The 56,332-nt window shown below is 72.3% G+C and carries 53 protein-coding genes and 1 pseudogene (2 of these 54 running past the window's edge); 31 read left to right on the forward strand and 23 right to left on the reverse strand.

Annotated elements, in window-relative coordinates; all coding sequences use genetic code 11:
* Positions 1 to 245, reverse strand: the 5' portion of a protein-coding gene (locus tag ACIQVL_RS11185) for an ArsR/SmtB family transcription factor (RefSeq protein WP_403430589.1). It extends 118 nt beyond the left edge of the window; the window shows 245 of its 363 coding nt (coding positions 1–245); it begins with the start codon at positions 243 to 245; its stop codon lies off the left edge, out of view.
* 242 nt (positions 246 to 487) lie between these two features.
* Here ACIQVL_RS11185 and ACIQVL_RS11190 point away from each other — a divergent pair, with 242 nt between their 5' ends.
* On the forward strand, positions 488 to 943 hold the full coding sequence (locus ACIQVL_RS11190) for a tellurite resistance TerB family protein (protein ID WP_132890095.1): 456 nt from the start codon (positions 488 to 490) through the stop codon (positions 941 to 943).
* Positions 944 to 986: 43 nt separating this feature from the next.
* On the opposite strand, the gene ACIQVL_RS11195 is transcribed toward ACIQVL_RS11190, so the two are convergent.
* From ACIQVL_RS11195 to ACIQVL_RS11205, 3 genes are all read right to left on the reverse strand, one after another.
* The gene (locus tag ACIQVL_RS11195) at positions 987 to 2,348 is read right to left on the reverse strand and encodes an MFS transporter (RefSeq protein WP_403475131.1); all 1,362 of its coding nucleotides are present in this window, start codon (positions 2,346 to 2,348) and stop codon (positions 987 to 989) included.
* Positions 2,349 to 2,524: 176 nt separating this feature from the next.
* Positions 2,525 to 3,970: an aromatic amino acid lyase gene (locus tag ACIQVL_RS11200; RefSeq protein WP_403475132.1), complete on the reverse strand. Its 1,446-nt coding sequence runs from the start codon at positions 3,968 to 3,970 to the stop codon at positions 2,525 to 2,527.
* A gap of 39 nt (positions 3,971 to 4,009) precedes the next feature.
* Positions 4,010 to 4,975 carry an ABC transporter substrate-binding protein gene (locus ACIQVL_RS11205; RefSeq protein WP_403430328.1) on the reverse strand — a complete coding sequence of 322 codons (966 nt, stop codon included), beginning with the start codon at positions 4,973 to 4,975 and terminating at the stop codon, positions 4,010 to 4,012.
* Positions 4,976 to 5,331: 356 nt separating this feature from the next.
* Between ACIQVL_RS11205 and ACIQVL_RS11210 the strand changes: the two genes are divergently transcribed.
* Genes ACIQVL_RS11210 through ACIQVL_RS11225 form a run of 4 tightly spaced genes read left to right on the forward strand, consistent with a single transcriptional unit; the run spans position 5,332 to position 9,375 of the window.
* Positions 5,332 to 7,857 carry an ATP-binding protein gene (locus tag ACIQVL_RS11210; protein ID WP_403475133.1) on the forward strand — a complete coding sequence of 842 codons (2,526 nt, stop codon included), beginning with the start codon at positions 5,332 to 5,334 and terminating at the stop codon, positions 7,855 to 7,857.
* Positions 7,854 to 8,330 carry a roadblock/LC7 domain-containing protein gene (locus ACIQVL_RS11215; protein WP_403430332.1) on the forward strand — a complete coding sequence of 159 codons (477 nt, stop codon included), beginning with the start codon at positions 7,854 to 7,856 and terminating at the stop codon, positions 8,328 to 8,330. The genes ACIQVL_RS11210 and ACIQVL_RS11215 overlap by 4 nt, the downstream gene beginning before the upstream one ends.
* Before the next feature lie 51 nt (positions 8,331 to 8,381).
* Positions 8,382 to 8,792 carry a DUF742 domain-containing protein gene (locus tag ACIQVL_RS11220; protein WP_403430334.1) on the forward strand — a complete coding sequence of 137 codons (411 nt, stop codon included), beginning with the start codon at positions 8,382 to 8,384 and terminating at the stop codon, positions 8,790 to 8,792.
* A complete protein-coding gene (locus ACIQVL_RS11225) occupies positions 8,779 to 9,375 on the forward strand; it encodes an ATP/GTP-binding protein (protein WP_217547088.1) in 597 nt (198 codons plus the stop codon). Before ACIQVL_RS11220 ends, ACIQVL_RS11225 begins: the two co-directional genes overlap by 14 nt.
* A 62-nt stretch (positions 9,376 to 9,437) precedes the next feature.
* Here the strand turns inward: ACIQVL_RS11225 and ACIQVL_RS11230 are convergent, their stop codons facing one another.
* The 3 genes from ACIQVL_RS11230 to ACIQVL_RS11240 are packed head-to-tail and all read right to left on the reverse strand — an operon-like array spanning position 9,438 to position 11,880.
* Positions 9,438 to 10,106: an ABC transporter permease gene (locus ACIQVL_RS11230; protein WP_403475134.1), complete on the reverse strand. Its 669-nt coding sequence runs from the start codon at positions 10,104 to 10,106 to the stop codon at positions 9,438 to 9,440.
* Positions 10,103 to 10,753, reverse strand: coding sequence for an ABC transporter permease (locus ACIQVL_RS11235; RefSeq protein ID WP_403430338.1), 651 nt, complete (start codon positions 10,751 to 10,753; stop codon positions 10,103 to 10,105). The genes ACIQVL_RS11230 and ACIQVL_RS11235 overlap by 4 nt, the downstream gene beginning before the upstream one ends.
* Positions 10,750 to 11,880, reverse strand: coding sequence for an ABC transporter ATP-binding protein (locus tag ACIQVL_RS11240; protein ID WP_403430340.1), 1,131 nt, complete (start codon positions 11,878 to 11,880; stop codon positions 10,750 to 10,752). The genes ACIQVL_RS11235 and ACIQVL_RS11240 overlap by 4 nt, the downstream gene beginning before the upstream one ends.
* Before the next feature lie 243 nt (positions 11,881 to 12,123).
* Between ACIQVL_RS11240 and ACIQVL_RS11245 the strand changes: the two genes are divergently transcribed.
* Positions 12,124 to 12,969 carry a dolichyl-phosphate beta-glucosyltransferase gene (locus ACIQVL_RS11245; RefSeq protein WP_403430342.1) on the forward strand — a complete coding sequence of 282 codons (846 nt, stop codon included), beginning with the start codon at positions 12,124 to 12,126 and terminating at the stop codon, positions 12,967 to 12,969.
* The gene (locus tag ACIQVL_RS11250) at positions 12,966 to 15,050 is read left to right on the forward strand and encodes an ArnT family glycosyltransferase (protein ID WP_403475135.1); all 2,085 of its coding nucleotides are present in this window, start codon (positions 12,966 to 12,968) and stop codon (positions 15,048 to 15,050) included. The genes ACIQVL_RS11245 and ACIQVL_RS11250 overlap by 4 nt, the downstream gene beginning before the upstream one ends.
* A 140-nt stretch (positions 15,051 to 15,190) precedes the next feature.
* On the opposite strand, the gene ACIQVL_RS11255 is transcribed toward ACIQVL_RS11250, so the two are convergent.
* From ACIQVL_RS11255 to ACIQVL_RS11265, 3 genes are read right to left on the reverse strand one after another with little or no spacing between them, the layout of a single operon-like run.
* Positions 15,191 to 15,931: an FAD:protein FMN transferase gene (locus tag ACIQVL_RS11255; RefSeq protein WP_403475136.1), complete on the reverse strand. Its 741-nt coding sequence runs from the start codon at positions 15,929 to 15,931 to the stop codon at positions 15,191 to 15,193.
* A gap of 4 nt (positions 15,932 to 15,935) precedes the next feature.
* Positions 15,936 to 16,361 carry an FMN-binding protein gene (locus ACIQVL_RS11260; protein WP_403430348.1) on the reverse strand — a complete coding sequence of 142 codons (426 nt, stop codon included), beginning with the start codon at positions 16,359 to 16,361 and terminating at the stop codon, positions 15,936 to 15,938.
* Between the two features lie 10 nt (positions 16,362 to 16,371).
* A complete protein-coding gene (locus ACIQVL_RS11265; RefSeq protein WP_403475137.1) occupies positions 16,372 to 17,709 on the reverse strand; it encodes a ferric reductase-like transmembrane domain-containing protein in 1,338 nt (445 codons plus the stop codon).
* 151 nt (positions 17,710 to 17,860) lie between these two features.
* Here ACIQVL_RS11265 and ACIQVL_RS11270 point away from each other — a divergent pair, with 151 nt between their 5' ends.
* Complete coding sequence (locus tag ACIQVL_RS11270) at positions 17,861 to 18,556, forward strand: response regulator transcription factor (protein ID WP_403430352.1); 696 nt, start codon at positions 17,861 to 17,863, stop codon at positions 18,554 to 18,556.
* Positions 18,553 to 20,016 carry an ATP-binding protein gene (locus ACIQVL_RS11275; RefSeq protein WP_403475138.1) on the forward strand — a complete coding sequence of 488 codons (1,464 nt, stop codon included), beginning with the start codon at positions 18,553 to 18,555 and terminating at the stop codon, positions 20,014 to 20,016. The genes ACIQVL_RS11270 and ACIQVL_RS11275 overlap by 4 nt, the downstream gene beginning before the upstream one ends.
* A 24-nt stretch (positions 20,017 to 20,040) precedes the next feature.
* Here the strand turns inward: ACIQVL_RS11275 and ACIQVL_RS11280 are convergent, their stop codons facing one another.
* The 5 genes from ACIQVL_RS11280 to ACIQVL_RS11300 all read right to left on the reverse strand — a co-directional run bounded on the left by ACIQVL_RS11280 (position 20,041) and on the right by ACIQVL_RS11300 (position 24,924).
* Positions 20,041 to 21,321 (reverse strand): PP2C family protein-serine/threonine phosphatase, encoded by a 1,281-nt coding sequence (locus tag ACIQVL_RS11280; protein ID WP_403430356.1) that lies wholly within the window; start codon positions 21,319 to 21,321, stop codon positions 20,041 to 20,043.
* Between the two features lie 153 nt (positions 21,322 to 21,474).
* Positions 21,475 to 21,882: a peptide-methionine (R)-S-oxide reductase MsrB gene (gene msrB, locus ACIQVL_RS11285; protein WP_089104691.1), complete on the reverse strand. Its 408-nt coding sequence runs from the start codon at positions 21,880 to 21,882 to the stop codon at positions 21,475 to 21,477.
* A gap of 13 nt (positions 21,883 to 21,895) precedes the next feature.
* The gene (gene murC / locus ACIQVL_RS11290; protein ID WP_403430358.1) at positions 21,896 to 23,284 is read right to left on the reverse strand and encodes a UDP-N-acetylmuramate--L-alanine ligase; all 1,389 of its coding nucleotides are present in this window, start codon (positions 23,282 to 23,284) and stop codon (positions 21,896 to 21,898) included.
* A gap of 195 nt (positions 23,285 to 23,479) precedes the next feature.
* Complete coding sequence (locus ACIQVL_RS11295) at positions 23,480 to 23,953, reverse strand: indole-3-glycerol phosphate synthase (RefSeq protein WP_351712262.1); 474 nt, start codon at positions 23,951 to 23,953, stop codon at positions 23,480 to 23,482.
* Between the two features lie 152 nt (positions 23,954 to 24,105).
* Positions 24,106 to 24,924: a pyrimidine reductase family protein gene (locus ACIQVL_RS11300; protein ID WP_403430361.1), complete on the reverse strand. Its 819-nt coding sequence runs from the start codon at positions 24,922 to 24,924 to the stop codon at positions 24,106 to 24,108.
* Between the two features lie 37 nt (positions 24,925 to 24,961).
* Here ACIQVL_RS11300 and zapE point away from each other — a divergent pair, with 37 nt between their 5' ends.
* The 7 genes and pseudogenes from zapE to ACIQVL_RS11335 all read left to right on the forward strand — a co-directional run bounded on the left by zapE (position 24,962) and on the right by ACIQVL_RS11335 (position 30,948).
* A complete protein-coding gene (zapE, locus tag ACIQVL_RS11305; RefSeq protein WP_403475139.1) occupies positions 24,962 to 26,068 on the forward strand; it encodes a cell division protein ZapE in 1,107 nt (368 codons plus the stop codon).
* A 193-nt stretch (positions 26,069 to 26,261) separates the two neighbouring features.
* Entirely contained in the window at positions 26,262 to 26,660 is a 399-nt protein-coding gene (locus tag ACIQVL_RS11310; protein WP_403430365.1) for a hypothetical protein, read from the forward strand.
* Positions 26,661 to 26,762: 102 nt separating this feature from the next.
* Positions 26,763 to 27,341, forward strand: coding sequence for a carbonic anhydrase (locus tag ACIQVL_RS11315; protein ID WP_403475140.1), 579 nt, complete (start codon positions 26,763 to 26,765; stop codon positions 27,339 to 27,341).
* Positions 27,342 to 27,349: 8 nt separating this feature from the next.
* Positions 27,350 to 28,804, forward strand: a complete 1,455-nt coding sequence (locus tag ACIQVL_RS11320; RefSeq protein WP_403430369.1) for a SulP family inorganic anion transporter — start codon at positions 27,350 to 27,352, stop codon at positions 28,802 to 28,804.
* Positions 28,805 to 28,947: 143 nt separating this feature from the next.
* On the forward strand, positions 28,948 to 29,784 hold the full coding sequence (locus ACIQVL_RS11325; RefSeq protein WP_403430591.1) for a slipin family protein: 837 nt from the start codon (positions 28,948 to 28,950) through the stop codon (positions 29,782 to 29,784).
* 64 nt (positions 29,785 to 29,848) lie between these two features.
* Positions 29,849 to 30,703, forward strand: a complete 855-nt coding sequence (locus tag ACIQVL_RS11330; RefSeq protein WP_403430371.1) for a polysaccharide deacetylase family protein — start codon at positions 29,849 to 29,851, stop codon at positions 30,701 to 30,703.
* An 18-nt stretch (positions 30,704 to 30,721) separates the two neighbouring features.
* A pseudogene (locus tag ACIQVL_RS11335) lies at positions 30,722 to 30,948 on the forward strand (hypothetical protein).
* Here ACIQVL_RS11335 and ACIQVL_RS11340 read toward each other — a convergent pair.
* The gene (locus ACIQVL_RS11340; RefSeq protein ID WP_403475141.1) at positions 30,940 to 31,611 is read right to left on the reverse strand and encodes an ABC transporter; all 672 of its coding nucleotides are present in this window, start codon (positions 31,609 to 31,611) and stop codon (positions 30,940 to 30,942) included. The pseudogene ACIQVL_RS11335 and the gene ACIQVL_RS11340 overlap by 9 nt on opposite strands.
* On the reverse strand, positions 31,608 to 32,516 hold the full coding sequence (locus tag ACIQVL_RS11345; protein WP_403475142.1) for an ATP-binding cassette domain-containing protein: 909 nt from the start codon (positions 32,514 to 32,516) through the stop codon (positions 31,608 to 31,610). Before ACIQVL_RS11345 ends, ACIQVL_RS11340 begins: the two co-directional genes overlap by 4 nt.
* A 142-nt stretch (positions 32,517 to 32,658) precedes the next feature.
* Between ACIQVL_RS11345 and ACIQVL_RS11350 the strand changes: the two genes are divergently transcribed.
* From ACIQVL_RS11350 to ACIQVL_RS11375, 6 genes are all read left to right on the forward strand, one after another.
* The gene (locus ACIQVL_RS11350) at positions 32,659 to 33,360 is read left to right on the forward strand and encodes an aminoacyl-tRNA hydrolase (RefSeq protein WP_403475225.1); all 702 of its coding nucleotides are present in this window, start codon (positions 32,659 to 32,661) and stop codon (positions 33,358 to 33,360) included.
* A 130-nt stretch (positions 33,361 to 33,490) separates the two neighbouring features.
* Positions 33,491 to 34,261 carry a DUF4142 domain-containing protein gene (locus ACIQVL_RS11355; protein ID WP_403475143.1) on the forward strand — a complete coding sequence of 257 codons (771 nt, stop codon included), beginning with the start codon at positions 33,491 to 33,493 and terminating at the stop codon, positions 34,259 to 34,261.
* Positions 34,262 to 34,399: 138 nt separating this feature from the next.
* Positions 34,400 to 35,671, forward strand: a complete 1,272-nt coding sequence (locus tag ACIQVL_RS11360; RefSeq protein WP_403475226.1) for a DUF692 domain-containing protein — start codon at positions 34,400 to 34,402, stop codon at positions 35,669 to 35,671.
* A gap of 276 nt (positions 35,672 to 35,947) precedes the next feature.
* Positions 35,948 to 36,739: a DUF4142 domain-containing protein gene (locus ACIQVL_RS11365; protein ID WP_403430381.1), complete on the forward strand. Its 792-nt coding sequence runs from the start codon at positions 35,948 to 35,950 to the stop codon at positions 36,737 to 36,739.
* A 96-nt stretch (positions 36,740 to 36,835) separates the two neighbouring features.
* Entirely contained in the window at positions 36,836 to 37,615 is a 780-nt protein-coding gene (locus ACIQVL_RS11370) for a TIGR04222 domain-containing membrane protein (RefSeq protein ID WP_403430383.1), read from the forward strand.
* A gap of 119 nt (positions 37,616 to 37,734) precedes the next feature.
* On the forward strand, positions 37,735 to 39,381 hold the full coding sequence (locus tag ACIQVL_RS11375; RefSeq protein WP_403475144.1) for an alpha/beta hydrolase: 1,647 nt from the start codon (positions 37,735 to 37,737) through the stop codon (positions 39,379 to 39,381).
* A 6-nt stretch (positions 39,382 to 39,387) separates the two neighbouring features.
* On the opposite strand, the gene hemQ is transcribed toward ACIQVL_RS11375, so the two are convergent.
* Entirely contained in the window at positions 39,388 to 40,119 is a 732-nt protein-coding gene (hemQ, locus tag ACIQVL_RS11380; RefSeq protein ID WP_403430387.1) for a hydrogen peroxide-dependent heme synthase, read from the reverse strand.
* A 5-nt stretch (positions 40,120 to 40,124) separates the two neighbouring features.
* Positions 40,125 to 41,576, reverse strand: a complete 1,452-nt coding sequence (gene hemG, locus ACIQVL_RS11385) for a protoporphyrinogen oxidase (protein ID WP_403475145.1) — start codon at positions 41,574 to 41,576, stop codon at positions 40,125 to 40,127.
* A gap of 155 nt (positions 41,577 to 41,731) precedes the next feature.
* Here hemG and ACIQVL_RS11390 point away from each other — a divergent pair, with 155 nt between their 5' ends.
* Positions 41,732 to 42,637, forward strand: coding sequence for a DUF4349 domain-containing protein (locus tag ACIQVL_RS11390; protein WP_403475146.1), 906 nt, complete (start codon positions 41,732 to 41,734; stop codon positions 42,635 to 42,637).
* Positions 42,638 to 42,674: 37 nt separating this feature from the next.
* Positions 42,675 to 44,060, forward strand: a complete 1,386-nt coding sequence (locus ACIQVL_RS11395) for an FAD-dependent oxidoreductase (protein WP_403475147.1) — start codon at positions 42,675 to 42,677, stop codon at positions 44,058 to 44,060.
* A 78-nt stretch (positions 44,061 to 44,138) separates the two neighbouring features.
* Here the strand turns inward: ACIQVL_RS11395 and ACIQVL_RS11400 are convergent, their stop codons facing one another.
* Positions 44,139 to 44,441, reverse strand: coding sequence for a hypothetical protein (locus tag ACIQVL_RS11400; RefSeq protein WP_393810416.1), 303 nt, complete (start codon positions 44,439 to 44,441; stop codon positions 44,139 to 44,141).
* Positions 44,442 to 44,562: 121 nt separating this feature from the next.
* Between ACIQVL_RS11400 and ACIQVL_RS11405 the strand changes: the two genes are divergently transcribed.
* On the forward strand, positions 44,563 to 45,387 hold the full coding sequence (locus tag ACIQVL_RS11405; RefSeq protein ID WP_403430396.1) for a rhomboid family intramembrane serine protease: 825 nt from the start codon (positions 44,563 to 44,565) through the stop codon (positions 45,385 to 45,387).
* A 9-nt stretch (positions 45,388 to 45,396) separates the two neighbouring features.
* On the opposite strand, the gene hemE is transcribed toward ACIQVL_RS11405, so the two are convergent.
* Positions 45,397 to 46,464: a uroporphyrinogen decarboxylase gene (gene hemE, locus ACIQVL_RS11410; RefSeq protein ID WP_403430398.1), complete on the reverse strand. Its 1,068-nt coding sequence runs from the start codon at positions 46,462 to 46,464 to the stop codon at positions 45,397 to 45,399.
* 108 nt (positions 46,465 to 46,572) lie between these two features.
* On the opposite strand from hemE, the gene ACIQVL_RS11415 reads away from it, so the two are divergent.
* From ACIQVL_RS11415 to ACIQVL_RS11425, 3 genes are all read left to right on the forward strand, one after another.
* Positions 46,573 to 47,259: a DUF3000 domain-containing protein gene (locus tag ACIQVL_RS11415; RefSeq protein ID WP_403430400.1), complete on the forward strand. Its 687-nt coding sequence runs from the start codon at positions 46,573 to 46,575 to the stop codon at positions 47,257 to 47,259.
* Positions 47,260 to 47,582: 323 nt separating this feature from the next.
* Positions 47,583 to 48,242, forward strand: a complete 660-nt coding sequence (locus tag ACIQVL_RS11420; RefSeq protein ID WP_093498522.1) for a response regulator transcription factor — start codon at positions 47,583 to 47,585, stop codon at positions 48,240 to 48,242.
* Positions 48,243 to 48,598: 356 nt separating this feature from the next.
* Complete coding sequence (locus ACIQVL_RS11425) at positions 48,599 to 49,879, forward strand: HRDC domain-containing protein (RefSeq protein ID WP_403430402.1); 1,281 nt, start codon at positions 48,599 to 48,601, stop codon at positions 49,877 to 49,879.
* Between the two features lie 40 nt (positions 49,880 to 49,919).
* Here the strand turns inward: ACIQVL_RS11425 and ACIQVL_RS11430 are convergent, their stop codons facing one another.
* Positions 49,920 to 50,645, reverse strand: a complete 726-nt coding sequence (locus ACIQVL_RS11430) for a TetR family transcriptional regulator (RefSeq protein WP_403475148.1) — start codon at positions 50,643 to 50,645, stop codon at positions 49,920 to 49,922.
* 630 nt (positions 50,646 to 51,275) lie between these two features.
* Here ACIQVL_RS11430 and ACIQVL_RS11435 point away from each other — a divergent pair.
* From ACIQVL_RS11435 to ACIQVL_RS11445, 3 genes are all read left to right on the forward strand, one after another.
* The gene (locus ACIQVL_RS11435; protein ID WP_403475149.1) at positions 51,276 to 52,241 is read left to right on the forward strand and encodes a hypothetical protein; all 966 of its coding nucleotides are present in this window, start codon (positions 51,276 to 51,278) and stop codon (positions 52,239 to 52,241) included.
* 379 nt (positions 52,242 to 52,620) lie between these two features.
* Positions 52,621 to 53,838: a thiolase family protein gene (locus tag ACIQVL_RS11440; protein ID WP_403430406.1), complete on the forward strand. Its 1,218-nt coding sequence runs from the start codon at positions 52,621 to 52,623 to the stop codon at positions 53,836 to 53,838.
* Positions 53,835 to 55,964: a 3-hydroxyacyl-CoA dehydrogenase NAD-binding domain-containing protein gene (locus ACIQVL_RS11445; protein WP_403430408.1), complete on the forward strand. Its 2,130-nt coding sequence runs from the start codon at positions 53,835 to 53,837 to the stop codon at positions 55,962 to 55,964. Before ACIQVL_RS11440 ends, ACIQVL_RS11445 begins: the two co-directional genes overlap by 4 nt.
* 85 nt (positions 55,965 to 56,049) lie before the next feature.
* On the opposite strand, the gene ACIQVL_RS11450 is transcribed toward ACIQVL_RS11445, so the two are convergent.
* On the reverse strand, positions 56,050 to 56,332 hold the 3' portion of the coding sequence (locus ACIQVL_RS11450) for a hypothetical protein (RefSeq protein WP_403430410.1). 107 nt of this gene lie beyond the right edge of the window; only the last 283 of its 390 coding nucleotides appear in the window; its start codon lies off the right edge, out of view — the gene reads right to left on this strand; its stop codon occupies positions 56,050 to 56,052.

Below are 56,332 nucleotides of genomic sequence, written 5' to 3' on the forward strand. Positions count from 1 at the left end.
TGGCGGCGGCCCTCCCGGCGGGAGCGGACGAGGCCGGCGAGCTTCAGTTTGGTGAGGTGCTGGCTGACGGCGGGCAGCGCGCCGCCGACCCGCTCGGCGAGGCCCGTGACATCGCTCTCGCCCTGGGCCAGCGCCCAGACGATGTGCAGCCGGGCGGGCGAGGCGAGCAGCCCGAAGGCCGCGGCCGCCTCCGCGAGCACGTCCGCGGTGGGGTCATCGCGGCCGTTGCCGGGCACCGTCGCCACCGTCGTGGTCCTCCTGTCCACCGCGCTCCGTCCACCGTGCTTCCGTCCACCGTGCCTCGGTGCACCGTGCTTCAGTCCATCGCGCCCTGTCGCACTCCGTCCACGGCGCCGAAGCGGCCCGTCGCGGGCCGGAGGGACAGTTTAGGGCGCGGGAACTTATCGGCCGCCGCGCAGGTTTCTACGGTGTTGTAGAAGTAATTTTTCGGCAAGCAGGACTCTTACCGACCGAGGAGTGAGTGCGCATGGCCCTGTGGGACCGCATCAAGGATTCCGCGACGCAGATGCAGACCCAGCTGGTGGCGAAGAAGAACGACCTGAAGAGCGGGGCGTTCCGGGACGCGAGCATGGCGATGTGCGCGCTCGTGGCCGCCGCCGACGGCACCATCGATCCGGCCGAGCGCCAGCGGGTCGCCCAGCTGATCGCCACCAACGAGGTGCTGCAGAACTTCCCCGCGGACGACCTGCGCCGCCGCTTCGAGGAGAACCTGAACAAGCTGACCACCGACTTCGCCTTCGGCAAGGTGAGTGTGCTCCAGGAGGTCGCCAAGGCGAAGAAGAAGCCGGCCGAGGCGCGTGCCGTCATCCAGATCGGCATCGTGATCGGCGGCGCCGACGGCGACTTCGACAAGACCGAGCAGGCCGTGGTCCGCGAGGCGTGCTACACGCTGGACCTGCCGCCGCACGAGTTCGACCTCTGAGCGGCGCCGAGGTCCGGGCCGGAGCCGGCGGGAGGCAGGCGGCTCACATCCGCCGGCTCGCGGCCCAGCAGAGTGCGGTCAGGGCCACGGCCACGGCGCAGGCCGTCGCCGCCGAGCCGTCCAGGTAGGCACTGCCCAGGACCGCCACGCCCAGTGTCGCCCCCAGCTGCTGCACGGCGTTCAGCGCACCCGCCGCCGAGCCGACCTCCTGGGGGCGCAGGGGCCGCAGGGCCAGCGTGAAGAAGGCGGGAGTGAACAGGCCCGCGCCCAGGCCGACCAGGGCCAGTGCGGGCAGCAGCGGCCAGGGGTAGCGGGGGGCGGCGGTGGTGAGGTAGGCGGCCGCGGCGACCGCCAGGCCCGCGAGCACGAGGGCCAGGCCGTACGGCATCATGCGGCGCCGGGCACCACGGCGGCCCGACAGCCATGACGACACCGCCAGGCCGATCGACCAGGGCGTGAGGCTCAGGCCCGCCGCCAGTACGCCGAGGTCCGCATCCAGTTGGAGCTGGAGGACCACCACGGTCATCAGGCCGTTGGTCACCGCGAAGAACGCCGTGGAGGTGGCGAGGGCGGCCGGAAAGCCGCGGTGGGTGAAGAGGGTCGGTTCCAGCAGGGGCGCGGTCGTGCGGCGCTGCTGCAGCGCGAAGGCGGCCAGGGCCGGCAGACCGAGCGCGAGCAACACCCAGTCGTGCGGCGCGAGTCCGGTGAGGTTCGTGCCGATCAGCGGGTAGACCAGCAGGCCCGTGCCGGTCCCCGCGAGTGCCGTGCCCGGCCAGTCCACGGCGGGGCGGTGCGGGGCGCGGTTCTCCGGGAGTCTCGGGGACAGCGCGAGGACGGCCAGGGCCACCGGGACGTTCACCAGGAAGGCGGCCCGCCAGGAGAGGCCGAACAGGTCGGCGTGCGTGAGGACACCGCCGAGGACCGGACCGCAGACGGCCGCGAGGCCCATCACCGGGCCGATGCTGCCCAGCGCCCGGGACAGCTCGTCGCCCTCGAACATCGCCCTGATCAATCCGATGGTCTGCGGAATGATCAGGGCCGCCGCCGCGCCCTGCACCGCGCGGAAGGCGATGAGCGGGCCCGCCGCCGGGGCGAGTGCGCAGGCGACGGAGGCCGCGGTGAAGAAGGTGACGCCGAGCACGAAGAGCCGGCGGCGGCCCGCGATGTCGCCGAGCCGCCCGCCGGTGACGAGGAGGACCGCGAAGGGCAGGGTGTAGGCCGCGCTGAACCACTGGACGTCGGAGAGGGAGCCGCCGAGGCCGGCGTGCACGGCGGGGGCGGCGACCTGGACGATCGTCGCGTCCAGGAGGTTCATCGCCTCGGCGAGGAGCAGGGCGAGGAGGGCGGGCCACCGCCAGGGGTAGGGGGGCGGGGTGGTGGGGATGTGCGTGGGTGTGGTTGTCATGCGGGCAGCGTGCGGATCGCGACGCGGAGGCCGACGGATCTGGAGTGAAAGTGGAGGTTTTCTTCCATCGGCAGCGGTGTCGATGACGGAATCACACGCGTTGAGCCGTAGCTACGGACTGGTGGGGGCCGGCCGCGCGGTTCCCCGCGCCCCTGGGTGGGACGGCTCCCCTCTTTTCACAAGTCGGCCAGCGTCGGCAACAGCTCCATCGCCGCAGTCACGTCTCCCGTCAGGGCGCGGTCCGTCATGTCCCCCGGCAGAGCTGCCGCAGCCACCCTGAACGCGGGCACCGTCGGTTCCACCGGACCCATCCGCAGCGCCCGTACCGCCGCGACCAGTTCGCAGGCCAGTACCACCGGGAGCGCCTCGGCCGCCCGTGCCGCCTGTCTCGCCGCCTGGTCCGCGAAGCTCGCGGCCTCCTCCAGGCCGTGGGAGAGAACGGCGTGGCCCGCCGATGCCGGGGCCGCGCTGGAACGGAGCTCCGCCAGGGCCGAGTTGGCGGTGTACTCCAGGATCATCGTGCCGGAGCTGCCGACCGGGCCCGCGGCCAGGAAGGCGGGCAGGCCCGTGAGGTCGGCGCGGGTGAGGGCCTGGAGGCGGGCGGCGGAGAGCTGGGCGGTCTGGAGGAGGGCGAGGCCGAGGCCGTCCAGGGCCAGGGCGAGCGGGGCCGCGAAGAAGCCGCCGTGGTGGTAGACGTTGCCATCGGGGGCCAGGACCGGGTTCTCCGTGGGGCAGTTGATCTCCGTCTCGATGACGTGGCGGAGCCGGTCCGCGGCCTCCAGGGCCGCACCGTGGACCGGCGGGAAGGCGCGGAAGCCGTAGGGGTCCTGGATGCGGCGGCCGGTGGTGACCGGGTGGCCGGGGATCGCCAGGAGACGTCGTACCTCCGCCGCCGCCCTGGCCGGGCCGGGGTACGGGCGCAGGGCGTGCACCTCGGGGGCGTACGCCTCCGCGGAGCCGGAGACGGCGGCCAGGGAGAGGGCGGCCACGGCGTGCATGGCCCGGAGCAGCACGTCCAGGTCGTGGCAGGCCAGGGCGGCCCGGCCCAGGGCGAGGGCGTTGCTGCTGAGGAGGGCGAGCGAGTCGCCGGGGTGCAGGGTGAGCGGGGCGGGCAGGTCGGCATCGGGGGACGCCGTGAGCCAGGGGCGTTCGCCGATCAGGGTGAGGCCGGTCTGGGCCAGGGCGGCGAGGTCGCCGGTGCCGACCCCGCCGTACTCGTTGATCGCGGGGTGCACACCGAGGCGCAGCGCCTCGGTCAGCCCGGTGACGAAGGAGGGGTGGATCCCGGAGCCGGCGGCCAGCAACTGGTTGGCCCGGACGGCCAGCAGCGCGCGGGCCTGACGGGCCGGCAGCAGCGGGCCCGCGCCGCCGGCGTGGCTGCGCAGCAGGCGCACGGTGTGGGCGGCCGCGTCGGCCGGGTCGACGGTGACGGAGCGGTGGGCGCCCACGCCGGTGCCGCGCCCGTACCAGCGCCCCCGTGCGGCGAGGCGCCCGGCGCGCTCGTGGGCCCGGCGGACCCGGTCGAGCGCCTCGGACGGTACGACGGGAACGGCAACGGCGTCGGCCAGCCGGACGAGTCCGGTCAGGCCGAGGCCGTTGCCGTCGAGCACGACACGGTCCAAGGAGGGTCCAGGAAGGATCCGGGGCAGGTCGGGCACGCGTCAGCTGCTGAGGCCGACCTTCTTCAGCCAGGCCTGGGCGACGTCCAGCGGGTCCTTGTTGTCCGACTGCACCTGGGTGTCCAGGTCCAGCAGGGCCGCCGTGTCCAGCTTGGCGGAGACGGCGTTGAGCGCGTCGGTGGCCGTCTGGTTCAGGGCGCTCTTGTATACGAGGGGCTGGACGTTCTCGAAGCCGAAGAGGTTCTCCGGGTCCTGGAGGACGACGAACTTCTCCTTGGTGATGGTCGGGTCCGTGCTGAAGATGTCGCCGGCCTGCACCGCGTTCTTCTTCAGGGCGGCCTCGGTGAGCGGGCCGCCGGCGTCGAGCGCCTTGAAGGACTTGAACTCCAGGCCGTAGACGTCCTTCAGGCCGACCAGGCCCTGCTGACGGGTCTGGAACTCCGGCGAGGCGCCGATGACCAGGTCCTTGGCGATGGTCTTGAGGTCGGCGATGGAGGACTTCTCGGTGAGGTTGTACTTGGCGGCGGTGGCCGCGTTGAGCGTCACCGTGTCCTTGTCCTGCGCGTCCGCCGGGTTCAGCAGCGTCAGCTTGGAGTCCAGCTTGGCCTCGATGGCCGACGTGGTGGCCTCGACGGTCTTCGGGGCCGCCTTCGGGTCGAGGTAGGCGAGCAGGGCGCCGTTGTACTCGGGCAGGACCGAGATCGAACCGTTCTTGAGCAGACCGTAGGTCGTCTCACGACTGCCGATGTTCGACTTGTAAGTGACCTTGACGCCCTTGGCCTTGAGTGCTTCGCCGTAGATGTCGGCGATCAGGATGCTCTCGGCGAAGTTGTTGGAGCCGACGACAACAGTGTCCCCGCTCGCCTTGCTGTCCGACAGCGGGTCGGACTTGCTGTCGTCGGAGGAGGAGGAACAGCCCGCCAGCAGGGCCGTCGTCGCGGCGAGCGCGACGGCCGCCACGCCTCGGTATGTCCGAATTGACCTGCTGGGAAGGGTGTTGGAAGTCACGGTTGCCGTTCCGGGAGCTGTGGGAAGGGTGGGGGTGTTGCGAACCACGCGGGAGATGTTGCGCCGCGGGGCTGTTGCGAACCACTCCGGACGATCCAATCCAGCCGGTTCTCGGTGAGTCAAGTGTCTCCGGGTCACCGATTGGCTTCGATCCGTGGCCAGTTGTGGACGGAGAGCGGTCTCTTTGTAACGGATTCTTGATAAAGAGCAAGCGGAATCGAGCTTCAAGAACGCTGTAGTCTCACGGCAGTTGATATCGGTCACAGCGGTGCACGGGGCCCGCTACTCGGTGTCGTTCCGCAACAGCTCGGGGTGAAGACGCCCCCCAGACCAGACACCCTCATGAAGGAGGCCCGGTGTCCACGAACCAGGTGGACGCGCCCGTCCGGCCCGCCCAGGCGCGGGGCGGGATACGGGGTTTCGCCGACCGTTGGCCCTTCCGGCGCAAGCTCAACCTGCTGGTCGGTGTCCCGCTCGCCGTCATCGCCGTACTGCTGGCGTACGTCTTCACCGACCTGGTGCGGCAGTCCACCAGCGCGGCGGACGCCGCTCAGACGGTCCGGGACAGCGCGCAGGTGGCACGCCTCGTGGACAACGTCGAGGCGGAGCACCAGCAGGCGATCCTGCTCTCCGCGCGGTACGAGTCCGGCGACGCCAAGCCCACGGCCGCCGCCTACCGCAAGGCCCAGGGCGCGGTGGACTCCCAGGTCACGAAGGTCCGTGACACCTTCGGCGACCGGCTGCCGGACACCGAGGCCGCCGCCCTGCGGCAGGTCGAGGGCCTGTCCAGCCTGCGGGACTCCGTCGAGCAGTCCTACCTGCCCGCCGACAACATCGACCCGGCCTACAGCAACGCGTCCAACGACCTGATCGACGGTCTCGGTCTGGACCGCGACACCGACCTCGCCGCCACCTTCACCGGCAACCTGCTGGACTCCCTGCTGCGCGCGGACGCCGCCCACGGCGCCTTCGAGACCAACGTGCTCGCGGCGACCACCGGCGACACCAACGCCCTGATCGAGTTCACCAACGCGGTCGGCGCCTACGACCTCTACCAGCACCAGGCCGACCGGTTCAGCCGGTTCGCCACCGAGGGGCAGGCCCGGCAGCTGGCCGACGTCGAGCACACCAAGGCCCAGAGCACCATCGCCGAGTCCTTCGCCGAGCTGCAGATCGACCCGACCAAGCTGGATGCCGGCAGCAAGGACGCGATCCAGCTGGCCGTCAAGGACGCGCTCAGCGACTACCCGGCCTACCACGAACAGGCCGCCGCCCGGCTGACCATCACCACCTCGCTCATCGGCCAGATCGCCGAGCGGGCCGACGCCTCCGCCGGCTCGGCCAAGTGGCGCGCGATCTACCTGCTGAACGCCTCGCTGCTCGGCTTCGTCCTCTGGATCACCCTCGCGGCGCTGGTCCGCCGCTCGGTGATCCGCCCGGTGCAGGCCCTGACCGGGGTCGCGCACGAGGTCGCCGAGGTGGCGGGGCGCGAACTGGCCCGCGTCGCCGACGACGACGCCGAGGACTCCGGCCCGCCCCGGCTGCGGGACATGCCGGTCACCGCCCGCGACGAGATCGGCGACCTGGCCGAGGCGTTCAACCAGGTGCAGACCACGGCCGCGGCGCTGCTCGAACGCCAGGTGCTCAGCCGCCGCAACACCGCCGAGATGTTCGGCAACGTCGGCCGCCGCGTCAGCAACCTGACCACCCGCCAGCTCGCCTTCATCGACGCGGTGGAGCGGGCCGAGACCGACCCGGCCCTCCTCGAACGCCTCTACTCCATCGACCACATCGCCGTCCGCCTGCGCCGCAACGCCGACAGCCTGATGCTGCTGGCCGGCATCCGCGAGACCGTGCTGGCCGGGGGCCCGACCCCGGTGTCCAACGTCGTCCGGGCCGCGCTCGGCCAGATCGAGGGCTACCAGCGGGTACGGCTGTACGCCGGCACGGACGCCATGATCGAGCCGGACATCATCGGCGACCTCACGCTGATGGTGGCCGAACTCCTGGAGAACGCGGTGTCGTTCTCGCCGGCCGGCAGCCCCGTCGAGGTGACCGTCCGCTCCAGCGACGCGGGCGCGCACATCGTTGTCACCGACCACGGGCTCGGCATGAGCGCCGAGCGGCTGGCCGAGGAGAACCAGCGGCTGATCCGCCGTGAGCGCCTCGACCTGGTGCCGACCAAGGTGCTCGGTCTCTTCGTGGTGGGTGCGCTGGCCCGGCGCTGGGAGATCGGCGTCGAGCTGACCCGGACCCCGGGCGGCGGTGTCACCGCCGAAGTGACGCTGCCCGCCCGCCTGTTGCTGACGATGAGCGCGGTGGCGGACACCTCCGGCACCCCGTTCGCCACGAAGCCGGCCGAACCGGCCGAACCGGCCGAATTGACCGCACCCGCGGCGCCGGCGATACCGGCGGCGCCTGCCCCACCGGTCGAACCGACCGAACCGACCGGCCCGACCCCCGCCGTCACGGTGCCCTCCTGGGCCGAGCAGGAGAGCCCGCTCCCCCGCCGGCTGCCGCGCCGTGAGTCCGCCGCCGAGCCCGCGACGCCGCAGCCCCCGCTGATCCCGGCCGCGCGCTCCGGCGAACCCCCGGCCGACGCGGACGCCGCCGACGACTCCGCCGACGAGCCCCGCCCGCTGCGCCGCCGGGTGCGCGGTGCGACTCTGCGCACCACCGTCGGTGCCGCCCAGACCCTCGCCCAGGCGCCGCGCACCCGCGACGCCGAGGCCGAGCGGGACGCGCTGGACGAGTTCGAGGCGGCGGTGGAACGCGCCCGGCGCGAGGGCGACACCGGGAGTCACGAACAGCCCGCACCGCGCACCGCCCCCCCGAACCCCCCGCAGGACCAGAACCACCTTCCGGAAGGAGCCGAGCAGTGAGCACGTCGACAGGTGACACCCCGACGGGCGGCGTCACGCCGACCGACCTGCAGGCGGCCGCAGCCGACTTCACCTGGCTGCTGAACCGCTTCGCCACCGAGACCGCCGGCGTGGTCGACGCGATCGCCGTGTCCTCCGACGGTCTGCTGATCGCGGTCTCGGAGCTGCGTGAGCGCGCCCACTCCGAACGGCTGGCCGCGATCGTCTCCGGCATCACCAGCCTGGCCGCCGGCGCGTCCGGCAACTACGGCCTGGGCGGCCTCAACAAGGTCATCATCGACCTGGAGGGCGGCCATGTCATCGTCTCCGCGATCGGCAGCGGCGCCGTGCTCGGCGTGGTCGCCGACAAGGAGGCCAAGCTCGGCAACATCGCCTACGAGATGACGCTGTTCGCCAACCGCGTGGGTGCGGCACTCAGTCCGCAGCTCGTCCTCGAACTGAAGAACAGCGTCGGCGTCCCACAGACGCGCTGACCGGCACCGCCGGTCGAGCAGCCGAGAAGGCCGAGAGAGGAATACACAGCCATGGCGGACCCGCCTCCGGGCCCGGACCCGGTCGGCCCCGCCCCCGCCGTACGGCCGTTCCTGGTCACCGCCGGCCGGGTCGCGGACAGCGCCTCCGGACCGGCGATGCCCGTCGAGACCCAGGTGGTGGCCACCGCCGCCGGACTCACCGTGCTCGACCGGCTCTCCTTCGAGCAGCACGACATCGTCGCGGCCTGCCGGATTCCGCAGTCGCTCGCGGAACTGGCGGCCCGGCTGCGGCTGCACCTGAACGTGGTCCGGGTGCTGGCCGAGGACCTGCGCGAGGCCGGGCAGCTGACGGTCCACGTGCCCGACTTCGAGGCCACCCACGACTCGTCCGTCCTGCGCAGGGTTATCGATGGCCTGCGGGCCATCCCCGACTCCCGAGGGGTACTCCGTGACACCGACTGACTCGCTGACCCGGGGCACCGGGCGTACGGCCGTACGGCCGCCGCTGCCGGTGAAGATGGTCATCGCGGGCGGTTTCGGCGTGGGCAAGACCACCGCCGTCGGCTCGATCTCGGAGATCGAGCCACTGACCACCGAGGCGTCGATCACCGAGGTCGCGGCGGGTGTGGACGACCTCTCGCTCACCCCGCGCAAGACGACCACGACCGTGGCGATGGACTTCGGCTGCATCACCATCGACCCGACGCTGAAGCTGTACCTTTTCGGCACGCCGGGGCAGGAACGGTTCGGTTTCATGTGGGACGACATCGTGGAAGGCGCGCTCGGCGGGCTCGTCATCGTTGACACGCGTCGCCTCGACGACTGCTATGCGGCGGTCGACTACTTCGAGCACAAGGGGATTCCGTTCGCCGTCGCGATCAACGCGTTCGACGGCCGCGTCGAGCACACGCTGGACGAGGTGCGGTGGGCGCTGGACGTCGCCGAGGGGACGCCGCTGGTCGTCTTCGACGCACGGGAACGCGGTTCGGTGCGGGATGCGCTGCTCGTCGTGCTGGAACTGGCGCTGGCGCGCAGTGGGGGGTAGTGCGGTGGGTGGGGAACTGCGGGCCGGATGTGGCTGGTCGCGCAGTTCCCCGCGCCCCTGAGCTAGCTGCTCCGCCGCACGCCGGGAGAGACCGTCAGTCTCTGTACCGCCCAGAAGATGCCAAGGGTCGCCAGGGCCATCGCCGCCACCAGCGTGGCGCCGCCCACGACCTTCTCGTAGTTCTTCTGGTAGAGGCCGTCGATGATGTAGCGGCCCAGGCCGCCCAGACTGACGTAGGCCGCGATCGTCGCCGTCGAGACGATCTGGATGGCCGCCGAGCGCAGGCCGCTGAGGATCAGCGGGAGGGCGACCGGGAGTTCCACCTGGAAGAGGACGCGTGCCTCCGGCATGCCCATGCCCCGTGCCGCGTCCACCGGGGACGGGTCGACCGAGCGCATCGCCTCGTACGTCGTGACCAGGATCGGCGGCACCGCGAGGATCACCAGCGGGATCATCACCGGCAGCATGCCGAAGCCGAGCCAGATGAACATCAGCACCAGCAGGCCGAAGCTGGGCAGTGCCCGGCCGGCCGTGGCGATCAGGGCGAGGGTGTTGCCGCCGCGCCCGTAGTGGCCGGTGACCAGGCCGATCGGCAGGCCGATGACGGCCGCGTAGGCCAGCGCCTCCAGGGAGTACTGGATGTGTTCCCAGAGGCGGGTGGGGATGCCGTCGTAGCCGTGCCAGTGCGAGCCGTCGCTGAAGAAGGCGTGGACGAAGTTGAGGACGTTCACCGGGTGCTCTCCTTCGGCATCCAGGGCGTCAGCACACGCCGTACGAGGACGAGAAGGGCGTCGGCCAGGATGGCCAGCACGGCGGTGGTCACGACCGAGTTCACCGCCAGTTCGGGGCGGTGGTAGATGTTCGCGTCGTTGAGCAGGTTGCCGAGCGCGCCCTGGTTGCCGATCAGCATGCCGACGCTGACCAGGGAGATGCTGGAGACGGTGGCCACCCTGAGGCCCGCGATGATGGCGGGGACGGCGATCGGCAGCTGCACCTGGAAGTAGCGGCGTACCGGGCCGAGGCCCATCGCGGTCGCGGCGGCGAGGGTCTCGGCCGGGACCGAGCGGACGCCGTCGACGATGGCCGGGACCAGGACCACCAGGCTGTACACGGCGAGCGGGATCATCACCGTCGTCTCGGTCTGGCCCGTGTAGTCGATCAGGACCACGAAGAAGGCCAGCGAGGGGATGGCGTACAGGATCGTGGTCACGCCCAGCACCGGCGGGTACAGCCAGCGGAAGCGCACGCAGAGCTGGGCGACGGGGAGCGAGACCAGGAGGCCGGCGAGGACCGGGATCAGGGCCTCGCGCAGATGCAGGCCGATCAGTCCGAAGTAGGTGTTCTGGAGGTCGCTCGGGATGTCGAAGAAGCCGTTCATCCCCCGGCCTTCGCGTCGTCGCGGCCCTCGGCGTGGGCGGTGCGGATCGCGGCGCCGATGACCTGCTGGGAGACGACGCCGACCGCGCGCCCCTCGCCGTCCACTGCCACGGCCCAGCCGGTCGGCGAGAGGACGGAACCGTCGAGGGCGGCCCGCAGCGAGTCCCGGCCGGGCATGAAGGGGCGCCCGTGCGAGACCAGTTGCTCCGGGCGGATCGAGCCGGCGGTGAGGGTCCGCGGCTCGCCCCAGCCGAGCGGCCTGCCGTCCAGGTCCGTCACGAGGAGATAGGGGGCGTCGGCAGTGGCGCGGGCGCCGAGCCGGGCGGCGTCGGCGTCGATCGCGACGATCGGCGCGGTCAGCAGGTCGAGATCCGCGGACGGGAAGAAGGAGAGCCGCCGGATGCCCCGGTCGGCACCGAGGAAGTCCTCGACGAAGGCGTCCGCGGGGTCGGTGAGCAGTTCGGCGGGCGGGGCGTACTGGGCGAGGTGGCCGCCGGTGCGCATCACGGCGACCATCGTGCCGAGCTTGATCGCCTCGTCGATGTCATGGGTGACGAAGACGATGGTCTTGCCCAACTCGTCCTGGATCCGCAGGAGTTCGTCCTGGAGTCCCTTGCGTACCACGGGGTCGACGGCGGAGAACGGCTCGTCCATCAGGAGCACCGGCGGGTCGGCGGCGAGCGCCCTGGCCACGCCGACGCGCTGCTGCTGGCCGCCGGAGAGCTGGTACGGGTAGCGCTTGGCGAGCGCCGAGTCCAGGCCCACCCGCTCCATCAGCTCGGCCGCGCGGGCCCGCGCCTTCTGCTTGGTCCAGCCGAGCAGCCTGGGCACGGTGGCGATGTTGTCGATGATGGTGCGGTGCTGGAAGAGGCCGGCGTTCTGGATGACGTAACCCATCGACCGGCGCAGGGTGTTGACCGGCTGCGCGTGGATGTCGGCGCCGTCCAGGAGGATGCGGCCCTCGGTGGGCTCCACCATCCGGTTGATCATCCGCAGGGTCGTCGTCTTGCCGCAGCCCGAGGGGCCGACGAAGACGGTGATCGAGCGGTCCGGTATCTCCAGGGAGAGCCGGTCGACGGCGACCGTACCGTCCGGGTACCGCTTGGTGACTGAATCTATCCGTATCAAAACGCCGAATACCCTTCGGGTTTGCCAGAATGTGCCCAGTTATCGACCACGGTCGCCGTGGCGCAGGCAGTTGCGGACCGAGTTTAAACCGGAAGTGTTTCAGCACTTTGGCGACTGACTGATCCTCTTCAGTTTGTGACCTACCGGCCGGACACTGTGCGGCACCTGTGAGTTCCCTGATTCTCATTCCCCGCTCAGTGAAGCCTCAGGACCGCCCCAGACAGCGCCCCGATCGTCATGGTCATGAACGAAACGAACGCGGGAGGCGTCCGCCGCCGGTCGGTCGAGATCGTGGTGCCGGTCTACAACGAGGCGCACGTCCTCGCCGGCAGCATCGGCCGTCTCCACGCATACCTCGAAGACTCCTTCCCGTTCCCGTTCCGCATCACGATCGCGGACAACGCGAGCACGGACGCCACTTGGACGGTGGCGACCGACCTGACCCTGCGCCTGCCGCACGTCCACGCACGGCGGCTGGAGGAGAAGGGCCGGGGCCGCGCCCTGAACCACGTGTGGAGCCGGTCCACGGCCGACGTCGTCGCCTACATGGACGTCGACCTCTCCACCGGACTCGACGGCTTCCTGCCCCTGGTCGCACCCCTTCTCTCCGGCCACAGCGACCTCGCCATCGGCAGCCGGCTGCACCGGCAGTCGGCGGTGGTCCGCGGCCCGAAGCGGGAGTTCGTCTCACGCTCCTACAACCTGCTCCTCAAGGCAGGCCTCGGCGCCCGCTTCTCGGACGCGCAGTGCGGTTTCAAGGCCGTCCGCACCGACGTCTTCCGCGCCCTCGCCCCGCACATCGAGGACACCGCCTGGTTCTTCGACACCGAACTCCTCGTGCTCGCCCAGCGCAACGGGCTGCGTGTGCACGAGGTCCCGGTCGACTGGGTCGACGACCCCGACAGCCGGGTCGACATCGTCCGCACCGCCCTCGACGACCTCAAGGGCATGGCCCGCATGCTCCGGGCCACCGTCACCGGCCGCACCCGCGTCCCCGCCGTACCCCGCCGCACCACCGTCCCCCAGAACGTCACGGCCCTGCCCGCCGGGGCAGCCACCGCCGTCGAGCCCATGGAGTACGCGTCATGACGACCCTCGCCCCGCCTCCCGCCCCGGTCCAGGACGGCCGGCACCGGGCCGCCGCCCCGCCGGTCTCCCGTGCCCGAAGGCTCTTCCTGGGCGCCCCGGAGGACCCGCGCTGGGCCCGCCCGGCCCTGTGGGCGATCCTGCTCCTGGCCACCGCCCTGTACGCCTGGAACCTCTCGTCCATCACCGGCAACACCTTCTACGACGCGGCGGTCTACTCCGGCACCAAGAGCTGGAAGGCGTTCTTCTTCGGCGCCCTGGACTCCGGCAGCTTCATCACCGTCGACAAACCCCCCTTCGCCCTCTGGGTGATGGGCCTGTCCGCCCGCGCCTTCGGGTACGGCACCTGGCAGTTGATGCTGCCGATGGTGGCCGTGGGGGTCGGCTCGGTCGGCCTGCTGTACCGCCTGGTCAAGCGGGACTTCGGCGTCGTGGCCGGCACGATCGCCGCGCTGGTGCTGACGCTCACGCCCACCACCGTCGCCATCAACCGCGACACCAACCCCGACCCGGTCCTGGTCCTCCTGATGCTGCTCGGTGCGGCCGCCCTGCTGAAGGCCGTGCGCACGGGCAGGCTGATGCCGCTGGTCTGGTCCGCCGTCGCCATCGGCTTCGCGTTCAACACCAAGATGATGCAGGCGTACGTCGTGCTGCCCGCGTTCTTCCTGGTCTACCTGTGGGCCGCGAACGCGTCGTTGGGCAGGCGCGTCCGCAACCTCGCCGTCGCCACGGTCGCGTTGGTCGTGAGCAGTGCCTGGTGGATGGTGATCGTCGACCTGATCCCGGCCTCCTCGCGGCCCTACATCGGCGGCTCCACCGACAACACGGTGTGGGACCTGGTCATCGGCTACAACGGCTTCGGCCGGATCTTCGGGGCGAGTTCCTCGGTGGGCTCGCAGGGCAACGGCGCGAGCTTCGGCGGCAGTTCGGGTCTGTACCGGATGTTCAACGACATCATGGGCGGCCAGATCTCCTGGCTGATCCCGTTCGCCGCGATCGCCCTCGTCGGCGGCCTGGTGCTGCGCGGCCGGGCGCCGCGCACCGACGCCAGGCGCGCGGCCCTCATGCTGTGGGGCGGCTGGTTCGTCCTGCACTTCCTGACCTTCTCCCTCGCCGAGGGCACCTTCCACCCGTACTACGTCACCGCCATGGCGCCGGGGATCGCCGCCCTGGCCGGCGCCGGCGGGGTCCTGCTCCACCAGGCCTTCCGGGAAGGCTCGGCCGCGAAGTGGGGCTGGGTGCTCCCGGTGGCCGTCGGCGCCGGCGCGGTCTGGGCGGTCGTCCTGCTCCAGCGGGTCTCCGGGTCCGGCACCGTGTACACGGTCGCCGAGGCGGTGGTCGCGCTGGGCGGCGCGGTCGCGGTGGCCGGGCTGCTGGCCGGGCGGTTCATGAAGCGGCAGCGGCTGCTGGGCCTCGCGACGGTGGCGGCGGTCGTCGCCCTGCTGGCCGGTCCCGCCGCCTACTCCGTCTCCGCGGCCACCAGCGCGAGCACCAACGGCACCAACCCGACGGCCGGGCCCAGCACCGGTGGCGGCATGGGCGGCGGAGGCGGCCAGCGCCCGAGCGGGAGCGCGCCGAGCGGGACCAGGAGCGGCACCGCCCCGAGCGGCACCGCAAGCTCCGGAAGCTCCGGCAGCCAGTCCATGGGGCAGCCGCCGACCGCCACGGGAAGCACCGGCTCCGGCTCCGGCACCGACTCCGCCGGCCAGTCGCAGTCCGGCCGGACCTCCGGAGGCATGGGCGGCGGCAGCCAGGTCAGCTCCGCGATGATCACGTACCTGAAGAAGCACCAGGACGGCGCCACCTGGCTGGTCGCGGTCGCCACCGACCAGACCGCGTCCTCGATCATCCTGGAGTCCGGACAGCCCGTCATCTCGATGGGCGGCTGGTCCGGAAGCGACAACGCGATGACCCTCGCCAAGCTCAAGAGCCTGGTGAAGGCCGGCAAGCTGCACTACGTCGTCGTGAGCAGCGACGGCGGCCAGGGCACCGACTCGCAGATCGCGACCTGGGTGAAGAAGCACGGCACGGCCGTGAGCGCCTACAGCGGCCTGTACCGCCTGGACGCCTCCGACGTGGGCTGACCCCCCGTCCCCCGGTGCGGGTGGGCCGCCGGTGTTCCCCACCGGCGGCCCACCCGCTCGCCGTTCGCATCCAGGTCCTCGGCCCGGTGGTGACCCACGCCCCGGCCCGCACGACCGCCCGGGAGCGGCGCCGGGGCGCGTCAGGCGGCCGTCGGCCGCTGGTCCGCGGCCGGGAAACCCGCCGTCCGCAGCACCTGCCGCCCGGCGTCCACGGCGAACACCTCGCAGCCGGGGCGCGCGGCCGCCCACGCCACGCCCTCGGCGCCCATCGCGAAACCGGCCGTGGCCACGGAGTCCGCCTCGGTCAGCGAGGGGGCGACGACCGTCAGGCTGAGCAGGCCGGTCGCCGGACGCCCGGTACGGCCGTCGACGATGTGGTCGCCGCGCTCGTAGCGGGCGGAGGTGGCGACCGCCCCGTCGGTGAGTTCGAGGACCGTGCACAGCCGGTCGGCGTGCTCGGGGTGCCGTACCCCCACCCGCCAGGGTCCGTCGGCGGCGACCACGTCACCGCCGGCGTTCAGCACGAACCGGCGTGCCCCGGCCGCCGACAGCAGGTCCGCCGCCCGCTGCACCGACCAGCCCTTGACCACGGCGCACGGGTCGAGGCCCCGCCCCGGCAGCCGTACGTCGAACGCGCCCCCGGTCGCCAGCCGGTACTCCTCGCACAGCGCGAGCACCTCGGCGAGGCCGGGACTCACCTCGGCCCCGGCGATCTCGCCCCGGTCGAGGCGGCAGACCTCACTGTCCGGCCGGAACGGGCTGAACCGCTCGTCGACCTCGCGCAGCCAGGCGAACACGGCGTCCGCGGCTTCCTCGTGGTCCCCCTCGTCGTCGATCCGCAGGGACACGGGGAAGCCCATGACGTGTTCGACCCGCCGCATGCGCTCAGCCCTTCGCGTCGATCGCGGCCTGGAGGGACTCCTTGTAGGCGTCGCTGGTGATCGTCGCCCCGGACACGGTGTCCACGTCCGCGCTCTGTGCCTTCAGTGTCTCCGATATCAGTACCGGCACCGCGGCCGCCGTCTGTGGGTGGTTCGGCTGCTGGAGCATCGCGACCGCGGAGATCCTGTCTCCGGAGAAGGTCACCTGGACCTGCACCGGACCCTTGTCCGTGTTCACGGTGGTGCCCTTGACGACCGAACCGGCCGACCCGGCAGCGCCCGAGGCGGTGGTCGAGGTCGCCGACGGGGTGGTGACGGGCTCGGCGGCGGAGGACGCGGAGGACGTCGTACCGCCGATCGACGGCTCGTAGCGCCAGACGGGGACCAGGCCCGCGATGCTCAGGGCGACGACTGGTATGGCTCGCTTCACGGTGTCTCTCTCATCCCGCCAGGCTGAAACGCTCGAAGTGGATCTGCGGCTTGGGCACGCCCAGGTCGCCCAGGCTGCGCAGCACCGCGTTCATCATCGGGGGCGGCCCGCACAGGAAGACGTCCCGGTCGGCGATGTCCGGCACGAGCTGCGCCAGTTCGCGCGCCGCCAGCTTGTCCGGCACCGGCGGCCCGGTGACCAGGTGGAGTTCGGCACCCTTGGCGACGGCGAGATCGCGGAGTTCGTCGTAGAGGACGGCGTCCCGGTCGGCGGAGACGCGGTAGATGACGACCGCGTGGCCTTCGAGGTCCTCCAGGAGCGCGCGGATCGGGGTGACACCGACGCCGCCCGCGATGAGCAGGGACTCGGTCTTCTGCCGGTGCAGGGCGGTGAAGGCGCCGTAGGGGCCCTCGGCGAAGACGCGGGTGCCGACCTTGAGGTGGCGCAGGCCCGCGCTGCCGTCGCCCGCGGCCTTGGCGGTCAGACGCAGGGTGCGCCCGTCGGGGGCGGCGGAGAGGGAGAAGGGGTTCGCCTGCCACCAGCGGTCCTTGGTGAGGAACCGCCACAGGAAGAACTGTCCGGCCTTGGCGCCCAGCCGGTCGAGGTCGCGGCCGGTGACGTGGACCGAGACGACGTTGTCCGACTCGGAGACGACGGCGGAGACCCGGAACTGGTGCCGGTAATTGCGCCACAGAGGAAGGACCAGGCGGCCCAGGGCCACCGCGCCGAGCGCCACGCCCCACACCGCGTACCAGTACGTCTTCGCGACCGGCGACGACGTGAAGGTCGTGCCGACCGCGACCTGGTGGCTGAAGGCGAGCACCACGGCCACGTAGGTGTAGAGGTGGATGAAGTGCCAGGTCTCGTAGGCGAGCCGGCGGCGGGCGTAGCGGGCCGAGACGGCGCCGACCACCAGGATGATGCCCAGCGCGACCACGGCCCGGAGCACGCCCTCCGTGGTCTCCGCGAGGTCGACCAGCTCGCTCACCGGGCCGACGCCCGCGCCGTCGGCGTAGCCGAAGCTGATGAAGACGGCGTGCGCGAGCAGCGTCCACAGCAGGGCGAAGCCGGTCCAGCGGTGCCAGGAGGTCAGCCGGTCCATGCCGATCCGGCGGTCCAGCCAGGGCAGCCGGGCCACCAGCACCAGCTGGAAGGCCATGACGAGGGCGCCGTAGAGGCCGAAGAAGCGGCCGATGACGATCAGGGCGTTGGAGGCGAAGCCCGCCTGGGCGAAGAAGTAGGCGACCACGGCCGCGTTCGCGGCGAGCACGGCGTACAGGCTCGTGCGGGCCACCACCCTGGGGCGTATCGCCGTGGGGGGCGCAGGGGGTGATTGGACGGTCGTCACGGGTGGGCAGCTCCTTGATCGGGTCCTGGGAGTCGAGCTTCACCCGTGACTGCTGTCGTTTTCCTGTCGGACGACTTTCAACTGGTTATCGATGTGTCCTCGGTGTGAGCACGGGTCTGGCGTCCACGGCCGCGTGCCGCAGTATGAGCGGGTGGAAAAAGTACGACTCCTCGTCGTGGACGACGACCCGCCGATCGCCGACCTGGTCGCGACGGTCGCGCGGTACGAGGGCTGGGACGCGGTCACCGCGTATTCCGGTGAGGACGCGCTGGTGCGGGCCGCCGAGTTCCGGCCGGACATCGTCGTGCTCGACCTGATGCTGCCCGACCTCGACGGCTTCGGTGTCCTCGACCGGCTGCGGCACTCCGGGACGATGGTGCCGGTGGTGTTCCTCACGGCCCGCGACGGCGTCGCCGACCGGGTCGCAGGGCTGACCCGGGGCGGGGACGACTACCTGGTCAAGCCGTTCGCGGTGGAGGAGCTGATGGCCCGGCTGCGGACGGTCCTGCGGCGCAGCGCGGGTCCCGGCTTCCAGCGCTCGGTGCTGCGGGTCGCCGACCTGACGATGGACGAGGACACCCGCGAGGTGCGCCGCGGCGACCGGCTGCTCTCCCTGACCCCGACCGAGTTCGAGGTACTGCGCTACCTGATGCGCAAGTCGCCGACCGTGCTCACCAAGGCGCAGATCCTCGACCACGTGTGGGAGTACGGCTTCGGCGGCCGGTCGAACGTGGTGGAGCTGGTGGTGAGCCGGCTGCGCCGCAAGATGGACGAGGACGGCGGGGAGTCGCTGATCCACACGGTGCGCGGCTTCGGGTACGTCATACGGCAGCAGGCGGCGGAGTGATCGCCCGGCTGCGGCGCTCGTACCGGGCGATGCGGCTCGGCACCCGGCTGGCGCTGGGGCTCGGCGCGCTGGCACTGGTGGTGTTCGCGGTCGTCGGCACGTCGCTGACGATGTACATGCGGGACTACCTGTCGGCCCAGCTGGACGACCAGCTGGGGCTGGCCCAGGTCGCCCAGTCCAAGAGCATCGCGCAGAACGGCACGCTCCAGGGCAAGAAGTACTACCACTGGTACTACGCCGTGTACGACGTCTCGGGCGGCGCGCCGGTGCTGCGCAAGCCCGAGGAGAGCAGCGACCTGCCCGCGGACATCGCCCCGCTCACCTCGGTGGCGAAGGCGCAGATCGCCGCGGGCACCGAGGTGCTGCGCACCCGGGACCTGACCGGCGAGGGCGAGTACCGGCTGCGCGGCTGCGAGGTGGAGCCGGGGGTGGTGCTGGTCAGCGGGGCGCCGACGAACAGCATCGACGCCACGGTGAGGCAGCTGGTGACGGTCCAGGTGGTCGCGTTCGGGCTGGCGCTGCTGGCGCTGGTGGTGTTCGGCCGCCGGCTGCTGCGGCACGGTCTCGAACCGCTGAGCGACATGGCGCACACCGCGCACGGCATCGCCTCGCACAACCTGACGGAGTCGGCGGCCCGGCTGCCGCTGCGCGCGGCGAAGCGGGGCGGCGGCCCCGAGGTCGAGGAGCTGCGCACCGCGTTCAACACGATGCTGGAGCACATCGACGACTCGCTGGCCGTGCGCGCCGAGGCCGAGCAGCGACTGCGCCGGTTCGTCGCGGACGCCTCGCACGAGCTGCGTACCCCGCTGATGTCGGTACGCGGGTACGCCGACCTCTTCCAGTACGCCGCCGCCAACGAGCCCGAGGAGCGCGAGCGGCACCTGGCGCGGCTGCGCGCGGAGGCGGCCCGGATGGGCGTGCTCCTCGACGACCTGCTGCTCCTCGCCCGGCTCGACGCGGCCGAGGTGGAGACCCCGCTGCGGCTGGAGCAGGCCGACCTGACGGAACTGGTCCGGGAGGCCGCCGACGCCTTCCGCGCCGCCCACGCCGACCACCCGCTGGCGGTGCGCGCCGGCCCGGACCCGGTGCCGGTCCGCCTCGATCCGGTCCGGATCCGCCAGGTGCTGGACAACCTCCTCACCAACGCGGCCGTCCACACGCCCAGCGGCACCCCGGTCTCCGTCGCGGTCACGGTCACCGCGGAGTCGGCGTCGGTGAGCGTCACCGACCACGGCCCCGGCATCCCGGCCGGCGACCGCGCCCGGGTCTTCGACCGCTTCTACCGCGTCGACAAGGCCCGCAGCCGGGACCGCGGCGGCAGCGGGCTCGGCCTGTCGGTGGCCCGGGCGCTGGTGGAGGCGCACGGCGGGACCATCGGGCTGGGCGACGGATCGGAGGGGACCACGGTGTTCACCCTGACGCTGCCCAGGAAACCGGCGACGCCCGGCACCGGCGGCTGAGCTTCGGCAGCGCCGGCGGGGCGCTCAGTCCCCCGCCTCCTCCACGGAGCTGAACCCGCCCTGCCGGGGATGCGGACGCGCCGCCAGCACCGCGACGTCGTCCTCGGCGTGCCGCGCGTCGAGACGGGTGAGGATGGACTCCAGCAGGCCGTCGACGTCGACGGCGGGGGTGAAGTGCAGTTCGGCGAGGCGGTGCAGGGAGCGGTCGATGTCCTCGCCGCGGTGTTCCACCAGGCCGTCCGTGAAGAGCACCAGCGCCTCGTCGGGTTCGATCCGGTGGGTGGCCGACTCGTAGCCGCCGAAGCCGGTGCCCAGCGGCGGGCCGACGGGGACCTGCAGGAGCGCGGTACTGCCGCGCGCGGTGATCAGCGCGGGCGGCAGGTGGCCGGCGCTGGCCAGGGTGACCTGCCCGCGGCCGGGGTCGACGCGCACCAGCAGGCAGGTGGCCGGTCTGCGGTCCGCCTCGTTGGCGGCGATGTCGTCCAGTTGGCGCAGCACCCGGTGCGGCGGCAGCTCGGAGGAGGCGATGTACCGCAGTGAGGAGCGGTACGCGTTCATGTCGACGGCGGCCTCAAGCCCGTGGCCCATCACGTCGCCGACGACGAGCAGCGTGCGCCCGAAGTGCAGCCGTACGGTCTCGCACCAGTCGCCGCCGACCAGTACCCGCCCGCCGGCCGGGAGGTAGCGGATCGACACGTCCAGGTTCGGGTGCGGCCGGCCCGGCTCGGAGAGCAGGGCGCGTTGCAGGTCGGCGGCGGTGCGGTTGACCAGGTCGTACTCGCGGGCGTGCCGGATGTGGGAGGCGGCGCGTTCGGCGAGGAGCGCGAGCAGTTCGGCCTCCGCGCGGGCGAACGCCGCCCCCTCGCGGGCGCAGACCAGGACGCCGTACTGGTCGGAGCCGCTGGTCAGGGGGACGCACAGGGCCGGGCGGAGGTGGCTGCCGAGCGGGCGGGCCAGCCACGGGTCCGTCCAGTTGTCGGCCGCCGGGGTGCCCGCGTCCCGGGCGACCGCGGTGGCCCAGCGGGCGTCGGGCAGCAGATCGGCGTCGCCGGCGATCGACTCGTAGCCGGAGACGGTGTCGCCGACCCGCCGCATCACGGCCGCGCAGCCGCCGGCCAGCCGTACCGCCGCCCGGGTCAGTTCCGTACAGGTGGTGGACTCGTCCAGGCTGGTGCCGATGCCGGCCGCGGCCGCGCGCAGCGCCCTGAACGGCGCGGCGGGGTCGGCGTCCGCGGCGAGCCCGTCCGGGCCGTCGGCGGACGCGGGTCCCCTACGGCCCTGGAACCATCGCGCGACACCCGACACCCTCACAGAGTCTCAAACTGCGCCGGTCCGGGCACCAGCCGCCTGCGAACACACGGTGCCGGACCCCGTCCGGCGTCCGTCGCGGGCGGCGTGGTGGCACTCGCCACCCGCCGCCGGGCCCACGGGCCCGTCCGGTGACGGGCCCGGCCCGACTCAGCTCTCGTCGGCGGTCAGCCGCAGCGAGATCGAGTTGATGCAGTACCGCTGGTCGGTCGGGGTGGCATACCCCTCGCCCTCGAACACGTGCCCGAGATGCGAGCCGCAGCGCGCGCAGCGCACCTCGGTGCGCACCATCCCGTGCGTGCGGTCCTCGATCAGCTCGACCGCGTCGGTGTCCTTGGGGTCGTAGAAGCTCGGCCACCCGCAGTGGGACTCGAACTTCGTGCCGGAGGTGAACAGTTCGGCACCACAGGCGCGACAGGAGTACACGCCCTTGGTCTTGGTGTCGGTGTACTCACCCCTGAAGGCCGGCTCGGTCGCCGCCTGACGCAGCACGGCGTACTCGGCCGGCGACAGCTCCGCCCGCCACTGCTCGTCCGGCTTCTCGACGTCGTACGACATGACTCTCAGCCCCTCACTTCGCCAGGCGTTCCAGGATCCTCGGGCCCAGGTCGGTCACATCTCCCGCGCCCATGGTGAGAACCAGATCACCGGGCTTCGTCATTCCCGCGACCACGCCGGGAACCTCGTCCTTGTCGTGCACGGCGGTCACGTCGGCGCCCGCGGCCCGCGCCGCCTCGATGATCAGCTCGCTGGTGACGCCGGGGATCGGGTCCTCACGCGCCGGGTAGATGTCGAGGACGACCGAGGCGTCCGCGAGGGCCAGCGCGTCGCCCATCTCCTTGCCCAGCTCCTGGGTGCGGGAGAACAGGTGCGGCTGGAAGACGACCAGGATCCGGGCGTCGCCGGCGGCGCCGCGCATGGCCTCCAGGTCGGCGGTCATCTCGGTCGGGTGGTGTGCGTAGGAGTCGATCACCTGGACGCCGGCCGCCTCGCCCTTGAGCTGGAGGCGCCGCTTCACCCCGGTGTAGGCGGCCAGGGCGGGGGCGAGTTCGGCGGCCGGGATCCCCAGGGCCACGCCCGCGGCCAGCGCGGCGACCGCGTTGTGCGCGTAGTGCCGGCCGGGGACGGAGACCGTGAAGGTCAGCTCGGTGCCGTCCAGGAGGACGGTGACCTCGCTCTTCAGACCCTGCGGTACGACGGACAGCACCCGGACGTCGGCGTCCGCGGACTCGCCGTACGTCACCGTGTTGACCTTGCAGGCCACCCGCCGGGTCAGCTCGCGCGCCCCCTCGTGGTCGGCGTTGACCACCAGCGTGCCGCCGGGCACGATCCGGCCGGCGAAGGTCTCGAAGGACTCGTAGATCTCGTCCATCGAGGCGTAGTTGGCGTGGTGGTCGAGCTCCACGTTGAGGACGATGGCGACTTCGGGCGCATACTTGTGGAAGCTGCGGTCGGATTCGTCCGCCTCGGCGACGAAGATCTCGCCCTCGCCGTGCAGGGCGTTGGAGCCGGGGGCGTCGAGGTCGCCGCCGATGGCGTACGAGGGCTCGCGGCCCAGCGCGGTCAGGGACACCGCGAGCATCGACGTGGTGGTGGTCTTGCCGTGCGTGCCGGCGACCGCGATCGGACGCAGGCCGTCCATCAGGGCGGCGAGGGCGTCGGAGCGGTGCACCACCGGGACGCCCAGCTCGGCGGCGCGAGCCAGCTCGGGGTTGTCCTTCCGGATCGCCGAGGACACGACGACACAGCTGGCGTCGTCGGCGAGGTGCCCGGCGGCGTGCCCGATGTGCACGGTCACGCCGAGCGCCCGCAGCGCCCCGGCGGTCTCCGACTCCTTCGCGTCGCTGCCGGCCACCGCGGCCCCGCGCTGGGCGAGGATCTTGGCGATCCCCGACATCCCGGCGCCGCCGATCCCGATGAAGTGCGGACGCTCCATGGCGGAAGGAAGCCCGGGTGCCATGTGTTTCTCCCAGAGACGGTGACGTGCGAAAGCAGCCCTAGCCTATGTGCTGCACCACGGGTCACTTCGCAAGGGACGCGAGGCACACCCGCCCAGGGGCGCTGGGGGTACCCCGGCCGAAGCCTGGGGGAGGAACTGCGCGACAAGCCACGACGCACCCGCAGCCGGGAACGCACCGCACCGCCCCCACCGCACCTACGCCTTGCTGTGCGAGAACAGCTTCAGCACCGGCACCCCCACCTTGTGCCGCGCCCGCGACGCCCAGTCCCGGTGGAAGAACTCCTCCACGTAGTGCGGATCGGTCAGCACGATCACCTCGTCCGCGCCCACCTCTTCCACCAGCTTCCGCAGCGCGTCCAGCGGGTGGTCCTCGACCATCCGCCCCTCCGCGGTGCTGCCCGCCGCCCGCAGGGCCGTCAGGGACACGTCCAGCGCCTGCTCCGCAGGGCCCTTCGCCGCGTCCCCCTCCGGCGTCTCCCGCTCGCGCGTGGCCTCGTCGAGTTCGCCGAGTGCGATGTCGTCGATGGCCCGCAGCAGACGGTCCGCCTGGTCGCCGCGCGGCTGGAGCAGTACGTGGAAGGCGACCTGCTCGTCCCCGTGCAAGGTGGTGACGAACTCCACGTCGGCGGACGTCAGGGCCTTCTCGATCATCAGAACGCTTGTGAACACCAGGCGCCTCTTCTCCCTAGAGGGCCGCTCGACCCTCTGTCCTCCGTGGGGCCGGCACCCCTGCGGAAACCATCCTGCCCCGCGATCGCACGGGTACTGCCGGATTCAGTTTGCCCGTCGGAAGCTAAGCGGAACGGAATATTCCGCTGATTTCAGGACCGGCGGTAGCGACCGAACAGGAATCCGGCCTCTTCCAGGAGGGACACTAGTTCGAAGCGCTGGGGTACGGCGACACCGGGCCCCCCGGCGATCCGCTGCGCGTCGCCCGCCGTGAGCATCGGGGAGACGGTCAGGCACAGCTCGTCGAGGACACCGGCGGCGACGAACTGCCCGAGCAGCCGGGGGCCGCCCTCGGTGAGCAGCCGGGTGTGGCCGAGACCGGCCAGGGCACCGACCGCGCGGGCGGGGTCGACGCCGACGCCGTCACCGGCGACCAGCACGCGGGCGCCGGCCTTCTCGGCGGCGGCGACGCGGTCGGGGGCCGCGGCCGCGCCGGTGAGGATCAGCGTGGGCACGAGGGGCGAGGCGAACAGCGGGAGCGAGAAGTCGAGGTCGAGGCTCGCGGTGACGACGGCGACCGCGGCCACCACGCCCTGGCCGGCCGCGGCCCTGGCGCCCGCGAACTCCGCCCGTTCGCGTACCGGCCGGTACCCCTCCTGCCGTACCGTTTCCGCGCCCACGACGACGACGTCCGCGAGCCCGCGCAGGGTTCCGAAGATCCGCATGTCGGCCGCGCCGGAGATGGGCTGCGACCGCCCGTCGTGCTGCCCGGCCCCGTCGAGCGTGGACACCATGTTGGCCCGCAGCCACACCTCCCGCCCGGCGGACTCGGGATAGGCGTAGGCGAGGGCCAGCTCGGCGAGGCTCCACTCCCGGTCGGCGGGACCGGAACCGTCGGCCCGCACCCCCTCGGCCACCCCGCCGGAGGCCTGGGCTGCTGTTCGTTCGGTCACAGGGAACAGGCGTCGCATGTCGTGCAGTGTGGCACGGCAACTAGCATGGGTAACCGTGTCGTCTTCTCCCGCCGCATCCGAGGTCAGCCCCATAGCCGACGCGGCCCCGCTGTCCCTGTGCGCCCGTTCGCCGCACGTCCCCGCGGACCGGCTGGTCGCCGAGATGGTGCCGCCACCCCGCTTCGACTCGGTCCGCTTCGCCACCTACCTCCCGGACCCGAACCAGCCGAGCCAGACCGAGGCCGTAGGGGTCCTGGAGGAGTTCGCCGGCGGTCTCGGCGGGGCGCACGCGGCGGCCGGCGGCCGGCGCGGCCTCTTCGGCTTCGGCAAGGCGAAGGCGCCCAAGGCGCCGGCCGGTCCCCGCGGGGTCTACCTCGACGGCGGGTACGGCGTCGGCAAGACCCACCTGCTCGCCTCCCTCTGGCACGCCACCCCCGCCGAGCCCGCCCTCAAGGCGTTCGGCACCTTCGTGGAGCTGACCAACCTGGTCGGCGCCCTCGGCTTCCAGCAGACCGTGCAGACCCTCTCCGGACACCGCCTGCTGTGCATCGACGAGTTCGAGCTGGACGACCCCGGTGACACGGTCCTGGTGTCGACGCTGCTCGGCCGCCTGGTGGACGCGGGCGTCGCGCTCGCCGCCACCTCCAACACGCTGCCGGGCAAGCTCGGCGAGGGCCGGTTCGCCGCCGCCGACTTCCTGCGCGAGATCCAGGGCCTGTCGGCCCGCTTCCGCACCCTGCGCATCGACGGCGAGGACTACCGCCACCGCGGCTTGCCCGAGGCACCGGCGCCGTACTCCGACGAACAGGTGACGAAGGCGGCGTACGCCACCCCGGGGGCCTCGCTCGACGACTTCCCGCACCTCCTGGACCACCTCGCCAAGGTGCACCCCAGCCGGTACGGCGCGCTCACCGACGGCCTCAGTGCCGTCTGCCTGACGGACGTGCGGCCGGTGCCCGACCAGTCGACCGCGCTGCGGCTGGTGGTCCTGGCGGACCGGCTCTACGACCGCGAGGTCCCGGTCCTGGCCTCCGGACTCCCCTTCGACCAGCTGTTCAGCGAGGAGATGCTGAACGGCGGATACCGGAAGAAGTACTTCCGCGCGATATCCCGGCTCACCGCCCTGGCCAGGGACGCCAAGGGGCTCGTAGCCACCGACTAGGCGTCGATAATCGATCAGGATCTCCGGGTCAAGAGCCCGATCAGGCCACGCCACCGGCACTTTTCACGCTCTCTTCGGCTCGCGACACCCAGTTAACCCTGCAAACAACTTTGCAGGGTTAACGTGTTTCTTGACCAACCATTGACCCGTGCTTGGTGCACACGAGAGGCGTGAACTGCCGCGAGGGAGGCTCATGTTCCGAGGTACGACAGCCCGGACCGTGCTCGCGCTCCTGGCCGCCGCCCTGCTCGCCGTCCAGTTCTTCGCGCCTGCCGCAACCTTCGCAGCCGCGCACACCCTCAGTCATGTCGAGGCCAAAGCCCAGTCCGGGCCGCACTCCTCGGCGAAGGCCGTCCGCGCCGGTTCGCACGTCCTGCGCGACCTCCAGGGCCACTGCGGCGAGCCGTCCGGCCCGCCGCGGAGCGCCGACCGCCATCGCAGCGCCACCGCCGGCTGGGCGGACGACCGTCCGCCCACCGCACGGCCCACCGAGGCCATACGCACCCCGGTGCCTCCCACGGCCAGGCACCACCGCACGCCGAGAGCGTCGAGAGCCCACTCACCGGCCGCGCTCCAGGTCTTCCGCTGCTGACGGGACGGGCTCTGCCCCGGGCTCCGAGCGCCCTTCATCCCCCCACACATGTCGTGCAAGCCCGACGCGCCGCAGTAGCGCGCCAGGAGGAATCCACACACCATGCAGCCCCTCATCGACAACGCCCGTACGTTCGGACAGCGCCCTGAGGAGTTCGCCAGGCTGGCCGAAGGCCAGTCCCCGCAGGTGCTCTTCATCACCTGCTCCGATTCCCGGGTCGTCCCGGCCCTGATCACCGGCGCCCGACCGGGCGAGCTCTTCGAGCTGCGCACCGCGGGCAACATCGTCCCGCCGTACGCCTCGACCACCCCCACCAGCGAGGCGGCCACCATCGAGTACGCCGTGGAGGTGCTCGGCGTCCGCGACATCGTCGTCTGCGGGCACTCGCACTGCGGTGCCGTCGGCGCGCTGGTGCGCGGCGACGACCTGACCGCCGTCCCCGCCGTACGGGACTGGCTGGCCAGCGCCGAGCCGCGCCCGAGCGGTGCGGCTAAGGACCCGGCCGTCGCCGAGGGCGTGCAGAACCACGTGCTCGCCCAGCTGCTGCGGCTGCGCTCGTACCCCTGCATCGACAAGAAGCTGACCACGGGCGAACTGACCCTGCGCGGCTGGTACTACGAGGTCCACACCGGTGCCGTGCGCGAACACCGCGCCGGCACCGACACCTTCGAGGCCCTGTGAGCGCCACGATGACCAAGTTCCCTTACATACGTCAGGACTTCGCCGCCTCTCTCGTCGTCTTCCTGGTCGCGCTCCCGCTCTGCGTGGGCGTGGCCGTCGCCTCCGGTGTCCCGGCCGAACTCGGCCTGGTCACCGGCATCGTGGGCGGTCTCGTCACCGGGCTGCTGCGCGGCAGCAGCCTTCAGGTGTCGGGGCCGGCCGCCGGCCTGACCGTGCTCGTCTTCGAGGCGGTGCGGGAGTTCGGGCTGCCGCTGCTCGGGGTGGTCGTGCTGGTCACCGGTGTCCTCCAGATCGCCATGGGCGTGCTGCGGCTGGGGCGCTGGTTCCGGGCCATCTCGGTCTCGGTCGTCGAGGGCATGCTGGCCGGAATCGGTCTGGTGCTGATCGCCGGTCAGCTGTATCCGGCGCTCGCCGCCAAGGCTCCCGCGTCCGGCCCCGGCAAGATAGCCGGGCTGCCCGGGGCGTTCCTGGACGCCCTCGGGGACGGCGGGGCGCTGGCCTCGCTCGCCCTCGGTGCGGGCACGGTCGCGGTCCTGGTGCTGTGGAAGCACGCCCCGGCGAAGGTGCGGACGGTCCCCGGGCCGCTGGCCGCCGTCGGCCTCGCCACCCTGGCCGCCTTCCTGCTGAGCCTCCCGGTCGCCACCGTCGAGGTGCACGGACTGCTGGACTCGGTCCAGCCGCCCCCGCTGAGCGCGTTCGGCGAGCTGGCGAGCCCCGGGGTGATCGGCACGATCGTCGCGTTCACGCTGATCGCGTCCGCCGAGTCGCTGTTCAGCGCGGCGGCCGTGGACCGGCTGCACAACGGTCCGCGCACCCGCTACAACCAGGAGCTGATCGCCCAGGGCGCGGGCAACGCGCTCTGCGGGGTGCTCGGCGCGCTGCCGATGACCGCGGTGATCGTGCGCAGCGCGGCCAACGTGCAGGCGGGCGCCCGCACCAAGGCGTCCCGGGTGCTGCACGGCGTCTGGCTGCTGCTGTTCGCGGCCCTGCTGCCGGGAGTGCTGGGCTACCTGCCGATCCCGGCGCTGGCCGGGATCCTGGTCTACTCGGGCGCCAAGCTGATCCCGGTGCGCGCGCTGGCCGTGCTGTGGCGCGAGCACCGGGGCGAGGCGGTCGTCCTCGTCGTCACGGCGGTCTCGATCGTCGTGGTGAGCATGTTCGAGGGCGTGCTGATCGGGCTCGCCCTGTCGATCGTCAAGACCGCCTGGGAGGCCTCGCACATCAAACTGGAGGTCGTCGACAAGGGCGCGGGACCGATCGACGCCCACCTGTCGGGCAACGCGACCTTCCTGCGGCTGCCGAAGATCCTCGACAGCCTGGAGGCGCTGCCGCAGGACCGCCCGATCCGGGTGGACCTCTCCGGGCTGCACCACCTCGATCACGCCTGCCGGACCGCGCTGGAGAGCTGGGCCCAGCGGCACAGCGACGCGGACACCGAGCCGGTGAAGGTCACGGCCGCCTGAACCGGCGGCCGCCCCGGGCCGGGGTGCCGACGCCCCTCGGCACCCCGGCCCGGACCAGCTGCCCGGGGCCATGGCCCCGACCGACCTACCGGGCATATCGTTGCAGCAACAGACATATCGGTCCTCTTTACCTGGGGGTCGTGATGGTTCAGGAGCTGCTGGTCGCGGTGGTGGCGGCGCTGTGTGTCGGCGTGCTGTACCTGGCCGCCGGTGCGCGGGTCGTCAAGCAGTACGAGCAGGGTGTGCTGTTCCGGCTCGGCCGCGTCTCCGGTGACGTGCGGACGCCCGGCTTCAATCTGGTGATCCCGTTCGTGGACCGGCTGTACAAGGTCAACCTGCAGATCGTGACGCTGCCGGTCCCGGCCCAGGAGGGCATCACCCGCGACAACGTCACCGTGCGCGTGGACGCGGTCGTCTACTTCCGGGTGGTCGACGCGGTGAGTGCGCTGGTCAAGGTCGAGGACTACAAGTTCGCCGTCTCGCAGATGGCCCAGACCTCGCTGCGGTCCATCATCGGCAAGAGCGACCTGGACGACCTGCTCTCCAACCGCGAGAAGCTCAACCAGGGCCTGGAGCTGATGATCGACAGCCCGGCCGTGGGCTGGGGCGTGCAGGTGGACCGGGTCGAGATCAAGGACGTGTCCCTGCCGGACACGATGAAGCGCTCGATGGCCCGCCAGGCCGAGGCCGACCGGGAGCGCCGGGCCCGGATCATCAACGCCGACGCCGAACTCCAGGCCTCGAAGAAACTGGCCGAGGCGGCCCAGCAGATGGCGGCCACCCCGTCGGCCCTGCAACTGCGGCTGCTGCAGACGATCGTCGCGGTGGCCGCCGAGAAGAACTCCACCCTGGTCCTGCCGTTCCCGGTGGAGCTGCTGCGGTTCCTGGAGCGGGCCGGCGGGCAGCAGCCGGGGCCGAACGGCGACACCCCGGCCGAGATCGGCGAGAACACCGTGCGGACGGGGCCGCCGCCCGGGTGACCCGGCACCGTGCCGCTCGTCGCGCCACACCGGAAAATCGGACATACCGACCTACGTTCGTACGGTGATCCGACTAGCACGCCGTCTTACCGGTACGACCACCGTATGTGTCGCCCTGGGCGCCGCGCTCGCCGCCTGTGGCACCACCGAGGCCCCCCACCCCGGCCCCCCGGCCCCCGCCAGGGCCTCCGCCTCCGCCACCGCGCCGCCCACGCTCGCCCTCGGGCCCGGCGGTACGGCACCCGTCTTCACGAACGGTCCGCGCAACCTGGGCAAGACCGTCGCCCTGACCTTCGACGCCGACATGACCGCCGACCAGGGGCCGCGTGCGGCCAAGGGCGAGCACTTCGACAACCCGGCGCTGATCGCGACCCTGCGCAGGCTGAAGGTGCCGGCCACGGTCTTCATGACCGGGCGCTGGGCCGACGAGTACCCGGCCCAGGCCCGTTCGCTCGGCCACGACCCGCAGTTCGAGGTCGCCAACCACTCCTACAGCCACTACGCCTTCACCGGCGACTGCTACGGCCTGCCGACCGTCGCCGCCGCGAACATGAAGTCGGACGTGGAGCGCGCCTACGCCGCCCTGCTCCGCGCCGGGGTGCCGCACCCGATGCCGTACTTCCGCTTCCCCGGCGGCTGCTACGACCGGCAGGCGCTGCGCGCGGTCGGCCAGCTCGGGGTCACCGCGGTGCAGTGGGACGTGGTGAGCGGGGACGCCTTCGCGACCGACGCCGACGCGGTGACCAAGCAGGTCCTGGACGGCGTGAAGCCCGGTTCCGTGGTCGTCATGCACTGCACCCGCAGCGCCGCCCCGACCACCGAGCAGGTGGTACGGAACGTCGTACCGGAGCTGCGCAGGCGGGGCTTCCGGTTCGTGAAGGTCTCCGAGCTGATCGGGGAGACGCCGGGGCACCGGTGACCGTCCTACGCTGGAGGCATGAGCGACGAGGGGCACGAGGGCTACTGCACGACCGCCGAGGGCGCGAAGCCGCCGAAGGCGGACGGGCCGCCGTATGCCGAGTGCGTGCTGTGCCGGGAGCCGACCGAGTACCCGGAGTCGTACAGGGGCATCACGATGTGCCCGCGCTGCTGGGGGTCCCCCCGCTCGAGCGAAGCCGAGAGTGGGGGAGGCAGGAAGCACAGCGGACCGCCTGTTCAGGATGAGCGGCGGCCGTTGAGGGCGCAGGCCAGGGTGAAGGCCGCGGCGGTGAGCAGGGCCGCCGCGGCCACCGGCAGAGGGGTGACCGGGATCCGGCCGGACTCCGAGCCGGTGACCAGGCCGCTGACGGCCGCGTGCGCCGGAGAGCCCCCGAACACCATCGTGGCCAGGGCGGCCAGCAGCATCGCGGGCACCGCCCGGCCCGGCGAGCGCAGCAGCGGGCGGTTGGTGAGCGACCCGACGGCGGTACCGAGGAGAGCGCAGGCGAGGGTCGCGAGGAGACCGGCCGCACCGGCCCGCACCGGTGATACGGGGAGCCGGTGGTCGTTGGTGGCGTGCTGACTGATCACCGTCACCAACAGCGTGGCGACCGTGCCGAGCAGAGCGGCGGCGAAGAGCGCGGTGAGCAGGGCGGCCAGATGGGCTCTGGCCGGGCCGCGGGCCGCCGTGACACAGGCACGGGCGGCCGGCGGTTCGCCCGTGACGCAGACCCGCACCAGCCAGGCGGCCACCGGCAGCAGCGCGGCGGCCGTGTAGCCGAGCGAGTCCAGCACCGGCTGACCGCTCTGTACGCCCACCCCCAGGAACACCGCGTACAGGATCACCGGGGGCAGCCAGCGCTGGGAGCGCAGCAGGAGAGCGGTCTGGTAGCGCAGGAGTGCGGTCATCTGCGGTCTTTCTCGTCCGGCGGGACGTCCGAGGGGCTGCCGGCGGGACTGTCGGTGGGGCTGACGTCGGGGCTGACGGAGACCACGTGCCAGGGCGGGTGGGCCGTGAGCAGGGCACGCAGGACCACGTCCGAGTGGGACGCGGGAACCGTAAGACGATAGGAGCCGGGGGTCGGTTCCTCCGCCGAGGCCGCCGCGCGGGTGGCGTCCGCGGGCAGCCGGCCGCCGGCCGGGCCCCGCACGGTGACCACGGTGAGCGGGCCGACAGGTGAAGTCTCCTGGGCGGTACGGGGTTTGAGGGTGCCGTCGACGACCTGGTGGATCGCGTCGGGCGCGCCCGCGAGCCGCCGGGGATCGTGGTCGACGAACAGCACGGCACCCCCCGCGGCGGTGCGCTCGGCGACCGCCCGCTCCAGCTCCGCGCGGGCCTCGGCGTCCAGGCCGGTCCAGGCCTCGTCCAGGACGAGGAGTTCGGGGTCGGCGAGCAGTGCCTGGGCGACCGCGACCTTCTGGCTGGTGCCCTTGGAGAGCTGGGCCATGGGCGTGCCCGCGTAGGCCGCGGCGCCGAACCGCTCCAGCCAGTCCGCCGCGCGGGCGGCGGCCGACCCACGGGAGAGGCCGTGGACGGTGCCGAGATGGGTGAGGTAGCCGGAGGGGGTGAAGGGGAGGGCCGAGGGGAAGCGCTCGGGGACGTACGCGGTGCGGGGGCGGCCGGTGACGCGGCCCTCGGTGGGGGTGTCTATGCCGGCAACGATGCGGAGCAGGGTGGACTTGCCGGTGCCGTTGGCTCCTTCCACGCGGGTGAGGGAGCCGGGGGTGAGGGTGAGGTCGACGCCTCTTAACACCCAGGGGCCGCGTATGCCGTAGCGGCGGCCTACGCGGGCCAGTTCAAGATCACGGTGCATGGGGATATTGTCGTGCGGTCCCGCCATGGGGGTGTACACCGTCTCGGACTGCGGGCGCGTTGTGGCTGGTCGCGCCCACGCGGCGGAGCCGCAGATCGACACGGCCCGCGCCCTTTAGGGTGATGGGGTGAGCGTTGATTCCATGTCACCCGGCGACAGCCCGTTCAAGACGGAACCCACTGCACGTGACGAAGCACCCCAGTTCGTGCTGCCTCTTGTCGTGCTGATAGAGAAATCGGCGCCGCCTGCCCGCACCGACGCGCTCGAAACAGCCGCTCGGGCCGTTCTGACCATGCTCAGTGATGAGCGGGCGCTCGGCGACGGTGAGTGGGCGCAGGCCGTTCGGGACTGGGAGGACGCGCGGATCCGGAAGGTCGTGCGGCGGGCCCGGGGGGCCGAGTGGCGGCGGGCCGGGGAGCTGCCCGGGATCACCCTCACGGGGAAGTCGGCCGAGGTACGGGTGTTTCCGCCGGTTCCCCTGGACGGGTGGCCCAGGGAGCTGGCCAAGCTGCAGGTGTCCGGGACCGAGCTGGACGACCCCGAGCCGCCCGCGGGCGCCGACCGGTCCGGGCCCGTGCTGTGGCTGAACCCGGAGCTGGAGATGTCGGCCGGGAAGACGATGGCGCAGGCCGGGCACGGGGCCCAACTGGCCTGGTGGGCGCTGCCGGAGGAGGAGCGGGAGGCGTGGCGCGACGCCGGGTTCCCGCTCGCCGTGCGGACCGCCGACCCGGCCGAGTGGCGTCAACTGACGGAGAGCGGGCTGCCGTTGGTGCGGGACGCCGGGTTCACCGAGATCGCGCCGGGCAGTTGCACGGTGGTCGCGGACCATCCGGCACTTCGCTGACCTGCTGTTTTTTAACTCTCCTGGCAAACTTTGCCGTTTGTTTGAACACCGCTGCCGTCGCACCCGTACGTCCTGGCACTGAACCAGCGACACGGGGAGGCATCCCTTGCGGCGTTTCAACGGTACGGCCATGATCCTGGCGGCCCTCGCCACCACGCTCGGGGCGCTCGCCTACCCCGTGTGGTCGTACGCCGACCGGTCCGGCACCGGGCAGGCGAACCTGGCGGCGGGGACCGTGGCCACCCAGTGGGGCCCGCTGACCGCCTCCGACCGCGATCTCATCGTGCGGGTCCGGCTGGCCGGGCTGTGGGAGCTGCCGGCCGGGCAGCAGGCCATCGAGCGGGCGCCGAGCGCGGAGATCAAGGCGGCCGGCGACCATCTGATCGTCGGCCACACCGACCTGGACCGGCGGGTCCGGATCGTCGCCGGGCAGCTGGGGGTCGAGCTGCCCAACGTGCCGAACGAGCAGCAGCAGGGCTGGCTCCAGGAGATGTCGGCGGCGACCGGCGCCGAGTACGAGTACAAGTTCGTGAACCTGCTGCGGGCCGCGCACGGCAAGATCTTCCCGGCGATCGGGACGGTGCGGAACACCACCCGCAACAGCCTGGTGCGGCAGCTGGCCTCGGACGCCAACCAGACCGTGCTCGACCACATCACGATCCTGGAGAAGACCGGGAAGGTCGACTTCGAGGCGATCGCCAACGAGATCGCCAACGCGAGCACGGCCAGCCCGACCGGTCCTGCGGTGCCGGCGCCGGGTGTGGTGGTGCCCTCCGCGCCGGCCGCGCAGGCCAGCGGGAACGTGCGCACCACCTCCAGCCCCTCCCCCGGCGAACCGGGCACGGTGAACACCGCGCGTCCCGACCCGGAGGACTCGCAGGGCGGCGTCCTCAGCCAGTAGCCCGACAGCTCCCCGGAGCGTGGCCGCGAACCTCAAATGTTGCTCTGAAGCGGCAGACAACACGGTTCGCGGCCGCGCTCCGGGGCCATACCCCCGTCATTCGGAACAGGTCGGAGCAGGAGGGGGACGGCCATGACCCTGGAGCGGCTGGGCACGGGCATCGGCTGGCGGCCGGAGATCGCGGACGCCGTGGAGCGCATGCCGGGCATCGACTGGGTCGAGGTCGTGGCCGAGAACACCTGTCCGGGCCACCTCCCCGACTCGCTGCGGCGGCTGCGCGAGCGTGGGGTGACGGTCGTACCGCACGGCGTCTCGCTGGGCCTCGGCGGCGCGGACCGCCCGGACGGGGACCGGCTCGCCGCGCTCGCCGAGCGGGCGACGGCGCTGGGCTCGCCGCTGGTCACCGAGCACATCGCGTTCGTCCGCGCGGGCGGCCCGCGCACCGCCTCGCCCGCCTTGGAGGCGGGCCACCTGCTCCCCGTCCCCCGCACCCGGGACGCGCTCGACGTGCTCTGCGAGAACGTCCGCATCGCCCAGGCCGCGCTGCCCGTGCCGCTCGCCGTCGAGAACATCGCCGCGCTCGTCTCGTGGCCTGGCGAGGAGATGACCGAGGGGCAGTTCCTGTACGACCTCGTGGACCGCACCGGGGTACGGCTGCTGATCGACGTGGCGAACCTGCACACCAACCACGTCAACCGGGGCGAGGACCCGGCCGAGGCGCTCGCCGGACTTCCCGTCGAGGCGATCGCCTACGTCCATGTCGCGGGCGGCTTCGAGCGGGACGGCGTCTGGCACGACAGCCACGCCCATCCGGTGCCCCCGGCGGTCCTGGACATCCTGACCGGCCTCGCGTCCCGGGTCGCGCCGCCCGGTGTGCTGCTGGAGCGGGACGAGAACTTCCCGGAACCGGCCGAGCTGGAGCGCGAGCTGGCGGCGATCGGGGCGGCCGTGACGGCGGGCGGTGCGGTGGCCGGCGGCCGGTGGGAGCCCTCGCCGGCGGCTCCCGCGCCCGAGGTCCCCGACGCCGTCCGGCAGCGGGTCGGGCTCGCGCAGAACGCGGTGCTGTCGTCGCTGGTCGCGGGGACGCCGGTGCCGGAGGGGTTCGACCGGGTGCGGATGGGGGTGCAGGCGCGGGCGCTGGCGGCGAAGCGGGCGGACGTGGTGGCGAAGGTGGCACCGGAGCTGCCGGAGATTCTGGGGACGGGGTACCGGGCGGCGTTCCTGGCGTACGCGCAGGAGCGGCCGATGACGGGGGGCTACCGGCAGGACGCCCTGGAGTTCGCGGGGCACCTGCTGCGGGCGGGGACCACCGGTCCTTCCCGTCGGCGGCTGGACCAGTGGTGGCAGGAACGGGCGGGGTCGGCCCCGCGGCGGTCGCTGGCGCGCAGGGTGCTGCTGCGGCGGGGCTAGTGGCCGGGGGGGTGGGGACGCTCACCGGCGCTGGCCGGGTGCCTCCCCCAGCCTTCGGCCGGGGGACCCCCAGCGCCCACCCGTGCCGCCCCAGCGGCACGACTGCCCGCAGCGAAGAAGCCCCGTAAGGGGCGCTGGGGGTACCCCCAGCCGAAGGCTGGGGGAGGAACTGCGCGGGCCGCCCCCACCGGCCCGCGGCCGAAGGACCGGCCTCGGCCCCTCGGTAATATGCCAACCCCGCACGGCGAAGCCCCATCGTGCGGTGCAGGAGGCATCATGCGCGCGCGATCCAGACCCCCCGTCCAGGGACGAGGCATATTCAGCGGTACCGGGCTGATCATCGTCTGTCTGGCGGCGACCCTCGCCGCCCTGGTGTTCCCGATCTGGTCGTACGCCGACCGGTCGGACCCCACCGGCTCGGTGAACGTGCTCAGCGCCCAGACCGTGTCGACGGCGTACGGCCCGCTGTCCGCGCAGGACCGGGACTTCGTCGTGAAGGTCCGCCTCGCCGGGCTCTGGGAGCTGCCCGCCGGGGAGATGGCGGAGCAGAAGGGCACCACGGCCGCCGTACGGACGGCCGGGCAGCACCTCGTCGACGGGCACACCTCCCTCGACGCCCACGTCCGCACCGTCGCCACCCAGCTCGGAGTGCCGATCCCGAACAGCCCGAACACCCAGCAGCAGCAGTGGCTCGCCACCCTGAACGCCGCGCAGGGGCAGGACTTCGACCGGGAGTTCGCGAACATCGTGCGGCTGGCGCACGGCCGGGTCTTCTCCGTGGTCGCCCAGGTCCGCGCCGCCACCCAGAACACCCTGGTCCGCGATCTCGCCGACGACGCCAACACCACCGTCCTGGACCACATCAAGGTCCTGGAGGCGACCGGCTACGTCGACTTCGGCACGCTGGCCCAGCAGTTGGCCACCACGCCCTCCCCCGTGGCCTCACCGCCCGTCGTCGCCCCGGCGGACGCGACCCCGATCGCACCCGGGCCGGCCTCGGCGCCGTCCCCGACGTACACGCTGCCGCCCGCCACCGCCAGTCCGGAGCCGGCCGCCCAGAACCCCTGACCTGCACGGGAAACGGAACGTCACATACCTACAACACTCGGTCCGGAATGTGAACAGGCCATGGCGGTGGCCAGGACCCTGGCATAGAAACGTGTCATGTTCTGGGTCCTTCTCCTGCTCCTGGCCTGGGCCGTCGCCGGCACCGCCTGCACCCGGCTGTGCCTGGCCGCCGTACGGACGGCGGCCGTCGACACGGACGCGGGCCACGGACACGATCTGACGCTGTACGAGGCCGCGTTCCTGTCCGGCGGGCCCGCGCGGGTCGCCGACCTGACGCTGGTGTCCATGGCCCGGGAGCAGCGGCTGCTGCTCGCCCACACCGGCTGGGCGACCGTCGTGGACCCGCGGGGGCGGGACGAGATGGAGCGGTCGGTGATAGGGGCCATCGGGCCCGAGGGGCAGTCCCGGATAGCGCCGGTGCGCTCGGCGGCGGCCGACACGGACGCCGTGCGCAGTCTCGGCGAGGGGCTGGTGCGGGCGGGGCTCGCGGTGCCCGACGCGGCGGCGCGGACGACGGTCGCCTCCGGTGTCCGGCAGGTACGGGCCGCCGCGCTGGCCATCCTCGGGCTCGGCGTCGTCGCGCTCACGCTGCCCGCGCCGACCGAGATGCCGCGCGACCTGGTCGCCGTCTGGTTCGCGCTGCCCCTCACCCTGACGCTGAGCTGTCTGGCCATCGCCCGGGTCGAGGTGCACCCGTACGCGCGCTGGGCCTCGCCGGCCGGCCAGCGGCTGCTCGGCACGCTGCACCGGCGGGCCAACCGCACGGCCGGCGACCAGTCGCTGCTGGCCTCCGTCGCCGTCCGGGGCATCCGCGCGATCGGCGAGCCGGAGCTGCGTGCGGCCTTCGCACACCGGGACCAGCTGCCGCGGGAGTGAGCGGGGGCGCATCGGGGGCAATGCGCCGACACCGGCCCGATGGTGCTTGCCTTCACCCTCAACCGGTCGAAATATCCCTTTTATTGCTGCCGTGCAGCCGCTGCTCCGAAGGGATACGCATGAAAGCCCCCGCCCTGTACTCGGCCGCCGGGTCACTGATCCTGACCACCCTGGCCGCCGCCCCGGCCGGGAGCGCCCCGCGCGTCCCGGACACGGCGGCGGCCGAACTGCACGGCACCGCCGTCGCCGCCGCGCGGGCCCGCGCGGCGGGCATCGACTTCGGCAGGTGCGCCGCCGACCTGGAGGCGCCGGACACCGTCCGGTGCGGCACGGTGAGTGTCCCGCTGGACTACGCGCACCCGGACGGCAAGCAGATCAGACTGACCGTCAGCCGGGTGGCGGCCACCCACAAGGACCCGCACAACAGCAAGCGCCGGGTCCCCCGGCAGGGCGTCCTGGTCTACAACCCGGGCGGGCCAGGCGCCTCCGGCATGCTCTTCCCGATGGTCGGCGCGCTGCCCGAGTGGAAGCGCATCGCCGCCGCCTACGACCTGGTCGGGTACGCCCCGCGCGGCGTGGACCACTCCGCCCCGCTGTCCTGCGTCGACCCCAGGCACTTCTACAAGGCGCCGTCGCAGTCGCCGACGCACCCCTCCGAGGAGTACAAGAAGGCCCGGATCAAGGAGGCCAAGGCCTACGCGAACGGCTGCCTGAAGCGCTCAGGGAGCAAGCTGCGTCACTACACCTCGCTCAACAACGCCCGTGACCTGGACGTGCTGCGCGCGGCGCTCGGCGAGAACCGGCTGACCTTCATGGGCGCCTCGTACGGCACCTACTTCGGCGCGCTGTACGCGACCCTCTTCCCCTCGCACGTACGGCGGATGGTGCTGGACTCGGCGGTGGACCCGGACCCGGCGCAGGTCTGGTACCGGAACAACCTGGAGCAGTCGGCCGCGTTCGAGAGCCGCTGGGCGGACTTCCGGGAGTGGATCGCCAGGAACGACGCCGTGTACAGGCTCGGCAACACGGCCGCGAAGGTGCAGGCGAGTTACGACAAGGCCGTCAAGCGGCTGGCGAAGAAGGCGGCCGGCGGGAAGGTCGGGCCGGGGCAGTTGCAGGGCGCGTTCCTGTCGGCCGGGTACTACGACGACTTCTGGCCGAGCCGGGCGGAGGCGCTGTCGAAGTTCCTGAACGGGGACGCCAAGCCCCTGGTCCGGCTGGCGGCACCGGCGGCGGAGACGGCCGCCGAGGCGGAGAACGGCAACGCGGTCTACACGGCCGTCGAGTGCAACGACGCGGCCTGGCCGACGAAGTGGCGGACCTGGAACCGGGACAACACCCGGCTCGCGCGCGTGGCGCCCTTCGAGACCTGGGACAACGCCTTCATGAACCTGCCGTGCGCCTACTGGCCGGTGCCCCGGCAGCAGCCGCTGGACGTGCGCACGGGCCCCGGCGAACTGCCGCCGACGCTCATCCTGCAGGCCGAGCGGGACGCGGCCACGCCGTACGCGGGCGCGCTGGAGATGAACCGGCGGCTGTCCGACTCGGTGTTGGTGACCGAGCGGGACGCGGGCACGCACGGCATCGGCGGCGGCCCCAACAAGTGCGTGAACGGCTACCTGGAGGCCTACCTGCTGGAGGGCCGGCTCCCGCAGCGGCACGCCTCGTGCGCGGGGCACGCGGAGCCGAAGGCGACCACGCCGGCCGACCATGCCCGGCGGAAGAACTCAAGGGACTCCCTGAAGGGCAGGACCGGCCGGCACTGACGGGCGTCAGGCGAGGCCCGCGACCAGATCGGCCACCGACTTGCGGCGCCCGGTGTAGAACGGCACCTCCTCGCGGACGTGCCGGCGGGCCTCGGAACCGCGCAGGTGACGCATGAGGTCGACGATGCGGTACAGCTCGTCGGCCTCGAAGGCCAGCACCCACTCGTAGTCGCCGAGCGAGAACGAGGCGACCGTGTTGGCACGCACGTCCGGGTAGCCGCGGGCCATCTTGCCGTGGTCGGCGAGCATCCGGCGGCGGTCCTCGTCGGGCAGCAGGTACCAGTCGTACGACCGCACGAACGGGTACACGCTGACGTAGTTGCGCGGGGTCTCGTCGGCGAGGAACGCCGGGATGTGCGAGCGGTTGAACTCGGCGGGTCGGTGCAGCGCCATGTTCGACCACACCGGCGTGAGCGCGCGGCCCAGCTTCGTGCGGCGGAAGAGGTTGTACGCCTCCTGGAGCTGGTCGCTGGTCTCCGCGTGCCACCAGATCATCAGGTCGGCGTCGGCACGCAGCCCGGAGACGTCGTAGGTGCCGCGGACGGTCACGTCCTTGGCGGCGAGCTGGTCGAACAGCTCCTGGACCTCGTCGGCGTAGCCCGCGCGGTCCTCGGGCAGCACGTCCTTCAGCTTGAAGACCGACCACAGGGTGTAGCGGATGACCTCGTTGAGGTCCTTGGCCAGCTTGCCCTTGTTCGGGACCCTGCCGGACTCGGTGGTGGGGGCGTCGTCACTCATGGTCCCTATTCTCCCGCTCCGCCGTGCAGGCTCTGCACCGGGTTGGCCGTCAGCTCCTCGACCCCGGCGAGGTCGCCCGCCAGCTGGTCCACCGCCGCGTACGCGCTCGCGATGCAGGCGGGAATGCCGACACCGTCGTACTGCGCGCCGCACACCGCGAGGCCCGGGAGCTTGGCGACGTGCTCGCGGACCCGGGCCACGCGCGCGTGGTGGCCGACCGGGTACTGGGGCAGGCCGTCGGTCCAGCGGGTGACGCGGGTCTCCAGTGGTGTGGCGTCCAGGCCGGTGGCCGCGCGCAGGTCGCGCCGGGAGAGGTCGACGAGGTCGGCGTCCTCACGGCCGAGGACCGCGGTCTCGCCGTACCGGCCGACCGAGGTGCGCAGGACGACGGTGTCCGGGTCCTCGTCGGCGATCCAGCCCCACTTCTGGGAGGCGAAGGTGGACGCCTTGATGGTGCGGCCGTCGACGGGCGGGACGAGGAAGCCGCTGCCGGCCGGGAGGCCGAGCCCGGCGCGGCGGTAGGCGAGGGTGATCAGCGCCATCGAGGCGTACTCGACGGCGGCCAGTTCGGCCGCGGCGGCGGGTGCCTCGGCGCGCAGCAGGCCGGCGGCGACGGGCGCCGGTACGGCGACGATCACGGCGTCGGCGTGCAGCACCCGGCCGGCCGTGGCGACCCGCCAGCCCCGGGGTTCCCTGCGCAGTTCGGTCACGGGTGTGCCGGTGAGGATCTCGCCGCCGCGGGCCCGGACCGACTCGGCGACCGCGAGCGGCAGGGTGCCGACGCCGCCCTCGATGCCCATGAAGACCGGCCCGGTCTGCTGGGCCGCGGCCGCCTTGGCCTGGATCTCCCGGACCGCCTCCGTCAGCGAGTCGTGGGTCTTCGCGGCCTGGTAGAGCTGCGGGACCGCGGAGCGCATCGAGATGCGGTAGGCGTCGCCCGCGTAGACCCCGCCGAGCAGGGGCTCGACCAGCCGGTCGACGACCTCCCGGCCGAGGCGCGCGGCCACGTACTCGCCCACCGCCACGTCTTCGCCGACCTCGGTGCGGGGCAGCTCGGCGTCGCGTTCGATACGGGCGAGGCCCTCCTCGGACAGCACGCCGGACAGCGCGGCGGCGGTGCCGGGGACGCCCATGACATGGCCCTTGGGCATGGGGCGCAGGGCGTCCCGGGTCCAGATGGCGGCGGTGGCGGTGGCGGGGGGCTGGAGCCGCTCGCCGAGCCCGGCCTCGCGGGCCAGGGCGACCGCCTCGGGCCTGCGGGCCAGCAACGACTCGGCGCCCAGGTCGACCCGGACGCCCGCGATCTCGCCGGGCAGCAGCTTGCCGCCGACTCTCTCCGAGGCCTCCAGCACGGTCACGCGCGCGCCCCGCTCCAGCAGCCGGTGCGCCGCGGCCAGCCCCGCGATCCCGGCTCCGACGACGACGACCTGGCCCGTGCCCGTACCCGTTGCGCTCATGAGCTCACTCTCTCAGACCGCACCGACACCCCCGCCCCGGCCCGGTGACCCGTACGCGTCCGGACCGTGACCGCACCGGAACCGTCGGCCCCCGAACGTCCCGCGCCGCCCCGGCGTCGAAGTCGCGTCAGTTGTCACCGTCCCCGGGGGGAACCATGCGCCATCCCGCACGACCCGTACGCCCCGCCCTCGCCGGCCTGCTGCTCGCCGCCGCCCTCGTCCTCACCGGATGCAGCGCGGACGGCGGTTCCGACAGCGGCTCCGCGAGCGCGGCCAAGGCCGACGTCAACAACAGCGCCGCCGGGGAGGCGGCGGGCTCGGCGGGCGCCAAGGACAGCGGCAGCGGGACCGGCAGGACCGCGCCCGCCCTCACCGTCAACCGGATCATCCGCACCGCCTCGCTGACCGTGCAGGTCAAGGACGTGCCCAAGGCCCTCGACACGGCCCGCACCACGGCCGAGGACGCCGGCGGCTACGTCGGCGACGAGACCACCACCCGGGACTCCGGGGGCCGCGAACGCACCCGCGTGGTCCTCCGGGTCCCCACCGCGAAGTACGACGAGGTGCTCGCCGGTCTCCAGGGCGCGGGCAAGCTGATCGACCGCACCGCGAAGGCGCAGGACGTCACCGACCAGGTGGTCGACGTGGACAGCCGGGTCAGTTCGCAGCGGGCCAGCGTGGCCCGGATCCGGGAGCTGATGGACCGGGCGGCCAAGCTCAGCGACGTGGTCACCCTGGAAGGGGAGTTGAGCAGCCGGGAGGCCGACCTGGAGTCGCTGCTGGCCCAGCAGGCGTCCCTGAAGGACCGCACGAGCATGGCCACGATCACGCTGTCGCTCACCCCGACGCCGGTGAGCAAGGCGGCCGCGAAGGACGACTCCCCGGGGTTCGTGGACGCCGTGTCCGGCGGCTGGCACGTCTTCGTCACCATGCTGCGCTGGATCGCCCTGGCGCTGGGCGCGGCCCTGCCGTTCGCGGCCCTGGCGGCCGTACTGGCGCTCCTGTGGTGGCGGCTGGCCCGTCGGCGCCGTACCCCCGCGCAGCCCGGCAGCGAGACCTGAGCGAGCCCGAAATGCCCGCGCCCCGTAGCGTGTTCGCATGAGCATGAACGGTGGGCGGGAACGACTGGTCGTGATCGGCGGTGACGCCGCGGGCATGTCCGCGGCGTCCCAGGCGCGTCGGCTGCGGGGACCGGACGAGTTGGAGATCGTGGCCTTCGAGCGCGGCCACTTCACCTCCTACTCGGCGTGCGGGATCCCGTACTGGGTCGGCGGCGACGTCGGGGAGCGGGACCATCTGATCGCCCGCTCCCCCGAGGAGCACCGGGCCCGCGCGATCGACCTGCGGATGCGCACCGAGGTCACGGAGATCGACGTGGCCGGGAAGCGGGTACGCGCGCGTGACGTCGATTCCGGCGCGGAGTCCTGGACTCCGTACGACAAGCTCGTCATCGGCACCGGCGCCCGCCCGATCCGCCCCGACATGCCGGGCGCGGACGCGCCGGGGGTGCACGGCGTGCAGACCCTGGACGACGGCCAGGCCCTCCTCGACACGCTGGCACGCACGCGTGGCCGCCGGGCCGTGGTGGTCGGCGCCGGCTACATCGGCGTCGAGATGGCCGAGGCGCTGATCAACCGGGGCTACGAGGTGACCGTCGTCAACCGCGGCAGCGAGCCGATGTCCACGCTCGACCCGGACATGGGCCGCCTGGTGCACGTGGCCATGGAGGGCCTCGGCATCACCATGGTCAACGACACCGAGGTCACCAAGGTCCTCACCGGCCAGGACGGCAGGGTGCGCGCGGTGGCCACGGAGGACGCCGAGTACCCGGCGGACGTGGTGGTCCTGGGCATCGGCGTCCGCCCGGAGACCGGCCTCGCGGAGGCCGCGGGCCTGCCCGTCGGCGCGCACGGCGGGCTGCTCACCGACCTCGCGATGCGGGTGCGCGGGCACGAGGACATCTGGGCCGGCGGCGACTGCGTGGAGGTCCTGAACCTGGTCTCGGGCCAGGAGCAGTACATCCCGCTGGGCACCCACGCCAACAAGCACGGCCAGGTCATCGGCACCAACGTGGGCGGCGGCTACGCCACGTTCCCGGGTGTCGTCGGCACCGCGGTGAGCAAGGTCTGCGACCTGGAGATCGCCCGCACCGGCCTGCGCGAGAAGGACGCGCTCCGGGCGGGCCTGCAGTTCGAGGCGGTCACCATCGAGTCCACGAGCCGCGCCGGCTACTACCCCGGCGCCAACCTCATGACGGTCAAGATGCTCGCCGAACGCCGCACGGGCCGCCTGCTCGGCGTCCAGATCGTCGGCCGGGAGGGCGCGGGCAAGCGGGTCGACATCGCGGCGGTGGCCCTCACGGCCGACATGACGGTGGAACAGATGACAGCCCTGGACCTGGGCTACGCCCCACCGTTCTCACCGGTGTGGGACCCCGTACTGGTAGCGGCGAGGAAGGCCGCGACAAAGGTGCGAGCTTCCTGAGAGACCCCCGCGTCACCTACCAAGGGGCGCGGGGAACTGCGCGACCAGCCCCCACGCACCCGCACCCCACAACGGCGATCAAGCCGTCCCGCTGATCCGCGGCAGCGAAGTGACCCCCGCCCCACCGGGCGCAGCCGCGGCAGCAGGTTGCTCGGTCCCCGGCCGCGCGTGCGCCGCACCGGGCCGCGTCGACCGCAGCCGGTTGCTCACCGCCTCGTCCAGCGTCACCGGCCGCTGCATCTGCGCGGCCAGCCGCCCGGCCTCCTGGCCGAGCCGCGCCACGTCCTCCCAGGGCAGCCGCACGACCAGGGAGATCTCGGCCTCACCGTCGGGCAGGGCCTGCATGGGAGGGAATCCCGGAGAAGTAACCCGCTCGTTCATCGCCTGTTCCTCACGTCGCCTGAACCTCACGTCGGTCGCAAGGACATACGCACGCGCGCGTGACGACGTTCACCGGGGCGCTCCGCGCATCGAGCGCCCCCGCCCTGGGCACTAGTCAGCTGTGGTCATCCCCGTTCATGACGTGAACCCGGTGCGTCGCACGCCGTACGTGACGTACGCGCTGATCGCGGCGAACGTGCTCGTCTTCCTGTTCACGCCCGGCATAGCCGGCTCCGTGGCCGGCGGCAGCGACCTGTCGCAGCTGTGTCATCTGCAGGCCTTCATGGACCACTACGCGGCGGTCCCCAAGGAGCTGATCCACCATCAGATGCCGCAGCTGGTCCCGACCGGCCAGGTGGGCGTCGGCCGGAACGGCCCCGGCTGTGTGGTCGGCCCGCCCGGCTACGACAAGTCGCCCGCGCTGTCGGTCTTCACGGCGATGTTCCTGCACGGCAGCTGGCTGCACCTGCTGGGCAACATGCTGTTCCTGCTGATCTTCGGCAACAACGTCGAGGACCGGATGGGCCACATCCGTTTCTTCCTCTTCTACGTCTTCTGCGGCTACGCGGCCGGCTACGGCTTCGCGCTCCTCAACGCCTCGTCCGGCGACCCGCTGATCGGCGCGTCCGGCGCGATCGCCGGTGTCCTCGGCGCGTATCTGGTCCTGTACCCGACGGCCAGGGTCTGGGTGCTGGTCCCGTTCCTGGTCTTCCTGCCGCTGCGGCTGCCGGCCTGGCTGGTGCTGGGCTTCTGGTTCGTGCTCCAGGCCGTCTACTCGTCCGGCGAGGGCGTCTCGGACGCCGGGACCGTGGCGTACGCGGCGCACATCGTCGGCTTCCTGGTCGGCATGGTGCTCGCCTGGCCGCTCAAGCCGGGCACGCCTCCGCCGCCGGAACCGCGCGGCCTGCTGTTCGGCAGGCGGGCCCGGCCCCGGCACGGCTGGTAGCGGACCGGGTCAGCGCTCGCTCTCGGTGTGGACGAACTCGACGAGGCGGGTCAGCGCGTCCGGGTCGGTGGACGGCATCACGCCGTGGCCCAGGTTGAAGACGTGGCCTTCGAGACCGGCGGCCGCGTCGAGCACCTCGCGCGCCTTGGTCTCCACCACGTCCTTGCCGGCGAACAGGACGGTCGGGTCGAGGTTGCCCTGGAGCGCCTTGCCGGGGCCGATCCGGCGGGCGGCCTCGTCGAGGGGGACCCGGTAGTCGACGCCGACGACGTCCGCGCCGGCCTCGCCCATGAGCTTCAGCAGTTCGCCGGTGCCGACCCCGAAGTGGATGCGGGGGACGCCGTAACCGGCGACGGCCTCGAAGATCTTCGCGGAGGCGGGCAGCACCGAGCGCCGGTAGTCGGCGGGGGCCAGCGCCCCGGCCCAGGAGTCGAAGACCTGGACGGCGGAGGCGCCGGCCTCGATCTGCACCTTGAGGAACGCGGTCGTGATGCCGGCGAGGCGGTCGAGCAGGTCGGCCCAGAGCTCCGGGTCGCCGTACATCATCGCCTTGGCGTTCTCGTAGGTGCGCGAGGGGCCACCCTCGACGAGGTAGCTCGCGAGGGTGAACGGGGCACCGGCGAAGCCGATCAGCGGGGTCGGGCCGAGCTCGGCGGTGAGCAGGCCGATCGCCTCGGTGACGTACCAGACGTCCTCGGGGGTGAGGTCGCGGAGCTGGGCGAGGTCGGCGCGGGTGCGGATCGGGTGCGCGATGACCGGGCCGACGCCGGGCTTGATGTCGACGTCGATGCCGATGGCCTTGAGCGGGACGACGATGTCGCTGAAGTAGATCGCCGCGTCCACGTGGTGCCGGCGGACGGGCTGGAGGGTGATCTCGGCGATCAGTTCGGGCCGCGTGCACGACTCCAGCATCGGGACGCCCTCGCGCACCTTGTGGTACTCCGGCAGCGAACGGCCGGCCTGCCGCATGAACCACACGGGGGTGTGCGGCACGGGTTCACGCCTGCACGCCTTGAGGAAGGCACTGTCGTACGTCGCTGTCGGCTGCTGGCCCGCGGGGCTTCCGTTCGCACTCACGACGGCAAGTCTCGCACGCCCCGGAACCCGGACCCGCGGCGCCCTTACATGGTCCTTAGGTGGTGTCTCTCCCTGCGCGAAGGCGTCGTTCCCCTTACTCTTCCCCGCATGGCTGCGGCTCAGGGACGACTGTCGGACGGCGCTGGCGGGACGGGCGAAGGGAAGGACACCGGGGAGGACGAAGGACATACCGGGAGTGCGGCGCCACCGGTACCGGCGGCCTTCCGGGCCGCGGTCGACGCGCTGCGCGGTGCCCGGCTGCGGCCGCAGGTCGAGGTGGAGCCGACGCCCGCCCCGCAGCGTCTCGCCCCGTTCGCGTACGCCGTGGAGGCCGCGGTTGTCGACGGCGAGCAGGATCTCGCCGACGGGCGTCTCGTCCTGCTGCACGACCCGGCCGGTCACGACGCCTGGCAGGGCACGTTCCGGCTGGTCACGCTGGTCCGCGCGGAGCTGGAGCCGGAGATGGCGGCCGATCCGCTGCTGCCGGACGTCTGCTGGGCGTGGCTGACCGGCGCGCTCCAGGCGCGCGGCCTGTCGTACGGCGAGCCGAGCGGGACCGTGACGCGCGCCAGTTCGCACTACTTCGGCGGGCTGTCCGCGCGCGCCGCCGCCTCGCAGATCGAGATCCGGGCCTCCTGGACGCCTCGGGAGGGCCGCGCCGGCGTGCCGGACACCGCCGCCCACCTCGCCTCCTGGTGCGACCTGCTGGCGCAGGTGGCGGGCCTGCCGCCGGCCGCCCCCGGCGACGCCTCGGTGGTCACGCTGCCGCAGCGCCGCGACCCGCAGGCGCGCTGAACCGCACCGTCACGGATCCGGGACCCGTCCACTCGGGTCCCGTCGAATCACCCTGTCCATCCGAGTCCCGTCGACTCACCCTTCGTTGACCATCTCTTTGTCGATACGGCCACTTTCTGTCCCGTACGACAACGACCCGAACCGATTCGATCTTCGGATGATCGATCGCGTGTCCGAATTGCACGTATTGTTACTCACTAGATCGTGATCATTCTCTAAAGGCGGACGGGTTTGGTGCCGAAGACGACTGTGACCTTGAAAGCACGGTTCGTCCCGGCTTCTTCCCCACAAGCCGGCCCCCGTCCCCCCACCCAGGAGGCCTGGTGTCCGTTCTCCTAGAGCAGCCCGCAAGCCTGGTCGCCTACCGCCCGAACAAGCCCACCGCCATGGTGGTCGTGGCCGACCCGCGCGTCCGCTCCACCGTCACCCGCCACCTGTGGGCGCTCGGTGTGCGCGACGTCATCGAGGCCTCGTCCATCGCGGAGGCTCGTCCCCGCATCGGCAACCCCCGCGACATCTGCGTCGCCGACGTCCACCTCCCCGACGGCTCCGGCCTGACCCTCCTGTCCGAGACCCGCGCGGCGGGCTGGCCCAACGGCCTGGCCCTGTCCGCCGCCGACGACATCGGCGCCGTGCGCAACGCCCTGGCCGGCGGTGTCAAGGGCTACGTCGTCACCGGCACCCGCACCAACATCGGGCTCCCCACCCGACCCGGTGCCGCCCCGATGGGCTCCGCCGCCCGCATGCACCGCCGCCCCCCGGGTGCCCCGAGCCACCCGGGCGGCTACCGCGAGCTCTCCGGCCGCGAGGTCGAGGTGCTCCGACTGGTCGCCGAAGGCCAGTCGAACAAGGCGATCGGCGTCTCGATGGGGCTGTCCGCCCTGACCGTCAAGAGCCACCTCGCCCGCATCGCCCGCAAGCTCGGCACGGGCGACCGCGCCGGGATGGTCGCCGTGGCCCTGCGCACCGGCATCATCCACTGACCGATCCGTCTCCGACGGCCTGCCACCGGCGGCGCCTGCCACTGATGGCCCACCACCGGCGGCCGAACACCGACGGCCGTACACCGATCGTCCGCCGCACCGGTCGCCGACCGCGTCCGCAGTCGGCCGCGTCGGCCGCCGACCACCGGTCGCCGGCACCTGATGGCCGGTCACCGACCGGTCACACGTTCACCGACGTGACCGGACCGGCCGCCGCTCCGGCGTCACCTCGTAACCTGTTGTCCCCCGTTCGTGGACCTGATCTTTCACCGGCCTGACTGGTTTACGACCCTCCGGCGCCCGTCGACGGAACGTTCCGTCGACGGGCGCCGTCCACACACAGATACCCTTGACATGTGACCGACGCCCAAGACACCGCAGCAGACAGTTCACTGCGCACCACCGGGGGCACTCCTCCGGACGACGCCGGATCTTCTGTGACGGGGGCACCGGTCCCTTTGCTGGAGCCCCGTGAGGGCATTCCGCCGGTCGTCGTGGACGAGGCCGCGCTGGCCGGCGTGATCGCCGCCTTCGCCGCCGGCTCCGGACCCGTCGCCGTCGACGCCGAGCGCGCCTCCGGCTACCGCTACGGCCAGCGCGCCTACCTCGTCCAGCTGCGCCGCGAGGGCGCCGGGACCGCGCTGATCGATCCCGTCGCCTGCCCCGACCTGTCCGGCCTCGGCGAGGCGCTGGCCGGCGTCGAGTGGGTGCTGCACGCGGCCACCCAGGACCTGCCCTGCCTGCGCGAGATAGGCATGACGCCCGGCAGCCTCTTCGACACCGAGCTGGCCGGCCGGCTCGCCGGGTTCCCCCGGGTCGGGCTGGGCGCGATGGTCGAGGGCGTCCTCGGGTTCGTGCTCGAAAAGGGCCACTCCGCCGTCGACTGGTCGACCCGGCCGCTGCCCGAGCCCTGGCTGCGGTACGCGGCGCTGGACGTCGAGCTGCTCGTCGACCTGCGGGACGCCCTGGAGAAGGAGCTGGACCGGCAGGGCAAGCTGGAGTGGGCGCGGCAGGAGTTCGACGCGATCGCGGCCGCGCCGCCGGCCGAGCCGCGCAAGGACCCCTGGCGCCGCACGTCGGGAATGCACAAGGTGCGCCGGCGCCGGCAGCTGGCGGTGGTGCGGGAACTGTGGCTGACCCGGGACCGGATCGCGCAGAAGCGGGACGTGTCACCGGGCAAGGTGCTCAGTGACGCGGCGATCGTGGAGGCCGCGCTGGCCCTGCCGGCCAACGTGCACGCCCTCGCCGGGCTGAACGGCTACGGCCACCGGATGGGGCGGCGGCAGCTGGAGCAGTGGCAGGCGGCGGTGGACCGCGCCAGGGCGCTGCCGGACCCCGCGCTGCCGCAGCCGGGACAGCCCGTGGCGGGGCCGCCGCCGCCCCGGGCGTGGGCGGACAAGGACCCCGTCGCGGCGGCCCGGCTGTCGGCGGCCAGGGCCGCGGTCTCGGCGCTGGCCGAGCAGCTCACCATGCCGCAGGAGAACCTCATCGCGCCGGACACCGTGCGCAGGCTCTGCTGGGAGCCGCCGCAGGTGGTCGACGCGGAGACCGTGGGGGCCGCGCTGGCGGGGTACGGCGCCCGGCCCTGGCAGGTGGAGCAGGTGACACCGGTGCTGGTGACGGCGCTGTCCGCCTAGGCCGGCAGCCGGCGTCCCGCGTCGGCGGCCGCTCCGCCGCTCACTCTCCCCCGGGCTCCTCGGACGGTTCGCCCTGCGGTGGTTCCGGATCCGCCGCACCGGCCGGGCCTTCGAGGAACTCGGTGTAGAGGTTCCTGCCCCGGTGCACGGAGAAGTCGATCTCGGGCAGCAGGTCCGGAACCGCGATCGCGGTCACCAGATTGCGGTACATGCGGGAAATCCGCATCTCGACATTCCGCATGTGCCGGTCGAGGGTGTTCGAGATGAGCACCACTCCGGCCCAGTTCCCCGCGATTTGACAGGCCTGCTCCTCGACGTCGACGAATGCTTTCAGCTCACCGCGTCGCCGGGCTTCCGCGAGCTGTCCCGTATTGAATGCGATCCAGTCCGGCCACGGAGTTCCGTAGGTCTCCGGCGCATTGCTGTGGAACGACAGTTTCAAAGCGGCCTGCAGGGCGTTCTCACGGGAGATCCGGTAGGCCAGGATCATTCCGATGTCGACCACTTCCTGGAGCATGATCCGCTGTTCCCGCAGGCCGTCCATGGTCAGCGTGTCGTGCATGATGGCCGTCGCCACTTCGATCTTTCCGCCCGGGAAATGCCGGTAGAAGGCCCCTTTGCTGGTCCGCGCGGCGACGATGAGATCGCCGACCGAGGTGCCTTCGTAGCTGTCCTCCACGAAAAGCGCGCCGGCGGTGTCGAGGATTCGCTGCCTGGTGTCGATGGCGCGTTGCTGCTGACGTCGCGGCCTGCGCGGGTTGCTCATTCGATCTCGCCTTCGAGGCCCATCGACGGGTTCATGACCGAACGGGCTTTGTCCGGGAAAGCTGCGCACGCATTTCGGGACGCCCCTTCGCGTACGCGCTGATCAGCGTCCCGATACTACCCCGCGGACCGGGCCGGGAGAGGGGTTCCCGGGACCGAAAGAGACCGCACCGGAGACCGCACCGCGCCCTGTCGCGGAGCGGTGGACACCGCCTGCGGCCGCCAGTTGCTTGACGTCACCAGGCCCGGGTTCCAGACTGGGGAAGCCAGAACAGACCGAGTGGTCCCTTCTAGCCGAGAGGCCATGACGGCAATACGAACATTACTCCTCTTTGGGCAGTGGTCGTTGACTGCCGTGGGCGCTCGGCCGGTCACCCGGCCCGGCCGACGGCCTCCCACACCCGGTAGATTTCCCGGTGGTTGGGGGAACCGACGCACTGTTCCGCCGGCACAAGGGGGAAGCAGCGCAGAAGAGACCACTTGGTCCAAACAGGCCCGGTGCCACAGGGCCGGGGCAGTCGGCCGGACGCGGTACGGCAGTGCCCTTTCAGACACTTTCACCGGCCGGGCGGCGAGCCGAACCGCGGCCCCGCCCCTGCCCCCGCCCACACCCGCCCGGGAGTCCACCGCCATGCCCACCGTCCCCTCCTCCGCCACCGCGGCCGTGCCACGGGCCGATCCCGCCACCGGGACCGTGGTGGCGGTGGTCGCCCCCTACGAGAAGGGCGGGAAACCGTATCCGCGGGCCTTCGCCCGGCACGGCTGGCGGACCGTGGCCGTCCTTCCGGAGCACCGGCTGCGCCCGCCGGCGTACCGGAACGCGGCGCCGCCCGCCGGATACGGCGGCACGGTCGTGCACCGGGGGCTGCGGCAGACGGTGAAGGCGCTGCGGGCGCTCGGGGTGTCGGCCGTCGTCGCGAGCGGAACCGGGGGCATCGAACTGGCCGAGCGGATCGCCTGGCAGCTCGGCCTGCCCGGAGCCGATCCGGCGTCCTCGCCGCTGAGATACGACCGCGGCGCCCAGGCGGCCCGGCTGGCCAGGCTGGGGATCCCGGCGCCGCGGGGCATCCGCACCGCGTGCCGGGCCGAGGCCGCGGCCTGGGCGCGGTCGTACCCCGCGGCCGGCTATCTGCTCGCCCCGGCAGCCGCCGGAACCCCGGTCGACGCGGTGGAATGCGCGGACGCGGGCGGGATCAACACGGCCTGGCCCGCCCTGTGGCACGCGGCCGCCCGGTACTCCGGCAGCCCGCACCTGGTGCTGACCGAGCTGCCCGGTCGCCGCCGGTACACGGTCGGCACCCTCACCCGCCCCGGACCGGACGGACGGCCCGAGCACGTCGTCACCGGGCTGCGGGCGGACACCCCCGCCGGACCGCGCGCGCCGAACGGACCGTCGCCGCAGGCCCTCGTGCGCTACACGGTCCGGGTGCTCGACGCGCTCGGCGTGGTCTGCGGCCCGGCCACCGTCCGGCTCGCCCACGACGACACAGCCGGCCGCGGGCCGCTGCTGGTCCACGCACTCGCCGCGCCCGTCATGGCACGGACCGACGACCCTTCATGGCCCGGCGGCCGTCCCGATGCCCACACCACCACCTGAGAGGAGCCCCCGTGCTCACGTCACCCGCGCACCGGTCCCGGCCCGCCCATACCCGCCCGCTGTTGACGGGCAACGCCCGTATCTTCGAGCTGGGCACGCACACCGCGGACCCGGCGTCGCCTCGCGCCGTCTCGGTGACCGCCGTGGCAGGGCCACGGCTCGTGGCGGGTTGCTCGCGCAGTTCCTCCCCCAGCCTTCGGCCGGGGGTGCCCCCAACGCCCCTGAAGGGGCGCCTCCCGTCGGGGCACTCTTCCATGTGACCTTCGCCGCTCCCCCCGCCAGGACTGGGCAGTCACGTTACTCATAAGTAGCATGGGGCCTGAGCGCGCGCTCAGCGCATCGCAGCAGTGCCATCCCGCACCCTGGAGGAGAGCCAATCGTGCCTCGTACCGTCAGGGATGTCGTCTTCGTCGACGGCGTCCGTACCCCGTTCGGCAAGGCGGGCCCGAAGGGCATCTACCACGAGACCCGTGCCGACGACCTCGTCGTGAAGGCGATCCGGGAGCTGCTGCGCCGCAACCCCGGTCTCGACACCAAGAAGATCGACGAGGTCGCCGTCGCCGCGACCACGCAGATCGGTGACCAGGGTCTGACCATCGGCCGTACCGCGGGCATTCTCGCGGGCCTGCCGACCTCCGTGCCCGGCTACTCCATCGACCGCATGTGCGCCGGCGCCCTGACCGCCGTCACCACGGTCGCCGGTTCCGTCGCCTTCGGCGCGTACGACGTCGCCATCGCGGGCGGTGTCGAGCACATGGGCCGCCACCCGATGGGCGAGGGCGTGGACCCGAACCCGCGGTTCGTCAGCGAGAAGCTGGTCGACGAGTCGGCGCTGTTCATGGGCATGACCGCGGAGAACCTGCACGACCGCTACCCGACGATCACCAAGCAGCGCGCGGACGAGTACGCGGTGCGCTCGCAGGAGAAGGCCGCCAAGGCGTACGCCGACGGCAAGATCCAGGCCGACCTGGTGCCGATCTCGGTGCGCCGGACCAACCCGGAGGGGGGCGAGACCGGTTGGGGCCTCGTCACCGCCGACGAGCCGATGCGGCCGGGCACCACGCTGGAGAACCTCTCCGGTCTGAAGACGCCGTTCCGCGTGCACGGGCGGGTCACCGCCGGCAACGCCGCCGGTCTGAACGACGGCGCCACCGCCTCGATCATCGCCAGCGAGGACTTCGCCCGCGAGAACAACCTGCCGGTGAAGATGCGCCTCGTGTCGTACGCCTTCGCGGGTGTCGAGCCCGAGGTGATGGGCTACGGCCCGATCCCGGCCACGGAGAAGGCGCTCGCCCAGGCGGGTCTGTCGATCTCCGACATCGGTCTGTTCGAGATCAACGAGGCCTTCGCCGTGCAGGTGCTGGCCTTCCTGGAGCACTACGGCATCGCCGACGACGACGAGCGCGTCAACCAGTACGGCGGCGCGATCGCCTTCGGTCACCCGCTGGCCTCCTCGGGTGTGCGTCTGATGACGCAGCTGGCCCGCCAGTTCGAGGAGCACCCGAACGTCCGCTACGGCCTGAACACCATGTGCGTCGGCTTCGGCATGGGCGCGACGGTCATCTGGGAGAACCCGCACTTCGAGGGGGACAAGTGAGCACCACCACCGAGCTTCTGAAGCAGGCCTCGGACCTGTTCCCCGACGAGGTCGTGACGTCGGCGCACGTACGCCACTTCGACCTGCCGTTCGGGGCCGGGCGCTTCGCGCTCATCACCCTCGACAACGGCCTCGACCACACCAAGCCGACCACCTTCGGCCCGGCCTCGCTGGCGAACCTCGACACCGCCGTCGACCAGGTCGAGAAGGAGGCGGCCGAGGGCACCATCGTCGGTGTCGGCATCACCGGCAAGCCGTTCATCTTCGCGGTCGGCGCCGACCTCAAGGGTGTCGAGCTGCTCAAGAACCACGAGGACGCGCTCGCCATCGGCAAGGGCGGCCACGAGGTCTTCAAGCGCCTCGCGGGCCTCGCCGTGCCGACCTTCGCGTACTACAACGGTGCCGCCATGGGCGGTGGCGTCGAGGTCGGTCTGCACTGCAAGTACCGGACCGTCTCGAAGGCCATCCCGGCGTTCTCCCTGCCCGAGGTCTTCCTCGGTCTGGTCCCGGGCTGGGGCGGCTGTGCCCTCCTGCCGAACCTGATCGGCGCCGACAAGGCCGTCTCGGTCATCATCGAGAACAGCCTCAACCAGAACAAGCAGCTCAAGGGCGAGCAGGTCTTCGACCTCGGCATCGCCGACGCCCTCTTCGAGGGCGCTGACTTCCTGGAGCAGTCGCTGATCTGGACCGCCCAGGTGCTGAAGGGCGACATCGAGGTCGAGCGTCCGGTGATCGACCGCGGCGAGGCCTGGGACCAGGCCGTCGCGCGCGGCCGCTTCATCGCCGACTCCAAGGTGCACGGCGCGGCCCCGGCCGCCTACCGCGCCCTGGACATCATCGCCGCCGCCAAGAACGGCGACCTCCAGCAGGGCTACGACGCCGAGGACCTGGCGCTCGCCGACCTGATCATGGGCGGCGAACTGCGCGCCGGCATCTACGCGTTCAACCTGGTGCAGAAGCGCGGCAAGCGGCCCGCCGGTGCCCCGGACAAGAACCTGGCGCGTCCGGTCACCAAGGTGGGCGTCGTGGGCGCGGGCCTGATGGCCTCCCAGCTCGCGCTGCTCTTCCTGCGCCGCCTTGAGGTGCCGGTCGTGCTGACCGACATCGACCAGGAGCGCGTCGACAAGGGTGTGGGCTACGTCCACGCCGAGATCGAGAAACTGCTCGGCAAGGGCCGCATCAACCAGGACAAGGCCAACCGCCTCAAGGCCCTGGTCACCGGCGTGCTGGACAAGGCCGAGGGCTTCTCCGACGCGGACTTCGTCATCGAGGCCGTGTTCGAGGAGATCGGCGTCAAGCAGCAGGTGTTCGCGGAGGTCGAGGCGGTCGCCCCGGCGCACGCGATCCTCGCCACCAACACCTCCTCCCTCTCGGTGACGGAGATGGCGTCGAAGCTCAAGAACCCCGAGCGGGTCGTGGGCTTCCACTTCTTCAACCCGGTCGCGATCCTCCCGCTCCTGGAGATCGTGCGCGGCGAGCAGACCGACGACGCGTCGCTGGCCACGGCCTTCGCCGTCGCCAAGAAGCTGAAGAAGACCGCGGTGCTGGTCAAGGACGCCCCGGCGTTCGTCGTCAACCGCATCCTCACCCGCTTCATGGGCGAGATCCAGAACGTCATCGACGAGGGCACCCCGGTCGAGGTCGCGGAGAAGGCGGTGGAGCCCCTGGGCCTGCCGATGTCTCCCCTCGTCCTCCTGGAGCTGGTCGGTCCCGCCATCGGCCTGCACGTCTCGGAGACCCTCAACCGGGCCTTCCCGGACCGCTTCACGGTCTCCCCGAACCTCGCGGCCGTCGTCAAGGCGGGCAAGCGCGGGTTCTACGTCTACGACAGCGGGAAGCCGGAGCTGGACCCCGAGGTCGCCGCGCTGCTCGAGCAGGGTGACTCGGTCCTCTCCGAGGAGCAGGTCCGTGACCGCGTCCTGGACGCCGTCGCCCAGGAGATCGGGCTGATGCTCGACGAGGGTGTCGTCGCCGAGGCGCAGGACATCGACCTCTGCCTGATCACGGGCGCCGGCTGGCCCTTCCACCTGGGCGGCATCACGCCGTACCTGGACCGCGAAGGTGTCTCGGAGCGCGTGAACGGCAAGAAGTTCCTGGCCCCGGGCGTGGCGAGCGTCCCGGCGTAACCGCATCCGTACGGACACGATGCCCGGCACACCGACTGGTGCGCCGGGCATCGGCGTGCCGGAGGACGCACCGGCCGCACCCGCTTCAGGAGGGCGGCGCCGCCTCCACGTGGACGACTCCCAGTTCGGTGCCGTCACGGTCGCGGCGGGAGCGGCCCAGGATGCCGACGGCCAGGTGGGAGGCATCCTCGGGATCGTCGCGCGGCACGAAGGTGATGACGTCCGGATGGTGGCTCGTCACCAACCAGCCCTCGCCCTGGTTGAGTTCGAGCACCCGGAAGTCACCCGCCGCCGTGCCGACATTCATGGGGCCGAACTCTCGGAGAATGCCGACGGCGTGCCCGGCGAGGTCACCGGTGGGGTGTTCG

Source organism: Streptomyces sp. NPDC090499 (genome assembly GCF_044769305.1).
Classification (GTDB): Bacteria; Actinomycetota; Actinomycetes; order Streptomycetales; family Streptomycetaceae; genus Streptomyces.

Coding starts and splice junctions, on each gene's coding strand:
- ACIQVL_RS11190 (WP_132890095.1), top strand. CDS start 488: ATGGCCCTGTGGGACCGCATCAAGGATTCCGCGACGCAGATGCAGACC.
- ACIQVL_RS11195 (WP_403475131.1), bottom strand. CDS start 2,348: ATGACAACCACACCCACGCACATCCCCACCACCCCGCCCCCCTACCCC.
- ACIQVL_RS11220 (WP_403430334.1), top strand. CDS start 8,382: ATGGCGGACCCGCCTCCGGGCCCGGACCCGGTCGGCCCCGCCCCCGCC.
- ACIQVL_RS11235 (WP_403430338.1), bottom strand. CDS start 10,753: ATGAACGGCTTCTTCGACATCCCGAGCGACCTCCAGAACACCTACTTC.
- ACIQVL_RS11245 (WP_403430342.1), top strand. CDS start 12,124: ATGAACGAAACGAACGCGGGAGGCGTCCGCCGCCGGTCGGTCGAGATC.
- ACIQVL_RS11250 (WP_403475135.1), top strand. CDS start 12,966: ATGACGACCCTCGCCCCGCCTCCCGCCCCGGTCCAGGACGGCCGGCAC.
- ACIQVL_RS11255 (WP_403475136.1), bottom strand. CDS start 15,931: ATGCGGCGGGTCGAACACGTCATGGGCTTCCCCGTGTCCCTGCGGATC.
- msrB (WP_089104691.1), bottom strand. CDS start 21,882: ATGTCGTACGACGTCGAGAAGCCGGACGAGCAGTGGCGGGCGGAGCTG.
- murC (WP_403430358.1), bottom strand. CDS start 23,284: ATGGCACCCGGGCTTCCTTCCGCCATGGAGCGTCCGCACTTCATCGGG.
- ACIQVL_RS11300 (WP_403430361.1), bottom strand. CDS start 24,924: ATGCGACGCCTGTTCCCTGTGACCGAACGAACAGCAGCCCAGGCCTCC.
- ACIQVL_RS11310 (WP_403430365.1), top strand. CDS start 26,262: ATGTTCCGAGGTACGACAGCCCGGACCGTGCTCGCGCTCCTGGCCGCC.
- ACIQVL_RS11315 (WP_403475140.1), top strand. CDS start 26,763: ATGCAGCCCCTCATCGACAACGCCCGTACGTTCGGACAGCGCCCTGAG.
- ACIQVL_RS11320 (WP_403430369.1), top strand. CDS start 27,350: ATGACCAAGTTCCCTTACATACGTCAGGACTTCGCCGCCTCTCTCGTC.
- ACIQVL_RS11325 (WP_403430591.1), top strand. CDS start 28,948: ATGGTTCAGGAGCTGCTGGTCGCGGTGGTGGCGGCGCTGTGTGTCGGC.
- ACIQVL_RS11340 (WP_403475141.1), bottom strand. CDS start 31,611: ATGACCGCACTCCTGCGCTACCAGACCGCTCTCCTGCTGCGCTCCCAG.
- ACIQVL_RS11345 (WP_403475142.1), bottom strand. CDS start 32,516: ATGCACCGTGATCTTGAACTGGCCCGCGTAGGCCGCCGCTACGGCATA.
- ACIQVL_RS11350 (WP_403475225.1), top strand. CDS start 32,659: ATGTCACCCGGCGACAGCCCGTTCAAGACGGAACCCACTGCACGTGAC.
- ACIQVL_RS11355 (WP_403475143.1), top strand. CDS start 33,491: ATGATCCTGGCGGCCCTCGCCACCACGCTCGGGGCGCTCGCCTACCCC.
- ACIQVL_RS11365 (WP_403430381.1), top strand. CDS start 35,948: ATGCGCGCGCGATCCAGACCCCCCGTCCAGGGACGAGGCATATTCAGC.
- ACIQVL_RS11370 (WP_403430383.1), top strand. CDS start 36,836: ATGTTCTGGGTCCTTCTCCTGCTCCTGGCCTGGGCCGTCGCCGGCACC.
- ACIQVL_RS11375 (WP_403475144.1), top strand. CDS start 37,735: ATGAAAGCCCCCGCCCTGTACTCGGCCGCCGGGTCACTGATCCTGACC.
- hemQ (WP_403430387.1), bottom strand. CDS start 40,119: ATGAGTGACGACGCCCCCACCACCGAGTCCGGCAGGGTCCCGAACAAG.
- hemG (WP_403475145.1), bottom strand. CDS start 41,576: ATGAGCGCAACGGGTACGGGCACGGGCCAGGTCGTCGTCGTCGGAGCC.
- ACIQVL_RS11390 (WP_403475146.1), top strand. CDS start 41,732: ATGCGCCATCCCGCACGACCCGTACGCCCCGCCCTCGCCGGCCTGCTG.
- ACIQVL_RS11395 (WP_403475147.1), top strand. CDS start 42,675: ATGAGCATGAACGGTGGGCGGGAACGACTGGTCGTGATCGGCGGTGAC.
- ACIQVL_RS11400 (WP_393810416.1), bottom strand. CDS start 44,441: ATGAACGAGCGGGTTACTTCTCCGGGATTCCCTCCCATGCAGGCCCTG.
- ACIQVL_RS11415 (WP_403430400.1), top strand. CDS start 46,573: ATGGCTGCGGCTCAGGGACGACTGTCGGACGGCGCTGGCGGGACGGGC.
- ACIQVL_RS11430 (WP_403475148.1), bottom strand. CDS start 50,645: ATGAGCAACCCGCGCAGGCCGCGACGTCAGCAGCAACGCGCCATCGAC.
- ACIQVL_RS11435 (WP_403475149.1), top strand. CDS start 51,276: ATGCCCACCGTCCCCTCCTCCGCCACCGCGGCCGTGCCACGGGCCGAT.